We start from the raw sequence: 56,632 nt of genomic DNA on the forward strand, positions 1-56,632 counted from the left end.
AGCAGGTAAAGCAAAAAGCCGTTACACAAAAGCAGGTTTCGTATCTGGTAGAGCTCCTAAGTATAAAAAAGCTGTCATTACAATTAAAGATGGCGAAACTATTGACTTTTACAGTACTATATAATTAGAGATGGCAGTTAAAAGATTCAAACCGGTAACCCCTGGTACTCGTTTCAGAGTAGGCGCTGACTATTCTGACGTAACAACTAATGTTCCTGAAAAATCATTAGTAGTTGGAAGCAACAAAAGATCGGGCGGTCGTAATAAATCCGGTAAAATGACTATGCGTTACATCGGTGGGGGACACAAGAAAGTATACCGATTAATAGATTTCAAACGCGATAAAAAAGATATCCCTGCAACAGTAGCTACAATTGAGTACGATCCAAACCGTACAGCACGTATTGCATTATTGCATTATGCTGATGGTGAGAAACGTTACATCATCGCTCCAGCTGGTTTAAAAGTTGGAATGACTGTAGTCGCAGGTGAAAAAGTTGCCCCAGAAGTAGGTAATACTATTCCATTAGCAAATATTCCATTGGGTTCTATCATCCATAACATTGAGTTGAACCCTGGTCAAGGTGGTTCAATCGCTCGTTCGGCTGGTACTTATGCGCAATTGTCTGCTCGTGATGGTAAATACGCTATTATTAAATTACCTTCAAGTGAAACACGTATGATCTTATTGACTTGCGTGGCTACAATCGGTTCGGTATCTAATCACGATAGAAGAATTGAAGTGTTAGGTAAGGCTGGTCGTAACCGTTGGTTAGGACGTCGTCCAAGAGTTCGTGGTGTAGCTATGAACCCTGTCGATCACCCTATGGGTGGTGGTGAGGGTCGTACCTCAGGAGGTCAGCCTCGTTCACGCACAGGTGTTTTAGCTAAAGGCTTCAAAACACGCGACAAGAAGAAAACATCGAATCGTTACATCATTGAGAGAAGGAAAAAATAATGGCTCGTTCAATTAAAAAAGGTCCTTATATCGATCACAACTTAGAAGGAAAAGTTCTTTCTATGAATGAAACTAACAAAAAGTCAGTTATCAAAACATGGTCTCGCAGATCAATGATTTCTCCTGATTTTGTTGGTCATACCTTTGCAGTGCACAACGGGAATAAATTTATCCCTGTTTATGTAACGGAAAACATGGTAGGTCACAAATTAGGCGAATTCGCTCCTACGCGTACATTCAGAGGCCACGCAGAAAAGAAAAAATAATAGGTAATGGAAGCAACAAAAAAACTTAAAAAGTCTGTTTTAATAAAACAGCGCAAAGAGCAAGAGAAAGCTCAAATAGGAGGAGCTTCTACTGCCAAATTATTAAATTGCCCTACTTCACCTCGTAAGATGCGTTTAGTAGTGGACTTAATTCGTGGCGAGAAAGTAGAGAATGCTTTATATATTTTGAAGCATACAAGCAAGGAAGCAGCAATCCGTGTAGAGAAATTATTATTATCTGCAATTAAAAACTGGGAAGCTAAAAACGAAGGTAAATCAGTTGAAGATAGTCAATTATACGTTAAAGAAGTATCAGTAGCAGGTGGTCGTCAATTGAAAAGATTACGTCCAGCTCCTCAAGGTCGCGGTTACAGAATTCGTAAACGTTCGAACCATGTTACTTTGATCGTTGACAGTAAATCTAACGTTGAACAAAACTAATTTATTGAGAAATGGGACAAAAAGCAAATCCAATAGGTAGCAGATTAGGAATCATCAGAGGTTGGGATTCTAATTGGTTCGGAGGAAAAAACTATGCCGATAAATTAGTAGAAGACGAAAAGATTAGAAAATATCTTTCTGTTCGTATAGCAAAAGGTGGTGTAGCAAAAGTTGTTATTGAAAGAACTTTAAAACGTATCACAGTAACTATTCATACAGCAAGACCTGGTATCGTTATCGGTAAAGGTGGTCAGGAAGTTGATAAGATTAAAGAAGAGTTAAAGAAAATCACTAAGAAAGATGTTCAAATTAACATTTTCGAGATCAAACGTCCTGAGTTAGATGCAAAATTAGTAGCTGAAGGTATCGCTAAGCAATTAGAGGCTCGTATTTCATTCCGTCGTGCAATGAAAACTACAATTGCTTCGACAATGCGTATGGGTGCTGAAGGTATCAAAGTAATGTGTTCTGGTCGTTTAGGTGGTGCTGAAATGGCACGTTCTGAGCAATACAAAGAAGGAAGAACTCCTTTACATACATTACGTGCTGATATCGACTATGCATTAGCTGAAGCATTAACTACTTACGGTAAAATCGGTATCAAAGTTTGGATCTGTAAAGGTGAGGTTTACGGTAAACGTGACTTATCTCCAAACATTGGTCAAGCTTCTGGTGTGAAAACGCGTGGTGGAAACGAAGGTGGTGCTGATCGCCGTGACAACCGTAAAGGTGGTCGTGGTGGTGACCGTCGTGGTGGAAACAATAATCGTGGTGGAAACAACCGTGGTGCAAAAAGAGATTAATTAATAATAAGATTTTAATATATCCCGTCTCTGGCGGGATTAAAATAGATAACGAACATGTTACAGCCAAAAAGAACAAAGTTCAGAAAGATGCAGAAAGGACGTATGAAAGGTAACGCTTCTCGTGGAGCAGAGTTAGCTTTCGGTTCATTCGGTATCAAATCATTGGAGGAAGCATGGATCACAAGCCGTCAAATCGAGGCAGCTCGTATTGCAGTGACACGTTACATGAAACGTGAAGGTCAAGTTTGGATCCGTATCTTCCCTGATAAACCTGTTACTAAAAAACCTGCAGAGGTACGTATGGGTAAAGGTAAGGGAGCTCCAGAATACTGGGTTGCCGTAGTCCGCCCAGGCCGTATGTTATTTGAAGCAGAAGGAGTATCTTTAGAAATTGCTAAAGAAGCTTTACGCCTTGCTGCTCAGAAACTTCCGGTTCAAACTAAGTTTGTTATACGTAGAGATTACGTAGAAGCATAAATCGTTGGTAATATCATTTTTTTAGCCTTAGGACCGTTACTCCTAAGGCTATATATAAACTAATGATAACCCAATATAACAACTGAAATAAAATGAAAAATTCAGAAATTTTAGAATTATCAACAGAGGATCTAGCTGCTCGTTTAGTACAAGAGAAAGCTGCCCTTAGCAAATTGAAATTTGCACATGCTGTTTCTGCAATTGAGAACCCTAATGTAATCAAAACGGCTCGTAGAGAAATCGCTCGTCTTAGTACGGAGTTGACTGCTCGTAAAGCTGCAGCTAAAAACGAAACAGCCTCTGAGGCATAAATTAAAGTCGAAATGGAAAGACAATTAAGAAAAACAAGAATCGGCTTAGTAGTTAGCAATAAAATGGAGAAATCTATCGTAGTAAAGGTTGAGCGTAAAGTGAAACACCCTATCTATGGTAAATTCGTTAAAAAAACTACTAAATTTACTGCTCATGACGAAACTAATACCTGTGGTATCGGCGATACGGTATTAATTATGGAAACTCGTCCGCTGAGTAAGACTAAGAATTGGAGATTAGTAGAAATATTAGAAAGAGCTAAATAACATGGTACAACAGGAATCAAGACTAAATGTTGCTGATAACAGCGGAGCTAAAGAAGTTTTAGTAATCCGTGTGTTAGGTGGCACAGGTAAGCGTTATGCTTCGATAGGTGATAAAATTGTTGTTACCATCAAAAGCGCTTTACCTTCAGGAAACGTAAAAAAAGGTACTGTTTCTAAAGCTGTAGTTGTTAGAACTAAAAAAGAAATTCGTCGTAAAGATGGTTCTTATATTCGTTTTGATGACAATGCTGCAGTATTATTAAATAATAATGATGAACCACGTGGTACACGTATCTTTGGCCCAGTTGCTAGAGAATTACGTGAGAAACAGTTCATGAAAATTGTATCACTAGCACCGGAGGTTTTATAATTATGGCATACAAAAAAACAACAACAACTACACACAAAATCAAGATCAAAAAAGGTGATTTAGTGAAAGTTATCGCTGGTAACTCTAAAGGTGTTCAAGGAAAAGTATTGCAAGTTTTAGTGGATGCTAATAGAGCTGTTGTAGAAGGCGCTAATATCATCAAAAAACACACTAAACCAAGTGCGGCTAATCCTAATGGTGGTATTATTGAAAAAGAAGCAGCTATCCATATTTCTAACTTAGCTTTCATTGATCCTAAAACAGGAGCTCCTACACGTGTAGGTCGTAAAGTTAACGAAGATGGTAAAATTGTTCGTGTAGCAAAAAAATCAGGGGAGGAAATTAAATAATGACTTACGTACCAAGATTAAAAGTGAAATATGCGGAGGAAATCCGTACTGCACTTAAAGAAAAATTCCAGTATAAAAGTGTTATGCAGGTTCCTAAGCTTGAGAAAATCGTTGTTTCACAAGGTGTAGGTGCTGCTACTTCAGATAAGAAATTAATTGATAATGCTCTTTCAGAGTTAACATTAATTACTGGTCAACAAGCTGTTGCAACTAAATCGAAAAAAGATATCTCAAACTTTAAATTACGTAAAGGTATGCCTGTTGGTGCACGTGTTACTTTGCGTGATAACAACATGTATGAGTTCTTAGATCGTTTAATCGCTGTATCACTTCCACGTATTCGTGACTTCCGTGGTATCAATGATAAAGGTTTCGACGGTAGAGGTAACTACAACTTAGGTATTACTGAGCAAATCATTTTCCCTGAGATCAACATTGATAAAATCAACAAAATTCAAGGTATGGACATCACTTTCGTGACTAGCGCAGGAAACGATGTTGAGGCTTTAGAATTGTTGAAACAATTCGGTTTACCATTTAAAAATCAAAATACTAATAACAATGGCTAAGGAAGGATTAAAAGCTCGCGAAGTAAAACGCGCTAAATTAGTAGCTAAATTTGCTGACAAACGTGCTGCGTTAAAAGCTGCTGGTGATTATGCTGCATTAGATAAATTACCTAAGAATGCTTCTCCAGTTCGTTTACACAACCGTTGTAAATTAACAGGACGTCCTAAAGGATATATGCGTCAATTCGGTATCTCTCGTGTTACATTCCGTGAGATGGCGTTAGACGGTAAGATCCCGGGGGTTAAAAAAGCTTCTTGGTAATATCAAAAAAATAAGTAATTTTGCCCCAGCAAATCTTATATAAGATTTGCTAGGGTTTTTTACGTTAAAATTTATTAATCGATAAAAGGTCTGTTCCAAAGGTTGGGAAGGAAACCGTTGTCACAATTTTATATATAATGAATACAGATCCAATAGCGGATTACCTTACACGAGTAAGGAATGCCATTAAGGCCAACCACAGGGTTGTTGAAATTCCTGCATCGAACCTTAAAAAAGAAATTACTAAAGTTCTTTTTGATAAAGGTTACATTGCTAATTACAAATTTGAAGAGACTGGAGTTCAAGGCACAATTAAAATTGCTTTGAAATACAATCCTATTAGCAAGATCTCGGCTATTCGTACGTTGACACGTGTGAGTAAACCTGGTTTAAGAAAGTATGCAAGTGTTGAGACTATGCCTCGTGTTTTGAATGGTTTGGGTATCGCTGTTTTGTCAACTTCTAAAGGAGTTATGACAGACAAAGAAGCTCGCTTACAAAATGTTGGCGGTGAAGTTTTATGTTACGTTTATTAATCTAGGAAAATCACAAAGAAATGTCAAGAATTGGAAAAGCGCCTATCGCTATACCTGCTGGTGTAACGGTGACTGTATCTGACAAGAATTTAGTTACGGTAAAGGGCCCTAAAGGTGAATTAACACAACAAGTTGATCGTGACATTACAGTTGCTCAAGAAGATGGTAACATCGTTGTAACTCGTGCTACAGATCAAAAAAGACACAAAGCATTACACGGATTATACCGCTCTCTATTGAGCAACATGGTTGTCGGTGTAACTGAAGGATACAAAACTACTCAAGAATTAGTCGGTGTAGGTTACCGTGCAGCATGTACTGGTAATGTATTAGAGTTAACTTTAGGTTTCTCTCACCAGATTGTATTTATGTTGCCAAAGGAAATTACAGCAACAACTACTGCAGATAAAGGTAAAAATCCTACTATCACTTTAGAATCTATCGACAAACAATTAATCGGTCAAATTGCAGCGAAAATCCGCGGTTTCCGTAAACCAGAGCCATACAAAGGTAAAGGTATTAAGTTTGTAGGTGAAGTATTAAGAAGAAAAGCAGGTAAATCAGCTAAAAAATAATAACCATGGCAGGACATAAAGCATCTCGTAGAGAGAGAATCAAAAAAGGAATCAGAAAACACCTGGCTGGATCAACAGAGCGTCCACGCTTGTCAGTTTTTAGAAGTAATAAAGGTATCTACGCTCAGATTATTGATGATGTTGCAGGAAAGACATTAGTGTCAGCTTCTAGCACTTCAAAAGATTTTGCTGCTTCAGGCAACAAAGTTGAGCAGTCAAAAGCAGTAGGTAAATTGGTTGCAGAAAAAGCAGTTGCAGCTGGAATTAGTAAAGTAGTTTTTGACCGTAATGGGTACTTATACCATGGCCGTATCAAATCTTTGGCTGAAGGTGCTCGCGAAGGCGGTTTAGACTTTTAATCATAGAAGAAATGGCATTAAGCAATATAAAAAGAGTAAAATCAAGCGAGATTGAATTAAAAGATCGCTTAGTAAGTATCCAACGTGTAGCTAAAGTTACTAAAGGTGGTCGTACTTTCAGTTTCTCTGCAATCGTGGTTGTAGGTGATGAAAACGGCATCGTTGGTTTCGGTTTAGGTAAAGCGAAAGAGGTTACTGAAGCAATTACGAAAGGAATTGATGACGCTAAGAAAAACTTAGTTAAAGTTCCTATTATCAAAGGTACTGTTCCTCACGCTCAATATGGTAAATATTCAGGTGGTTCAGTTTTGATTAAACCAGCAATCGCAGGTACAGGAGTTTTAGCAGGTGGTGCAATGCGTGCCGTATTAGAATCTGCAGGTATTAAAGACGTATTAGCAAAATCATTAGGTTCATCTAACCCACACAACGTGGTAAAGGCAACTATTGACGCTTTAGCTAATATGCGTGATGCGTACACAGTAGCACAGCACCGCGGTGTCGATTTAAACAAAGTATTTAACGGTTAATTATCATGGCAAAAATTAAAATCACCCAGATAAAGAGCGTTATCGACAGAAGCGAGCGCCAAAAGAAAACTATTGAGGCATTAGGGTTGAAAAGAATCAATCACTCAGTAGAAGTTGAAGCTACACCTGCTATCATTGGTATGGTGAGAAAAGTGAATCACTTAGTAGCTATCAGCACTATTTAATATTAGCATATGGAAAGGGCTTTAGGGTCTTTTCCATTACTTGCTATCAATCAATTTTTTAATAGTTAGGACCTGTTTAGTGAAAGCGAAGGCCTAACACAATTTAGTTTTAAAATGAACTTAAGTAATTTAAGACCTGCAAAAGGTTCCGTAAAAAATCGTAAACGTATTGGTCGTGGTACAGGTTCTGGTCGCGGTGGTACTTCTACACGTGGTCACAAAGGAGCAGGTTCTCGTTCAGGTCATAGTACAAAGATCGGTTTTGAAGGTGGTCAAATGCCTTTGCAACGTCGTGTACCTAAATTTGGTTTCAAAAACTTAAACCGCGTAGAGTATAATGGTGTAAACTTAGATGCTTTGCAAGAATTAGTTGAGAAGCATAATTTGACTATTGTAACTTTGGAAGAATTAGTTGCTCATGGATTAGTAGCTAAGAAAGATAAAGTTAAGATCTTGGGTCGTGGTGAGTTGAAAGCAAAAGTTGAAGTTACAGCACATGCGTTCTCGGCTTCTGCTCAAGCAGCTATTGAAGCAGCAGGCGGTTCTATTGTTAAACTTTAATAAATGAAGAAACTAATCACAACCTTAACCAATATTTGGAAAATAGACGATTTACGTACACGTATTTTGAATACGTTGCTATTTCTTCTGATTTACCGTATTGGATGTCATATTGTATTACCTGGAGTTAATCCTCAAGCTTTGGCTTCCGGTCAAAAAGAAGGATTACTTGGGTTGCTAGATATGTTTGCAGGGGGGTCATTCTCTCGCTCAGCTATCTTTGCATTGGGTGTAATGCCTTATATCTCGGCATCCATTGTTGTTCAGTTACTGGGCATCGCGGTTCCTTATTTCCAAAAAATGCAGAAAGAGGGTGAAAGTGGTCGTACTAAAATGAATCAAATTACGCGCTATCTAACGTTAGCGATTACTTTGCTTCAAGCGTTTGCGTATGTTAGAACTCAAATTGAGCCTGCTGCGAAAACATTAGCAGATCCTATATTCACTATTCTTACTGCAATAGTTTTGACAGCGGGTACTTTGTTTGTAATGTGGCTAGGAGAAAAGATTACTGATAAAGGTATTGGTAATGGTATTTCCTTGATCATTATGACTGGTATTATCGCACAATTGCCAAGTGGTATTACTGCGGAGTGGGTATCACGTATGAGTAAAGGTGGTGGTGGACCAATTCCATTATTATTGGAGTTTTTAGCTTTGTTCTTTGTCGTTGTATTTACAATTTTAATTGTACAAGGAGTTCGTAAGATTCCTGTTCAATATGCAAAGAAGATTGTTGGAAACAAACAAGTGGGTGGAGTAAGACAGTATATACCATTAAAGGTTAATGCTGCTGGTGTAATGCCAATCATTTTCGCGCAAGCGATTATGTTTGTGCCAATGAGTTTGGGTCAATTTTTCCCTAATCTTCAGTCTGATTTCTTAACATCGTTGAGTAACTATACATCTGTTGCTTATAATGTAACTTTTGCTGTTTTGATTATAGCATTTACATTTTTCTATACAGCAATTATGGTTAATCCTCAGCAGATGTCTGATGATATGAAGAAAAATGGTGGATTTGTTCCAGGTATCAAACCAGGTCTAGAAACAAGTAACTTTATTGATCGTGTGATTTCAAATATCACATTCCCGGGAGCAATTTTCCTTGCGATTATTGCTATATTACCTGCTATTGCAAGTTTATTCGGTATTAATAATCAATTTGCGCATTTCTACGGAGGTACGTCCTTATTGATTTTGGTAGGTGTTGTGTTGGATACTTTGCAACAAATTGAAAGCCACTTATTGATGCGTCACTATGACGGATTAATGAAAACTGGACGTATAAAAGGAAGAACTCCTGCGTCAGTTGAGGGTGTAGATCAGTCGGCAATTTAAATTCTTTAGATGTCTAAAGTATATTATAAATCAGAGGAAGAAATAGAGCAAGTGCGTTTGTCTGCAAATGTACTTTCGCAATTGCTTGGTGAAGTTGCTAAGGTTATTAAACCTGGCATCACCACCTTATCTCTTGATAAGTTAGCTTACGAGTTTATCCATGATAATGGTGGTACGCCTGCGTTCCTTAATTATCATGGATTTCCATACTCACTTTGTATTTCTGTTAACGATCAGATCGTTCATGGATTTCCAAGTGATTATATAATCAAAGATGGAGATCTTGTTTCTGTTGACGGTGGCGTAAATCTAAACGGTTTTATTAGTGATTCAGCCTACACTTTTGGTGTGGGTAATGTTACTGAAGAAGCGCAGCTGTTACTTGATGTAACAAAAGAATCTATGTACAAAGGCATAGAGCAAGCTGTAGCTGGAAAACGTGTTGGAGATATCGGTGCAGCTATACAGGAACATGTTTCTAAATATGGTTTTGGTATTGTACGAGAATTAGTTGGACATGGTGTCGGTTTTCATTTACATGAAAAACCTGAGGTGCCAAACTACGGTAAACGTGGTGCTGGTGCTAAGCTAGAGTCTGGTTTAGTTATTTGTATTGAACCAATGATCAACGCAGGAAAGGCAGGCGTGAAGTTTTGGGATGACGGATGGACAGTAAGTACTGTTGATGGTAAACTGTCGGCGCACTTCGAGCAAATGGTCGCTATTCGAAAAGGTGAACCCGATGTGCTGTTGACATTTGAACATGTAGAGAAAGTTTTAGGTGAAAAATAGTTGATTTTCAATTATTTTATATATCTTTGCACTCCTGTTTGCAGGCTATTTAACAAAATAATAATCAAGAATATATGGCTAAACAAGCCTCAATTGAACAAGATGGAATAATTAGAGAGGCACTTTCTAATGCTATGTTTAGGGTGGAATTGGAAAATGGGCATGAAATCATTGCTCATATTTCTGGTAAAATGCGTATGCACTATATCAAAATTTTGCCTGGGGATAAAGTTAAATTAGAAATGTCTCCTTATGATTTGACTAAAGGACGTATCACATACCGTTATAAATAACGGATTGGTGGTCTGATAGTGCAAGCTTTTGAAAATATTAAAATCATGAAAGTAAGAGCATCAATAAAAAAACGTAGCGCTGATTGTAAGATCATTCGTCGCAAAGGAAAAGTTTTTGTAATCAACAAAAAGAACCCTAAGTACAAACAACGTCAGGGTTAATTATTTAAAAATAATCGCTAAACATATATGGCAAGGATAGCAGGTATTGACTTACCTAAAAACAAAAGGGGTGTTATCGGCCTTACCTACATTTTTGGTATCGGTCGTACAACAGCAGAGCTTATCTTAGATAAGGCGGAAATCAGTCATGACATTAAAGTTCAAGATTGGAATGATGATCAGTTAGCAGCAATTCGTACTTTGATTTCTGATGAGATTAAAGTGGAAGGTGCTTTACGTTCTGAAATTCAATTAAACATTAAACGTTTAATGGATATCGGTTGTTACCGTGGATTACGTCACCGTAAGCATTTACCAGTTCGTGGTCAACGCACTAAAAACAACTCTCGTACTCGTAAGGGTAAACGTAAGACAGTTGCAAACAAGAAAAAGGCTACTAAATAAAAATTAAGAAATGGCTAAAACTAAAAAAGCTGCAAAAAAACGTATTGTTGTTATTGAGCCTGTTGGTCAAGCACACATCAATGCTACGTTTAATAATATCATTGTAACTTTGACTAATAATCAAGGTCAAACTATTTCTTGGTCAAGTGCTGGGAAAATGGGTTTTAGAGGGTCTAAAAAGAATACACCGTACGCGGCAGGACAAGCAGCAAATGACTGTGGAAAAGTTGCATACGATTTAGGTCTACGCAAAGTAGAAGTATTCGTAAAAGGACCTGGTGCTGGACGTGAGTCGGCTATCAGAACATTACAAACTGTTGGAATCGATGTGACTACTATCAAAGATATCACACCACTTCCTCACAACGGTTGTCGTCCTCCAAAACGTAGAAGAGTTTAATTAGGTTAAAGATAAGATTCATTAGCTAAAGGCTAATAGATACTTTAAGAGAAAAAAAATGGCTAGATATACAGGACCTAAGTCCAAAATTGCCCGTAAATTTAGAGAGCCGATTTTCGGCCCAGATAAAGCGTTAGAAAAAAAGAATTATCCTCCTGGACAACATGGAGCATCTAAACGCAGAGGTAAACAATCTGAATACGCTATTCAGTTGTTAGAAAAGCAAAAAGCAAAATACACTTACGGGGTGTTAGAGCGTCAATTCGCTAATTTGTTTGTTAAAGCTGCCTCAAAACAAGGTATTACAGGGGAGATCTTCTTGAAATTATTAGAAGCTCGTTTAGATAACACGGTATACCGTTTAGGTATTGCCCCTACTCGTTCTGCTGCACGTCAGTTAGTATCGCACAAACACATTACTGTTAACGGAGAATTAGTTAACATTCCATCATATAGCTTACGTCCAGGTGATGTAATCGCTGTTCGTGAGCGTTCTCAAACTCTTGAAACAATCACTGATTCAGTTGCTGGTAGAATCATCAACAAATACTCATGGTTGGAGTGGAATGCAAAAGAACTTACAGGTACTTTTTTAAGTTTTCCTGAGAGATCTGACATTCCTGAGAATATCAAAGAGAACTTAATCGTAGAGTTATACTCTAAATAATAAATAAAGTAGCAATATGCATAGTCCATTATGGATTATGCATATTCTATTGTATTGCAAGTATTATTACAAAAACTTTAAAAAGAAATAAATGGCAATTTTAGCATTTCAAAGACCGGATAAAGTTATCATGCAAAAATCTACAGATTTTGATGGTACGTTCGAATTTCGTCCATTGGAGCCTGGTTTTGGTGTAACCATTGGTAATGCTTTGCGCCGTATTTTATTGTCCTCATTAGAAGGATATGCAATTACGTCGATAAGGTTTTCAGGCGTTTCGCACGAATTTTCAACTATCAAAGGTGTAGTTGAAGACGTTACGGAGATCATTTTGAATTTGAAACAAGTTCGTTTTCAAAAATCTGGTGATCAAGGTGATAGCGAAAAGATATTTGTAGTAATCAATGGTCAAGAGCAATTCTCAGCTGGTGATATCACAAAATTCTCAAACAACTTTACAGTATTAAATCCTGATTTGGTTATCTGTAACATGGATAGCTCGGTTACAATTGAAGTAGAATTGAGCGTAGCTAAAGGTCGTGGTTATGTAAATGCTGATGAGAATAAAGTCGTTGATGGTCCTGTAGGATTAATCGCGATTGATTCGATCTTTACTCCGATTAAGAATGTTAAATTTACCATTGAGAACTACCGTGTAGAACAAAAAACTGACTACGAGAAATTGTTGTTAGATATTTCTACAGATGGTTCGATTCATCCAGAAGAAGCCTTAAAAGAAGCTGCTAAAATCTTAATTCAACACTTTATCTTATTCTCTGATGAGAATATGCTTCTTGAGTCTCAGACTAAAGAGGAAACTAAAGTTGTTGATGAAGAAATTTTACATATGCGTAAAATTTTGAAAATGGAATTAGTTGACTTAGATCTATCAGTTCGCGCATTGAACTGTTTGAAAGCTGCTGATATTCGCTCACTATCTGAATTAGTTACTTATGACGTAGCAGATATGTTGAAATTCAGAAACTTCGGTAAAAAATCATTAAGCGAAATCCAAGAATTGGTTAAATCGAAAGGTTTATCATTTGGAATGAACTTGTCTAAATATAAGTTAGACGAAGATTAATATATTAATAAGCGGCTTGTATATAATTCCCTCTGTGAAGAGACGGTATATACATTAAAATTAAATTAAAAATGAGACACGGAAAAAAAGTAAATCACTTAGGTCGTACTGACAGCCATAGAAAGGCAATGTTAGCTAACATGGCAACGTCACTAGTAAAACATAAACGTATTACAACAACTTTAGCAAAAGCTAAAGCGTTACGTAAATATGTTGAGCCTTTGATTACTAAATCTAAAAACGATACGACTCACTCTCGTCGTACTGTTTTCGCTTACTTAAAAGATAAAGAGGCTGTTACTATCTTGTTCCGTGAAATTTCGGAAAAAGTAGCTAATCGTCCAGGTGGTTATACACGTATTATCAAAATGGAAAATCGTTTAGGTGATAATGCTGAAATGGCATTCATCGAATTGGTAGACTATAATGAAATTTACGGTGCTAAAGCTGCTACTGAGAAAAAAGCAACTCGTCGTCGTGGTACTTCTAAGAAGAAAGCTGATACTACTGAAGAAGCTCCAGCTGAAACGGATGTTACTGCGTCTACAGAAGAAGAAAACAAAGACTAGTTCTTTAACTTTTTTAGATATAAAGCCTATCATGAAAATGATAGGCTTTTTTATTTTTAACGGATTTTTAGGAAGACTTAGCTATATTTGCAATGCATATCGGACTTATGTTTCTCATTTAATTATTTATTCATTATCAATGGACTTATTTAACGTTTATCCCATTAATCCAATCAATATTGTAAGAGCACAGGGCTCAACGGTGTGGGATGCCGAAGAAAATCCTTACTTGGATTTATATGGTGGTCATGCTGTGATTTCAATTGGTCATACGCATCCACATTATGTTCAACGTATCACAGAACAATTAAATCAAATTGGATTTTATTCGAATTCTGTGGAGATTCCTATTCAGCGTGAATTAGCTCGATTATTAGGTAAAGTTTCTGGGAAAGAGGATTATCATTTGTTTTTATGTAATTCAGGCGCAGAGGCAAATGAAAATGCGTTAAAGTTGGCTTCTTTTTATAATTCAAGAAAAAAAGTGATTGCTTTTTCAAAGGCATTTCACGGTCGTACATCTTTGGCAGTAGCTTGTACTGATAATCCAAGTATTATTGCTCCTGTCAATGAGACTGATAATGTCATTTTCTTACCTTTTAATGATGAAGATGCTTTATCTAATGCTTTCAAAAATTATGGCGAGGAAATTTCATCGGTGATTATTGAGGGTATACAGGGTGTTGGTGGCATAAGGGAAGCGTCTGTTTCATTTCTTCGTCTGATACGCACACTCTGCGACCAGTATGCTTCTGTATTTATCGCTGATTCAGTACAGTGTGGTTATGGCCGTTCTGGTTTGTTTTATTCTCATGATTATGCTGGGATAGAAGCTGATATTTATACTATGGCAAAAGGTATGGGTAATGGTTTTCCTATCGGTGCAATTAGCATCGCTCCAAAATTTGTGGCAACATACGGTATGCTGGGAACTACTTTTGGCGGAAATCATTTGGCTTGTGCAGCCGCTGTTGCTGTCTTAGAAGTTATTCAACAGGATAGTTTAATTCAAAATGCAGCTACTGTTGGATCTTATTTAATTGAAGAATTACGCAAGTTTGATCAAATTTCTGAAGTAAGAGGAAGAGGATTGATGATAGGTATTGATTTACCTAGTGAATTAGCGCATGTAAGAAAAGATCTGTTGGAAAAGCACAGAATATTTACAGGTGAAGCAAAGCCTACTGTAATACGCTTATTGCCCGCATTAAATACAACAAAAGAAATGGCCGATCAATTTTTAACGGCTTTTACAGAAATTTTGGAAGGTTAGTTTTTTGAATAAGATAAATATATGAAAAAGTTTTTTTCAGTTAAAGATGTTGCTAGTGTTTCTGAAATAGTTAAAGAAGCAATGGAGTTGAAAGCTAATCCTAACACTTTGGAAAGTTTGGGCAAATACAAAACATTGGGTCTGGTATTTTTAAACCCAAGTTTGCGCACACGTTTAAGTACTCAAAAAGCAGCTATGAATTTAGGAATGAATGTCATGGTTATGAATATGGATAAAGATGGCTGGGCATTGGAGACTCAAGATGGTGTCGTAATGAACGGAACTACTGTTGAACATATCCGTGAGGCTGCAGCGGTAATGGGTGAGTATTGTGATATTTTGGGCTTACGTTCTTTTCCTAAATTGAAAAATAGGGATGAGGATTACTCTGAAGATTTATTTAATAAGTTTATCGAATATTGTGGTGTTCCAGTTGTGTCTTTGGAAAGTGCAACCCGCCATCCTTTACAGAGTTTAACTGATGTTATAACAATAAGTGAATATAAAGTCACAGAAAAACCAAAGGTTGTTTTAGCGTGGGCACCACATGTAAAAGCTTTGCCACAAGCGGTACCAAATTCTTTTTCAGAGTGGATGTGTCAAGCGCAGGTTGAAGGCCTGGTTGATTTCACTATAGCACATCCAGAGGGATATCAATTGTCTGAAGAGTTTACTGAGGGTGCGAAGATTTCAAATGATCTAGATCAGAGTCTCAAAAATGCTGATTTTGTTTATGTAAAGAATTGGTCTTCTTATGAGGAATATGGTGAAGTATATCCAGTTATTGAAAATTGGTTAATCGATAATGAGAAATTAGCGTTAACAAATGACGCAAAGGTTATGCATTGCTTACCAGTAAGACGTGATTTAGAATTATCCGCAGAGGTACTTGATGGGCCTAATTCTTTAGTCATTAAGGAAGCTGGTAATCGTGTATGGGCTGCACAGGTTGTTTTAAAACGTATGCTTGAAAGCTTAGAAAAAAATAAATAGGTCTGTAAATAAATTATTTTGGAAGATTTAGAGAGAAAGATGTCAAATAGTGGCCTTAATATTATAAAAATTGGTGGCAATATTATCGATGATGAAGTATTGTTAGACTCATTTTTGGAAAAATTTGCGGCTTTGCCTGGCAAAAAAATCTTAGTGCATGGAGGAGGAAAGATTGCGACACGTATTGCAACAGATTTGGGAATTGAAGCTAAGATGGTGGAAGGCAGAAGAATTACAGATGAAGCAATGTTGCGGATTGTTACAATGGTGTACGCGGGTTTAACTAATAAAAATATTGTTGCAAAGCTTCAAGTTTTACAATGTGATGCTATTGGTTTAAGTGGTGCAGATGGAGGTACAATTAAAGCAATAAAGCGACCTGTTAAAGATATTGATTACGGCTTTGTCGGGGATATTTTGCACGATTCTGTCAATACTGCTTCTATTAAGAAATTTTTGGAAGCGGGATTTGTTCCTGTATTTTCTGCAATAACTCATAATGGTTTAGGACAACTTTTAAATACCAATGCAGATACGATCGCATCAGCTTTAGCTGTTGGGCTGTCATCATTATATGATACATCTCTAGTATATTGTTTTGAAAAAAATGGTGTACTTAAAGATATCAATGATGAACAGTCTGTAATTAATTCAATCCGTGCCGACGAATTTTTACAGTTAAAGGAAGACGGTGTTATTCATGATGGAATGGTACCAAAATTGCAAAATGCATTCGATGCTATACAAAAAGGTGTTCGGAATGTGTATATTGGTCATGCCAATAATTTGCACTTATTCCAACAGGGCCAATTTGGCACTTGTTTGACCTTAAAATAGAACTTTAATCATGAAAAGAATTACCATTATCGGAACAGGGAATATTGGTTTGTCTCTTGCAAAAGGATTAGTAAAAAATCAGTTTTGTAATGCAGATCAAATCACTTTAACAAGACGTAATATTAAAGCCTTAAATCAAGAAAGGGAAGATGGTTTTGTTGTTACAGATAGTAATATCGAAGCAGTTAGAGATGCCGATATTATTGTCTTTGCAATTTTACCACAACAATTACGAAAAGTTTTGGAAGAAATAGCTCCGATAGTTCAAGGTTCTAATCAGGTTTTTGTATCTGTTGTATCTGGGGTAAGTTGCGTTGATATAAAAGAAGTGCTTGGTGTAAATGCATTGGTCGTAAGGGCAATGCCAAATACAGCAATTGCAATTGGTCAGTCGATGACATGTATTGCAACTGATAATGCACCTTCAGATATTGTGAAGGATGTAGAAGTTATGTTTGAAACGGTGGGCGCAGTTGTAGTTATTAACGAAGATTTAATGACTTCTGCTACTGCATTATGTGCTTGTGGTATTGCTTTTTTCTTGAGAGCTATACGAGCAGCTTCACAGGGTGGAGTAGAAATTGGTTTTCATGCGCATGATGCTCTTAAAATGGCTGTTCAGACAGCAAAAGGTGCCGCAGATTTATTATTGCAAACTCAATCACATCCTGAAAGTGAAATTGATAAGGTAACTTCGCCAAAGGGGTGTACTATTGCAGGGCTTAATGAAATGGAACACCATGGTTTCAGTTCCGCATTTATTAAAGGAATAAAATTGTCTGCACAAAAAGCTGGAGGCCTCTACAATGAATAATCGAGTTGAGTTATTTGAAGAAAGTTTAGCCTTATTAAAGTCTTTAATACGTACCCCTTCTTTTAGTAGAGAGGAAGAAGAAACTGCAACGATAATAGCACAATTCTTTACTGCGAAAGGAATTGTTCCCAACAGAAAAGCAAATAATATTTGGGTTTATAATAAATGGTATAGTACTGATAAACCTACTATACTGTTGAACTCACATCATGACACTGTAAAACCAAATACTGGTTATACAAGAGATCCATTTTCTCCAGATATAGTAGATGGAAAGCTTTATGGATTAGGAAGTAATGATGCAGGTGGATGCTTGGTTTCTTTGATTGCAACTTTTCTACATTTTTATGAAGACAAAGATTTAAAATATAATTTTTGTTTAGCAGCTACTGCTGAAGAGGAAATCTCCGGTAAATGTGGAATTGAATCAATTGTTTCAGATTTAGGAGCTTTAGATTTTGCTATAGTAGGAGAACCAACTTTAATGGATTTAGCGATCGCAGAAAAGGGCCTAATGGTATTAGATTGCACTGCTCATGGCATATCAGGCCATGCTGCACGAGATGAGGGAGAAAATGCTTTATATAAGGCATTAGCAGATATCGAATGGTTTAGATCCTACCAGTTTGAGCGTGAATCAAATAAATTAGGACCCATTAAAATGTCCGTGACGATGATTCAGTGTGGTGTTCAACATAATGTTGTTCCCGCAACTTGCGATTATGTTGTCGATGTTAGAACAACAGATGCATACAGTAATGAAGAAACATTAGAAATAATAAAACTACATGTACAATCTGATGTCCATGCTCGTTCAACACGTTTAAATTCATCTTCTATTCCAGAAGATCATCCTCTTGTTTTGTCAGGTGTTAGTCTTGGAAAAAAGACTTATGGCTCTCCTACAATGAGTGATCAAGCATTGTTGCGGATACCTTCTGTGAAGCTAGGACCGGGCTTCTCCGGACGATCGCATATGGCCGATGAGTTTATTTTCTTGGATGAAATTAGGAAAGGCATTGACGATTATATTAATATTTTAGAAAAAATCGTATAAACAAAAAAGCACAAAATTTATTTTGTGCTTTTTTGTTTATACGATTAATAATTTAGACTAAACTAATCTGTCTTTTTATACTCTCTTCAAGAGATATAATAGTCTCAGTACGCTGAATTCCTTGTACAGATTGTATATCTTCATTTAATACTTTACGCAGGTGTACTGTATCGCGACAGATTATTTTTGCAAAAATACTATATTGTCCCGTGCAGTAATGTAATTCAACGACTTCTTTAATTTCTTTTAATTGAGCAACAGCATCAGAGTATTGAGATCCTTTTTCAAGGTAAATCCCTAAGAAGGCAGTGATATCGAAACCAACTTTCTGAGGATTAATAATTAAGTTGGATCCTTTAATAATACCTAGTTCTTCCATTTTTTTCATGCGTACATGTATAGTGCCACCAGATACAATTAACTTTTTTGCTATTTCTGTATAAGGAATAGACGCATCATTCATCAAAATTGATAATATCTGAATATCAAGATTGTCTAAATCGTAATTAGAATAGTTGTTTTCCATTAAAAGTGCTGTTATTAATTAAGTTAACCCAAACCGATAATATATTACCAAATAGTCGTATCGGATTAAATTTTTAAATTTTTCAAAAATACTAAGATTTGTTGGTTTATGTATGTAAATTTAGTAAAAATTTTATATACATATTGTTAATGTGATATTTAAATAACAAATTTTGTATAGATTTTTATTGATATTGGCATTTGATTTTAAAAAGATATTTATGGAAATAGAAGATGTTAAAATTTCAAGGAAGAAACCCATTTTTGCTGTAGGAGAGGGATTACATAAATACTTGAGACTATATCAACGTGATGCAAAGCTTCCTATTACGTATAAGGATCTTTTATCTTTTACTGAAACTATACCTGTATTGGATAAATACGGTAACGACACTTTTTGGGAAACGCCATTATATCCACCATATCTTATTGATCATTTATATGAAGGTTTGAAAGTAATATATGCTAAATTAAAGGCATCGGGTAATACCCGTATTGTGCAACATAAGTATATTGATCGTGTTGAGTATTGTGCGTTTGGCAATACAAGACCTTTTCGAATTCGTATTGTAAACCGACTGAATGATGTATATGATTATTTTTATATTAAGCAAGCTGATGCATCTCGTATTTATGGCTTAGAATTGGAGGAAATCTTATCGCCAAATCAGGTAAATTATATGGTCGATAATGAAACTTTGGTTGAGGAACATATTGTTGGAATCCCTGGTGATACTTTTGCCAAGCAACGGATGTATACACCAGATTATAATCTAACACGTATTTCTAAGGAGTTTGTTAAATTTAATGAACGTTGCATAATTACTTTGTTAGGTGATATGCGCGCTTATAATTTTGTCGTACAAATAACTCCAGATTTTGACGATTTTCAATTCAGAATTCGAGCTATTGATTTTGACCAGCAATTTTATGAAGGCAATCCAAAAGTGTACATGCCACAATTTTTCAAAGAAAACTTTCCTTATGTGAAACTTTCAATGGAACATTTGACAGAAAAAACGGTTTCTCAATATCAACAAGAAGAACGATCATCTATTGTACATCGTGTACGTAGTGAAAGGCATCGGATCGCTGACCTTAGAGACGCATCAAAAACCCAACAGTTATCGACAGAGGAAAATATAAAACAATTGCGTGAAGCTTATTCAATTTCTCATTCAAGTGAACAGTATTTGAAGTGTAAATCGATGACTGATATTGTTGAATTAAATGTGAAAAATGTTATAAGGCAAGTACAGCTATAATTACTTGATTCTTTTTTCATTATCTTTTACAAATGCACTCCAACCACTGTAACTTTTGCCAGTTTCGGAGGTCGCATTTTTTTGAAAGGAATGACAAACAGCAACAGCTAATCCATCTGTTGCGTCTAAAAATTCAGGGCTTTCATTAAATTTTAATAATGACTTCAACATGCCTGCTACTTGCTCTTTGGTTGCATTTCCATTTCCAGTTACTGATTGCTTTATTTTTCGTGGAGCATATTCAAATATAGGAATATCAAAATTTAATGCGGCGGCCATAGCGACACCTTGTGCTCTTCCTAATTTCAACATTACTTGTATGTTTTTTCCATAAAATGGAGCTTCTAATGCAACACTGTCCGGTTTATATTCCTCTATTAAAGCAGTAGTTTTTTTAAATATACGTTGGAGTTTCAGAGCATGGTCATCAAGATGCCCCATTTTCACGACTCCCATAGTAATGAGACTGATATTGTTTCCTTGTTCACGTATGATTCCGTAACCTAGAACAGCTGTTCCGGGGTCAATACCTAAAATAATTCTCTCTTTTGCTTTCTCCTTCTGCATGTGCAATATTACATTTTTTATTTCGTAACGATTCAAAAATGAAGATGTAATGGATACTAATATTGCCATAAAATAACTTTAGCTTTGATTAATATTTAGTAACATTGTGTCCAAAATTGATAAATGCTAACAAAGGTTCAAAAAAAATATAGCGGGATATTGATAAAAATTGCGGTACTAGCTTTCGCTGGATGGTATATTTATCAACAATTATCCGATCCTAAAAATCTTCTGAAGTTTGAAACATTAATCGCAGGTATAGATCCTCATTATTTCTGGTTGACATTTAGCTTAATCGTGTTCTTGATGTTTGTTAATTGGATGCTTGAAGTTGTAAAATGGCAATATTTGGCTATTAGAATTGAAAGAATATCTTTTGGACGTGCATTTCAATCGGTATTTAGTGGATTAACATGGGCTATTTTTACTCCAAATAGGATTGGGGAATATGGAGGTCGTGTTTTGTTTTTGAAACCTGAAAATCGAGCAAAAGGTGCTATAGCAATGGGAGTTGGGCTATTTGCACAACTTGTATTAACCAGTATAGCTGGTGCTTTAAGTATTGCTTGGTTTGCATGTACTTATATGGATACTCCAGTTTCTATAGAGTTTGGAATTTGGTTATTAGCAATATTGTATGCGACAGGTTTTTTAGTACTTTATTTTAATGTGCATTGGATTGATTTATTGGTTGGTCGAATTAAATTTCTAGAACGTATCAAACCTTTCTTTTCTATTTTGGAAGAGTATACTTTTAAGGAATTGCTTGTTGTCATATTGATATCGTTGGCAAGATTTATCATTTTTACTTCTCAGTACATTATTTTAATGTTGGTCATTTTACCAGAATTACCATTCGTGGCAATGATTTTGATGATATTTATTCTTTTCTTTGTGCAGGCCGCATTACCGACATTGGATATTTTTGATTTTAGTGTAAGAAGTTTTGTTGCAGGTAATCTTTATAGTTATATCACAAATCAAGAACTAGCCGTGATGGCAATTGTTTCTTGTATTTGGTTCGTTAATTTGATACTTCCAGCTGTTTTAGGTTCTATTTTTGTTTTGAAAATAAATTTTTTTGGTGATTCTAAGTCTTAGTTTTATTACGATAATATTGGCGATTGTGTATATCGCTCTGGTTCTGTATATGCGGAAAGGTTGGTTAGAAATACCAACTGTAATATCGAACTGTTTACCGGTCAAACGTATTTCTATTATTATAGCTGCACGTAATGAAGAGAATGGTATAGCACGTACTATTGATGCTGTACTTAATCAAAAATTTCCACCTGAACAGTTTGAATTAATTGTAATCGATGACCATTCTACTGATCGGACAAGTGATGTTGTATTGTCTTACGCGCACAGAGGAGTACAATTAATTCAGTTGAATGAGAGCAATAAATTGAATTCATATAAAAAGCTTGCTATAGCGAAGGCTATTGATTTATGTACAGGAGAGATAATTGTTACAACTGACGCTGATTGTAGGATGGGTGAAAATTGGTTAATGACAATCATTAGCTATTTTGAAACTCAAGACTTATATCTTTTATCTTCTCCTGTAGTGTATTCAGAAGAGAAATCATTTTTTGAAAGACTTCAAACACTTGAGTTTTTATATTTAATAGGCTTAGGCGCAGCAGGTATTGGTAATAAAAATCCGACAACTTGCAACGGAGCAAATTTGGCATATCGCAAAGATATTTTTTATGAAATGGGTGGATTTGCCGGTATAGATGAATTAGCATCTGGTGATGATGAATTATTTTTGCATAAAGTTGCTGCCAAATATCCACATAAAATAGGATTCTGTAAATCTACAGATGCAGTGGTTTACACCGATGCTAAGCCTACAATTAGGTCATTTATAAGTCAGCGGAAGCGTTGGGCTTCTAAGAGTACAAAATATAAAAATAAAGCAATTGTGTTACTCGGAATCACAATTTGGTTATTCAACTTTTGTATGCTTACCTGTCTTATCGTAGGTTTATTTTATCATTATTCCTATCTTTTTACTTTTTTGGTAGTATTAATCGCTAAAATCATAGTTGAATATCTATTTATTCAACCCTTAACTCAGTTTTCTAAGAGAGAGGAGTTAATGCGGTATTTACCAATTCTTTCCTCGTTACATATAATATACCTCGTGTATATTGGTATACTTGGTAATATCGGTAAATATGATTGGAAAGGTCGGCAGGTTAAATAATCTAACCATTTTTGACTTTTAAACGGATCTTCTGTTCAGCTTCTAATACTATTTCTTCCAAAGTTTTATCAGTTTTATCAATAGGATCTAAAACTTCCCAGCTCATTTTGACAAAGGGTGTAAGAGGAAATAAGCCATTTTTAGTCATTTCATATGAACCATTTATTGCGATAGGAACAATTAGTGCATCGGGATTTTTCTTTAATAATGTAGCTATTCCGCCAACATGAAAAGGCTTCATTTTACCATCTCGAGTGCGAGTACCTTCCGGGAAAATAAAAGCTGACCAGTTTTTGGTCTTCATATTATTTGCAAGTTTTAATATTTCACCGATAGACTGTTTTGAGTCCTTACGGTCAATATTTGCTGCCCCACCATGTTTCAAATTGAAGGAAATACTTGGAATTCCCTTCGCTAGTTCTATTTTTGAAATGAATTTTCCATGAAATCTTCGCAGAAAATAGATCATAGCCGGTATATCAAATGTACTTTGATGATTTGCAACGAAAATAATGGGCTGTCCGGTTGGAATGTTTTTATTATCAGTAAAAGATATCGTATTAAACAGCAAAATATTGCAATAGGTGAGAAAGAAATTAAGAATATCGACACTCTTTTTATGTGCTGTATATCCGCCAAACTTTAGGCTCAACCATTGTATAGGGTGAAAAACTAAAAGGCACAAGGCAAAAAAGAAATAAAAAATGGGTGTCAGAATAAATCCAATAATCTTCTTCATGTTTAAATCTAATAATTATTTACAGCAAATATAATTATTAATATACTTTACGAATAATTATTGATCGCTCATATTTTAAATTATGTTTAATAATACTTTTATAAAATTTATATTATTATTAATAATATTTATATTTATAGAAGAGATGAAAAAATTTCCAAACGTATGCCCTAGCTGTGATACAAAATTAGAGGTCAGTAAATTAACTTGTTCTTCATGCAATACTGAGGTTAGCGGTAAATTTATGTTGCCAATTTGGACGCAATTAACTCTTGAGGAACAGGATTTTGTACTTGAGTTTTTATTAAAATCAGGAAGTCTGAAAGAGATGGCAAATCAATTAGGCAAGAGTTATCCTACCGTAAGAAATAAGTTAGATGATCTTATTGATAAGTTATTGGGTTTAAAAAATAATGATTAGTATGGTTTTTAAAGAGAAACAGTCTTTTTGGAGTTGGTGGATGGTGATTTTGATCGTCTTTTTATTATTATCGACTTTAAATTATGAATGGAATGATATAAAAGATGGTAATTTAAAAGAATTAAGTGTAAATCCTGGGTTTTGGATTATTGCTGTTATTATTATTATATTTTCGTTCATTAAATTAAAAACAACAATAAACTCTCAAGGAATTATGATTCACTTCTTTCCCTTTCTATTGAGAAGTAAATTTATTCCTTGGTCAGAAGTAGCACAGGTTTCTGTAAAGGATTATAATCCTATATACGACTATGGAGGTTGGGGGTATCGCATTGGAAGAAAAGGTAAAGCCTATAATACCAAAGGATCACATGGGTTGGAATTGATCTTTAAAAGCGGGTCTAGACTATTGATAGGTACCCAAAAGAAATGCGAACTCAATACGATCATTTCTAAGGTTAATCAAGAAATTTTAAATAAGGACTATGAATAAAATACTTTTAAATCCATTTGATAATCTTTCGGAGACAAAACTTTTATCTATTGGTCTTATTTGATTTATAATCGGCACTTTTGTAGCTTGTTTTTAGGAGATTCCTTTCCTGGGATGATGAGTTTTAAATCCAACGAGGCTAGCTTTTTATAATTATTATATCACAATATCTTAACAACATCTTTATTTTCAATCATTATATTTCTACTTGGAAAAATATTGCATTCGATTCTGAGATTTATAGATATGCTAATAACCGTATTGGTTGCAAGGTCTGTCATTTATGCTATGGCTTTATTAAATACAACTAAATGGCTAAACCCGATAGTAGATTTAATTTCAAGAATGTAGTAAATCCACTGGGTAACCAAAATGTTGATAAAGCAGATTGAATTATCCCTTTTTTGGTGTTATTCTCAGCCTTTGCTTGCTGATCTATTTCTTCTATTTACTTATTTAAAGGATTTCTTACTGTTATAAATAGAAAAAAATTATAATGGCTTGATTTTGGTACTTGTTGTAATGTTAATGGAAGCTTTATCTTCTTTATTCTCTTTTATTACATATAATGATTAAAAAAATAGTTGGTACATTTCTCCTGTTGTTTATAACAATAACTGCTTTTTCGCAAACTTTCGTAGGGGACTGGAAAGGTAATTTGCAAGTAGGACATTCCAGTTTGGTTTTTATAATTAATTTATCTCAGGAAAATGGTGTATGGAAGGCAACAGCGGATAGTCCAGATCAGGGAGCCTTTGGCATTCCCGCGAAGGCAAACGTTAATGGTAACGGAATCGAAGTACTGATTGAAGGAGGAATTAGTTATATCGGGAAAATGGAACGGGATGATTTAATAGGTGGGGAGTTTCAACAAGGGACATTTCGAGCCAAGTTAGATCTTATGAAAATAAAGGCAACCCCTAATAATATCAAGACAATAAGATCTCAACGTGTTTTTCCTCCTTATTCATACGATACAGTAGATGTCAATTTTAGAAATAAATATGATGATGTCCTATTAAGTGGCACCTTAACCACACCTAGACAAAAGGGTAAATTCCCTGCAGTAGTTTTAGTGACAGGAAGCGGTCCCCAGGATCGCAATGAAACATTAATGGGACATGAACCTTTTCGAATATTATCAGATTTTTTAACAAAAAATAATATTGTTGTTCTTCGCTACGACGATCGGGGGGTCGGACTTTCAAAAGGAAGTTTTATAAATGCCTCAATTGAGAATTTCAGTAAAGACGCAATGGCAGCAATAGATTTTCTAAAGGAAAGACCAAATGTAGATCCCGGCAAAATTGGTATTATCGGGCATAGTGAGGGTGGTTTAATCGCAGAATTGTTGGCTGGACAAAAATTTCCGGCGCTTTCTTTTATTGTTTCTTTAGCAGGTCCAGCCATTCCTATTGACTCTCTAATGGTATCACAGCTATATCGCATTGGTAAAGTAGCAGGCATGTCAGAACTAGCATTATCACATGCCAAAGAGATTAATAAAAGGAATTTTGAGGTTGTTAAAAGTAATAGGCCGCATATGGAGGCTATGGCAATGATTCTTGATAATATGAAAATAGATCCAGCACAATTGAATTCATCGAGTAAATTGGAATTAGAGACACTCTTGTTGCCATCTTATAGATATTTCATGCGGATTGATCCCATTCCTTTTATTAAAAAAATTACAGTGCCGGTTTATGCGGCATTTGGGAGTTTAGATGTTCAGGTTCCTGCTGACCAAAATCTAAAAAGTTTAAAGAATAATCTACCATATAATCCAAAAACAGTTCTAAAGAAATATGAAGGATTGAATCACTTATTTCAAAAATCGACAACTGGGGCTGTTTCAGAGTATGAGCATATTAGTGAAACCATGAATAGTGAAGTCTTGAATGATTTAGTTAAATGGATAAAAAGCTTATAATAGTAACCTGTAGTTAGTATTATTTAAGTGACATCATCTCTATTTTAGTAAAAGTACGATAACGTTGTAAATTGGTTTTCTGTGATGCTACAGCATTTTTTTGCTCAATATTAACTTCTATGTAGTTTTCTAGTAAAGTCAATTCTTCTTTGTAATACAATTAGGTTTATATCTTTGTTTTACACTCCATCATCGTGATTATGATGGATACTATTGAACAAAACCTTTATTTTATTATTATGAATTTCAAGGCAATCGTCACCTTATTTTTCTTAACAATTTTAACCTCACTTTCCTTTTCTAGAGAAGTTATTTCTTTCAATCAAGATTGGGCTTTCAAAAAGGGCCCCTTTACTACAGATCTCTTACAGTATGGGAATGTTTTTTCTGGAACATGGCAATCTATAGCTGTTCCCCATACATGGAACTCAAAAGATATGCAAGTACGTAATGATCGATTTACATCTAATGAAAAATTTTATGTGGGAGATGCCTATTATCGTAAAACTTTTATTCCCGAATCTTCTTGGAATGGTAAGCGCATTTTTGTAAAATTTGAAGGTGTAAATACAAACACAGAAGTTTACATTAATAATTCACCGTTGCCTGCGAAGAAGGAAAAGGGAAATGTAGTTTATGATGCGTCAGCTATAAATGGTAATTATCAGATTGTGGGAAGACATCAAGGTGGCTATTCAGCATTCGTGTTGGAATTGACTAATATGTTGAAATTTGGAGTTGAAAATGAGATTCTTGTAAAAGTTAACAATGAAGCAACTCCACAAGTAATTCCAGTCAATCATACGCTATTCCCTATGTATGGTGGTATTTATCGTCCGGTTGAACTTATTGTGACGGATAAGATTAATATTGCAGTATCCGATTATGCTTCTTCAGGAGTATATATAAGTCAAAAGGACGTTAATAAAAAAAGTGCATCAATAAATTTAAAAGTGAAACTTGAAAATAAAAATCATGACGCAAGAGATTTACAGGTGGTGTCAACGATTTTTGAACAAAACGGCGCTGTGAAAGCCAAGAATATAAAAAAATATCGTTTACTTCCGCAGGGTAGACAAGAAGTAATGCAAGACTTTAATTTAACAAATCCACATTTATGGCAAGGTCTGGAGGACCCATATCTTTATAAAGTAGTTACACAGCTTGTTGATGGAAATACTTTACTAGATGAAGTGATTCAGCCTCTAGGTTTACGAAAATTTGAATTAAGAACGGGAGAGGGATTCTTTTTGAATGATATTAAGTATCCAATGTATGGAGTAACAAGACATCAGGATCGATGGGGAAAGGGTTCCGCGTTATCAAATGCTGATCATGATGAAGATTTGGCTATCATCAAGGAAATTGGAGCAACTACTATTCGATTAGCTCACTATCAACAATCTGCATACTTCTATGAAAAATGCGATAGTATTGGATTTATTGTTTGGGCAGAAATCCCATTTGTTAATCGTGTAACGACGTTAGAGGAAGCAAATGCAAAACAGCAATTGACAGAACTTATAAGACAAAACTATAATCATCCTTCTATTTATACATGGGGTCTCCATAATGAGGTTTATACACCTAATGCGTACACAATCGAGTTAACAACAAAATTAAATGATTTAGCTAAGACCGAAGATCCATATCGCTATACGGTGCAAGTGAGCGGCTATAATGTCATTAACCATGCTGTAAATAATAATGCAGATATACAGGGGATCAATCATTATTTCGGATGGTATAATGGCGTTATTCGTGATGTTGATAAGTGGGCAGATCAAATCTCAAAAGATTTTAAAGATTATAAAATTATTTTTTCAGAGTATGGAGCCGAGGCTAATCCTAGTCATCAACAAGAGGTTGTTGGAGATGTAGGTAATCAATGGGCGAATCCAGCATTTTTTCCTGAAGAATTTTCAACAAAGTTCCATGAAATACATTGGGGAACGATAAAAAGACATCCGATCTTTTTAGCGTCTTATCTTTGGAACACATTTGACTTTGCGACTCCAATTACAGCACTCAATGTTGAGCCAAGGAATTATAAAGGATTGGTTACGTTTGATAGAAAACTCAAGAAAGATCCTTTTTATTGGTATAAAGCTAACTGGAGTAAAGAACCTGTATTATATCTGACACAAAGACGTGTTATTGAGAGAGTAAACGAGATTACTCCGGTGACAGTCTATTCTAATTTAGGTACACCTACTTTGTTGGTCAATGGTGTTGAAGAAAAGAACTTTGTTATCGGAGAAACTGATGTCCATTATATTTTTCAAAATGTTAAATTGAAAGAAGGGGATAATATTATCCAGGTAAAAGCATCAGGGAAAAGTCAACAATTTGAAGATAAGATTACTTGGCATTACTTGAAAGATAACCCAAAGGCAATCAGTAAAGATGGACCGAAATCCAATAAAAATGAACATATTGGTTTGTAAAAAAGCATCTTTTTGCAATGCCCCCGAAAAGTTAAACACTTTCTGGGGGCGCACTACTTTTGAGACTTTTTTATTAAGGAGTTGTTAATGCTACAGGTAGAATTTTACCATTATAATATTGATGTCCATTTTGGGCAAATTCCGCAATATATCTTCCCATCTCAAAAGCGAGTTTACCAGCTTCTATTCCCGGAAAAGCTGCTTCAAACATTTCAGTTTGTGCAGATCCAAGAGCAAGACAATTTACGCGGATACCTTTATCCTTAAATTCTTCAGCCAAGCACTCTGTTAATACTGCCAAAGCTGCTTTACTAGAAGAATAAGCCGCTAAGCCACTAAACTTGGAAGAGCCTTGAAAACCGCCCATACTTCCTATATTGAGAATATGAGATCCTTCGGGCATTAAAGGGACGATATGTTGAATCATATTAGCATGTGCCAATACATTGGTTTGAAACATCGATGCAAATTCTTCCAATGAACTATCCATAAAAGGTTTATTGATAAGCACTCCTGCATTATTGATCAGGATATCTACCTGTTCAAATTTTGATTTGATAAATGGTAATAAAGTTTGATAATCATCATAAACAATATCAAACTGAGCTGGATATAAATTACCCCCGTCGAAATTCAAATCCTTAGCAATTTCGTGAAGGCGCTTTAGTTTATCTGCAGATCGAGCAAGTGCGATAACATTATTTTCTTTTTTTGCCGTGAGATCCAATACAGCTTCAAACCCAATTCCACTGCTTGCTCCTGTTATTATAATATTTGCCATGTTTATTTATTTAATCTTCCGTCTGAGATTCTTCTATTTCTTTAACAGATGGTAATTTTTCGGTCCCTAATGCAGAGGGATGAAATATGTAGTACGAACCAGTAAAGGCCATGAATGCCGATATAATATAAAATAGTAGACTAATCAAGACAGCTAAATGTGAATCAAGGTGAAAAAAATTAGCTCCCCACATATAAACTAGCTCTCGCATACCCAATCCTCCAACGGAAAATGGAATTATTGCCACTAATGAAGAAGCGAGAAAGAGAAAGAGATAAGGAGAAAATTTTCCATCAAAGCCTAGGGCGTATAATATCATAATAGCAGCAATTACTTGCATTGACTGTACACCTATTGCTTTTAGATGTGTTTTGATGAAATTTGCCTTAAAATCATTGAAAAATTTGCCTACCAAAAAATAATAAAGCGTTGTACCCAAGATAAATCCTAAAATTGTTAAGTAATTAGGAATTCCAAGTTGAGGCATAAAAATGATTAATGCCGCAATTATTAAACATAGCGCCCACAGCCCACTTAATCGGTCAAAGAATAATGCTCCAAGTAACTTTCGACCTTTAATATTATACTTTTTTCGAAGAAAATATATTTTATATCCATCACCTCCAACACCTCCAGGTAAGAAAAGATTATAAAACAAGCCAAGCTGATAAAGTTTAAAATTATATCTCTCAGAAACATGAAGTCCGATTGCAGTTAAGAAGCTAAGTAAGCGAGAGGATGATATTAGAATTGAGATGGCATATGCTAAAAATGCGAATAAAAGGAACAGCGGATTTGATTTTAATAGAGCATCTTTTAGATCTTGGATAGAAACCTTACTAAATACCCAATAAAGAGCAGCAACAGTAACAACTAGTTTCAGTATATTCTTAACAATTTTCCAAATTAGTTTTTTATTCATTAGATATTTAAGTCTATGTTTTGACTTTATTCATTAATTCTCAAAGATATTAATTTGATTAATGATATTGTATTTATTTGGATTATGCTATTAGGGGATATATACGGGAGTATAATAGAATTAAGTAGATCAATAGGAAAATCGTGCATAATGAGAATTGCCAATTAATATCGACTCTTAAATATTTGTTTTTTAACATGACAATCAGTAAAACTACAAAAATGATAAAGAGCAATGCAGGAGCAACTACTGCCATTTCATTTGGAAATGCAACGTGTTTAGCATCTAAATTAGACTGGGTTCCCTTATTCGATAATATAGGAACAGAAGCTAGTGCTAAAAGTAAAACGAAAAGACGCAATAGTGATTTTGCTACAATCTTACTAATGGTATGATTTTTGGATGTCTCAATCATGATTTGTTGTTATATTTACAGCAAAAATACAATAAGTAACTATAAAATTAATGAATATGAATCGAGTTCTTTTATCTATCACAACTCTCATGTTGAGTTTGTTTCTTTTTTCGGCTTGTAGTATGCAACCAAAAGGAACAGCATCTAGTTCTTCATCTACTGCGATGTCTACAGGGCCTAGTGCCTCTGACTGGAAAGGAGCTGTAAAAGGAACTTGGTTTTTAAACACTATTGATCGCGAGAATTTACCCGCATCTTATACCATTAAAAGTGTATTTGAAGAAGCACCTGCTGAATGCTTTATAGGAAGTACTTGGACATTGCCAGGTAATGGTAAAGGAAACATCTCATTTTCAGCAGACGGTAAATTATGTGCCCCTGGTGCTTCCAGAGATATTATATGGTCTATATTCAATCCAGGAAAGAATAACGGACAACCACAGTTTCAGTTTAAAAAGATTTATGCTGGCGATAAAGCTAAAAATGTTATTACAGGCTACCGTTTAGATTTATCATACTCAGACGCTAGTAAATTAGTTATGCGTATGCCGGTAACCATTACAAATGGCGAAGCATATTTAGTGTTCACTTTTTCAAGAGTAAATTAAGATATTCTTTTTGAAGATAGATAAAGCTATAGGAAACTATAGCTTTACTTGTTTAAAATTTTTTATTTAACAAATTTTCTAATTTTAGAAACAGTACTTTGATCGAAAAAAATATTGTACAAAAAAGTATAAGGGAGGTGGTTCATATCGCTCTTGGTCTAGAAAATAGAATATATATCAAGGACTTATCTGCTCATTTATATTGGATGGAAAAATCTCAATTTAATTTTGGGGAGGAATATGTCGCCAAAGATATTACCATACGTGATTTAATAAGAATGAGCTTTGCCGAATTGGGGATAGAAATAGAATTCTGTGGAAGAGCAGAATTAGAGAAGGGTGTAATTATTGATATTGATGAGGAACGATTGGACCTGTTGAAGATAGACAAAGAATATATAAAATTTGGACAAACTGTCGTTAAAATTGAAGACCGATCCTCTGTTTCAATTGATGTGAATGGAACAATAGAAAAACATTTAGTACAGCAATATATTGGTCATTTCGAAACGGAGATTCATTTTGATAACTTTATTAAGGAATTGATTATGAGTAATTTAATGGTTGTGAAAAAACAGTCCTAATTAAGCTTTGAGACGCTTTGAGCTTGAAATGTTCAAAAGTTGTCCTTAAGACTTAAGATATTATTCTTTTAATATTGTTAAAATTTAAATTTGGAATAATATTTGTTGTAGACATGTATCTACTATGACTTAATAAGTCAAATATAAATGGAATTCAAGGGTAATGGAAACTGAATTAGTAAAAGGTAATAAGCAGGAAGAGATTAAGAAAAATACATCAAAAGTTTATTTTTTTATAATAGCAATCGCGGCGCTTATTGTCACAAATGTTTATTTTTATGTTAAATTTAAGTCTTCAGGAGAGAAGGTCTATGCACTAACGGTTGAAAAAGAGAACCTTGAAGTGGAGATCGATCGTATTGAAGCAGAGCTCGATAAAATGAAAATTGAAAATATTCAATTATCTCCTCCTTTAATCGAGAAAGAACAAAATGCAAGAAAAAAAATCATAGACTTACGAACTAAATTAGCGCAGAAACAATTGTCACAGAGTGATATTGATCATGCACAGTCGACAATTACTTCGTTGAAAAGTGAAGTTGCATATTTTAGTTTGGATGTTAATAGACTTATTCAGGAAAATAAAATTCTAGCGGAGAAGAATAGCTTATTACAAAAAGAAGTCTCAGCTTCCTCCACTAAGATTAGTAATTTGGAAAGCTCAAATACAAATTTAGCGTCAAAGGTAAATGTCGCCGCAGCTATCAAAGTTTCTAATATTGCGGTTTATGGACTACAGGAAAAAAGAAACGATAAAGTTGAAGTAGAGGAAAGGGCAAAGAGAGTTGATAAATTAAGTATAAATTTTAATATCGCAGATAATACCCTTGCAAAAGTGGGGAAAAAAGATATTTTTGTACGTATTATCGATCCTCAAGGTAATCTTATTATCAATCAGGATGACAATACTTTTTATGCACATAGTGAAAAACTCCAATATACTTTTAAAAGCACAATAGACTTTACCAATCATGGTGAAGAGTATTCATTATATTGGAAAGACGATAAAAAGTTCACTAAGGGAGCTTATACTGTTCTTTTGTATGCCGACAATGCTATCATGGGAAGATCAACAGTTGTATTAAAATAGTACTATATACGTTATTTATTACGAGTCATACGATAAAAAAATAAGGAGTTCAATTTGAACTCCTTATTTTTTTACCACGCATTTTGTATATTGGTAATCTAAATTCCGCCCAATCATGACGAATATTTTGTTATGAACCTTTGTATTTCGGTACAGTAATTTGAAATGTCGTTCCCTGATCCTCTATAGAATCGAATTTTACAGTTCCACCCATGGCTTCAATTGTTTTCTTAACAAAAACTAACCCAAGTCCCGTTCCGGAGCTTTTAGTCGTAAAGTTAATTTCAAAGATTTTTGCCCGCATTTCTTGTGGAATACCTAGACCGTTATCCTTTATTTTAATAATGTATGTATCATGTTCTCCATTTGAAATGCTGATATCGATTTTTATTTTCCTTTTTCCAAAACCTGCTTCAATAGCATTTTTCAGTAAGTTATTAAACGTTCTTAATAATTGATCCCGGTCAGCTTCCACAAATATAGAAGCCTGATTTGTTTGATTCATTAATTGAATCTGAGCATGCGGATTTTGACTATATACAGCAATTGATTTATTAATTTTTTCCACCAAATTGACCTTTTCATATTTAGTATCTGGCAATTTTGCAAAGGCTGAGAATTCTTTAGCTATATGGGTTAAACTATTGATTTGTTCAATAAAAGATGCGGTGATACGTTTAAAACGTTCCTCAAATTTTGCATCGTTATCATGATAAGATTTTGTCAATTGTTGGATCCCAAGTTTCATTGGTGTCAGTGGATTTTTGATCTCATGAGCAACTTGCTGTGCCATTTCTCGCCAAGTAGACTCCCTTTCATTATCCTTTATTTTATTTGCATAATCCTCAAGTTTTAATATCATTAAATTGTATTCTTTAATAAGCCCCCCAATCTCATCATTGCGTTGCCAAAATAAAGGTTCATTTTGTTGTCCAAGATTTGTTTGGGCTATTTTTTTACTGATCAAATTTAATGGTTCTGTGATTTTATTGGCAACAAAAGCCGCGTAAAAACCAAATCCAATGATTATTAGAGAATAGATATTAATTAATGTGTTTAAAAGTAGATTTTTATTTAAGTTATCATCTTTCTGTGCATTAAAATTCGGTATACCCAGATACGCTATAGTAGCATAGTTTTCATCTCTAATAGTTGCATAACTGGATTCGTACCTAAAATCACCAACAACCTCCTCTTCAATAGTCTCTGATTTTTTAAGAAGGGAGAGTTTTCTAAATGCACTCGGGTTAATAAACGTTGATAAAATATTTAAATCATAAATCTTGGGTTGTGAACTGAATAATAGACGACCCGATTTTGAATAGAGTGAAAAATCTTTTGAAAGCGATTCTGATAATAATTTCAGATAATAGATCAGTCTTTCTTCTTTTTCTTCAGCAGTAGACGCTGTACTGACTATACTTTCAAGTCTTTTACTAATATCTGTTACAGTCTTTTCTCTTTCCAAAGTATTATTATACGAAAGTTGCATACTTATACTTACGAAAGATATAATTCCAGAGATCAAAATTGCCAGCACGATGGAGGATATAAACAATGTTTGTATTCTGGAACTGTATTGTATACTATTTACTAAAAAAAGGAAATGGTACTTTATGCTTCTGATTTTGAATGATTTATTCTTTAAAATTTTAAAGCCATATCTAACACTGGAAGAGATAGAAAAAAAGATAAAAATAACCAGAAATAAAAATGATGCGGTAGCTAAATATTCCCATGGTGTCTCTTTTGGATAACTAACTAAAAAAGTAGTATAATTATTAGGCCTGTACATGATATGAAAATAATCATCCCTACTATCCAAATTAATATATTCTCCCAATTTCTTCGGATAAGCATTGTCATGACTTGGGTAGTTATATTTTCCATATTGGGTCACTAAATTCCCATCTTTAAACAATGCGATGGAACTATTATTAAATGACTGTGCCTCCATTTTGTTTAATCTGGAATCAACTAGTATGTCCGGATAAGGCAGGCTGTAATTAAATGATCTATTCTTTAGATTAAGGTATAGAGAGACAGTGTTTTGTTTATCAATTTGAATATTGATAATAGAAAAATACTCATGAGTTCCCAGTTCGCTGTTTAATCTGTAGAAATTATTACTAATCTTTAACGAGTTTTTAATAACTTTTTCTCTGTACTCATCTACTTTATTGTTTTTGTAAGGAGCAAGTTCCTTATTGTTATTGTAGTAAAATCCCAAAAATTCATATCTAGAAAGATACCCACTAAGATATTTTTTTTCAATGTATTCACTTATGGTTTGTGTACTGGTGTTTGGTAAACTTATTTTAAATAAATGTTTGAGTTGCTCGTCATTTAAAATATCTTTTTCAATTTCAGTATATAATGAAATAGCATTAATGTCATCTTCTGCTTCCAAATTGCTGATAAAAAGCTTCATGTTCTCCAGTTTTTTCATTTTGAAGAAATGTCCATGGTAAATGGAAAAGATTGTAGATAAAAGAATGATAACGATGATATGTGTAGCTAGTCTGAACTTCTTTTTTAGAAACGAATTGAATGATCTTATTAATATTATAAGTGCAAGTAGGATATTAACGAGCCCATTATTTTCACTTAATGAAGTCCCGATTAAAATAAATAAGATGAGACAACTCAAGTGTATATTAATTAATACCGTATCTGATATCTGTAATTTTTTTATATTAGAAATAACCAGATCGATATATAATATTAATGTGACGAGACTTACGCACATAATAAAAAGGTCGATCCATGTAAATATATTTAGCTCAACAAGTTTTGTGAAGTCTACCACAGTTGTAGTGGAGTGTGTAATGAGTGTGCCTAAAGTTCTGTAAAGAATAGTAAAGAAGAAATAGACACTTAGGATGGAAAGAACTGCAAAGATTATTTTCGAGCCTTTCTTTTTCAGATACTTCTCAATTGAAAATGAGTCTTTGATATTATATAGAAATAATATGAAAAGAAATATGAAAAAGACTGTAATAAGTAGTCCCCAGATATTTGGAAAAAGGTAGTTATAGGCATAATTTTTAGGATTGAATATGCCCAAATTAGCATGGATATTCAACCAATTAGAATTAAGGTCTAGATAACGTAAAACAATTAATGCTGTAAGATAGAGTAAAATTCCAGGTATTATTTTTTCCTTATTTACGAGTAGTTTCGCGAGATTATGTATTAAAGTGATAAAACATGTTGCAGCGAGTATCCAGCAGAGTGTTTGAAGGATACTAAAAATATTTTGTACCTGACCAGATTTTAGTTTAATAGAAAATAAGTAAGTTTTGTCTTTGCTGTAAATATTTTTGATGTTTATATTATCATCATAATCAGCAATTTCGATGTTTGTACTCTTTGTTATTAAAGGAGAAAATGCTTTAGTGAAATATTCGTTATTAATGTTGAAATACTTTTTAACCATAACATAGGCTAATACTGTCGTATTTCCGATCTCCTTCTTTTTAACAACAAATGAGCGATCATTAGTCGCGATATAGTTGACCGGATTTTTGAGTCCAGCATCAGTTAGGGGTACAAATAGGTTTGTACTCCAGAGTAGAAGTTCATGGTTTTTAAAAATAAAAAGTGCGATTCCCTCATCTTTATTATACTTTTCAAGTATATGATATGACTGCTCAGGATATTTTTCAGCATTTTTGAATGTTTTTAAAATAATTGGATCCGCAAATAATTCATCAATTACTTCTTCTTTTTCATGAATTTTAGATTCTAGATTGGCGGTTTCAAAATTTAAGATATCTTTACTAGTAATAGACTTTTGTAAAGTAATAGCAGTAACGATAAAGCTTAGCGTCAGCAGTATAAGTAAAATTCTTATTTTGGAGGATATCGGCACTTTATTATCTATTTATTGAGATTGAATATATAAATATATAAAAAAAGTCCTTACAAAAAGATTGTAAGGACTTATCTATAAAGTGATGTTCTTTTATCCGTGGATATCCTCTTCTCTGAAAAGCTTAGCACCTAGGTACTCGCGATTCATTCGAGCGATATTAGTCAATTTGATACCTTTAGGACACTCCGCTTCGCAAGCGCCAGTATTAGTACAGTTACCAAATCCTTCTGCATCCATTTGATCAACCATCGCCTGAGCACGCTCATAACGTTCTGTTTGACCTTGAGGTAATAACGCGAATTGAGATATTTTAGCAGAAACAAAAAGCATTGCTGAAGCATTTTTACAAGCTGCAACACAAGCCCCACAACCGATACATGTCGCAGACTCGAAAGCCTCATCCGCAATACGTTTTGGAATCAAAATGTTATTTGCATCTTGTGCGCCACCCGTATTTACGTTTGTATAACCACCCGCTTGTTGGATACGGTCAAATGATGTACGATCTACCGCTAAATCTTTTAAAACTGGAAAAGCAGCTGCTCTCCAAGGCTCAATAACAATTGTTTGTCCATCGTGGAATGAACGCATGTGTAATTGACAAGTAGTGATACCATATTTTGGTCCGTGTGGACGTCCGTTGATCACTAATGAACACATTCCGCAAATACCTTCGCGACAGTCATGATCAAAGTAAATAGGATCCTCTCCTTTGCGAGTCAATTCATCATTTACGATATCAAGCATTTCTAAGAATGACATATCATCGGCGATATCATTTGCTTGTACAGTTACGAATTGACCTTTAGATTTATCGTTTTTTTGACGCCAAACTTTTAGCGTTAAATTCATATGTGCACTCATAATAATAATATTGAGTCATCAATTGACTACTAATAAAGTAGTCAATTGATATTATTTATAACTTCTTTGTGTTAATTTAACGTTTTCGAAAACTAACTCTTCTTTATGAAGAACTTCTGGTTGATTTTCACCTTTGAATTCCCAAGCAGATACGTAAGTAAACTCTTCGTCAATACGTAAAGCTTCACCTTCTTCAGTTTGAGATTCTAAGCGGAAGTGACCACCACAAGATTCTCTGCGGTTCAATGCATCATCAATCATTAATTCGCCCAACTCGATGAAATCAGCAACACGGCCAGCTTTTTCAAGAGACATGTTTAACTCTTCATTTTCACCTAATACCTTGGCATTTGACCAGAATTCTTTTTTCAAGTTTTGGATCAATCCTTTAGCTTTAGTTAATCCTTCAGCTGTACGGGCCATACCACAGTATTCCCACATGATCAAACCTAATTCTTTATGAAGATCATCAACAGTTTTAGTACCATTCAAGGCTAATAGCGCATTGATTCTAGTTTCAACCTCTTTACGAGTTTCTTCGAAAGCAGGATGATTTTTATCAATAGGGGCAAAAGAACCTAAGTTTGCTAAGTAATCTCCAACAGTATAAGGAATAACAAAGTAACCATCCGATAATCCTTGCATTAAAGCAGAAGCTCCTAAACGGTTAGCTCCGTGATCAGAGAAATTACATTCTCCTAACGCATATAATCCAGGGACAGTTGTCATTAAGTTATAATCAACCCATACACCACCCATAGTGTAGTGAACAGCAGGGTAGATACGCATAGGTTGTTTGTACGGGTTTTCGTCTGTAATCTGGTAGTACATGTCGAATAAGTTACCATATTTTTCACGTACAGTATCTTCTCCCAAACGACCGATTGCTTCAGCAAAGTCTAAGAATACAGCAACACCTGTTTTACCAACACCACGTCCCTCATCCACTGCTTCTTTAGCATTACGAGAGGCCACATCACGAGGTACCAAGTTACCAAAAGATGGGTACTTACGCTCTAGGAAATAATCTCTATCTTCCTCTTTGATATCAACAGCTTTCAGTTCTCCTTTTTGAAGTTTTTGTGCCAATTCAACTGTTCTCGGAACCCATACACGACCATCATTACGCAATGATTCTGACATCAAAGTTAATTTTGATTGGTGATCACCGGTAACAGGAATACAAGTTGGGTGAATTTGAGTATAACAAGGATTTGCAAATAAAGCACCACGTTTGTGAGCTCTCCAAGCAGCAGTTACATTACATCCCATTGCATTAGTCGAAAGGAAGAAAACGTTACCGTATCCACCAGTACACAATAATACAGCATGACCTTCATGTGATTCGATTTTACCTGTAACTAGGTCACGAGTAATGATACCACGAGCTTGTCCATCAATTTTAACAAGGTCAAGCATTTCATGACGAGTGTATGATTTTACTTTACCTTTATGAATTTGACGGTTTAAAGCCGAATATGCGCCTAATAATAATTGTTGTCCTGTTTGACCACGCGCGTAGAATGTACGTGATACTTGAGCACCACCGAATGAGCGGTTATCTAATAAACCACCATATTCACGAGCAAAAGGAACACCTTGAGCCACACATTGATCGATGATGTTAGTCGATACTTCTGCTAAACGATAAACGTTTGCCTCACGAGCACGGTAATCACCACCTTTAATAGTATCATAAAATAAGCGGAAAACAGAGTCACCGTCATTTTGATAATCTTTTGCAGCATTAATACCACCTTGTGCCGCGATTGAGTGCGCACGACGAGGTGAATCTTGATAACAGAAAGTCTTTACATTGTAACCTAATTCTGCTAAAGAAGCAGCTGCAGAAGCTCCTGCCAATCCTGTCCCAACAACGATAATTGTAAATTTACGTTTGTTAGCAGGGTTAACCAGCTTCATTTCAAATTTATGTTTTGACCATTTTTGGGCCAATGGCCCCGCAGGTACTTTTGAATCTAACATATCTTATATTTTATTTATTAGATTGTGCCTTATAGCACCATCCTAAAATATTGTTAACGGAAATAGAAATATAATGGCATCGCTGCGAAAAGAATTGGAATAACTACTCCAAATACCCATACTCCAATAAATTGAACCAATCCAATGTATCTTTTGTGATTGAATCCAACTGTTTGGAAAGCAGATTGAAAACCGTGAATCAAGTGGAATGCTAAAGCAGCCATTGCAATTACGTATAATGCTACTAGAGCAACGTTTTTAAATGCAAAATCTACCTGCTTATACAAGTCACGTGCTTTTACGATTTCAATGCCATTTTCAACAACGACTGAGTAATCATGAAAATCTGACGCTTGGATCTCTTGATGAGTCGTTACACCATTCGACAGATCGGTACGATATTCGATATAAGGTGTTTGATCATTATGGTATTTCCACCAAAAATTTGACATGTGCGTCGCCAAGAATACTAAGATAACAGTACCTAAAATACCCATATTACGTGAGTTCCATTTGCTGTTTGCGCTTCCATCATAAGATGCATATCCAATAGGACGAGCAGCCTTATTTTTTAATGAAATCACGATTGCATAGATCACGTGAATAATCACCGAAGCATACAATAAATAAGACACAACCTTGATAGGTGTAAAATGCGTCATGAAATAGGCGTACTTGTTGAACGCTAAACCCGCGTCATCTTTAAATAACTGCAAGTTTCCAATCAAGTGAACAATTAGGAACGTACATAAGAAAAGTCCCGTTAAGCTCATGATTAGCTTCTTCCCGATTGAAGAACTTAAAACTGGCTTTGATTTACTCATTATTCTTTGTAATTTAATTTAATTAGGCAAATCTACTATTTGATATTAAATATGATACAATTTTGACAAGAAAAAGAAGTAATTTAGAACTATTCTAAACCGCTATTGAAAAAGGCTTGCTATTTTTGATAACGAGCCTTTTATGATTTGATTGAAAAGTACTATAAACTAAATAAACGATAGCCTAATCCTATACTCCACATATTAATTTTTGGATTTGCTTGACTGCTGTTGTTGATTTTGCTTAGTCCCATTTCATAACGTAGATCAACACGAAGACTTGAAACATCAGCACCCACACCAAATGCCCAAGATGTACCGTTCTTTTTGTAGCTATTTGGATCTAAACTAGGAATTATCTTATCTTGTTTATCATCTACTTTAAAAGAAAATATTGGTCCAGTTTGGATTCTTGCTCCAATTGGTCCTAAACCAAAACGTTTTCCTAATAATACCGGGATGTCGATTGTGGTTAATTTTACATCTGTTGTTTCTCCTCCTTCAGCCTTAATCGTAGTATTTTTGCCTGTAATGTAAATCTCCGGTTGCACATGGAAACCCAATACACCAACACGCCCATACAAACCTGCTTGATATCCTGCTTTGTTGTCTGAATTGAAATACTTACCATCACTTTTAAATTTAGAAAAGTTTAAGGCACCCTTTAAACCAATTTCTACTCCTGGTAACAATTGTGCATTTGCAGTAGCAACACTACCACAAATTAATAGTAATGCAGGTAAAATTTTCTTCATAACTTTTATTTTCTATATAAATTGTATCTTTAACTAAACTTTGAACAAGTTTCAAAAATAACAGCAAATTTTATACCTAAAAAATGATGGGACTTAAAATAACAACATTTGATTGGATTACAGCAAAAGAAAAAATAAAAAGAAAATATAATCATCTAAGTGATGAAGATTTAGTTTTCGAAGAAAATCAAGAAGAAAAATTGATTAACCATTTGATGGCAAAATTACACCGCGATCGAGAATATGTTTTATTTACACTGGCCAAGTCATTAAGCAGTATCGAAAGTAATCGTTTGTAATGGAAGAAATATCTTGGAATGATTTTGAAAAAGTTGATATGCGTGTGGGTAAAATACTAAATGTTGCCGATTTTCCAAAAGCAAGAAAACCAGCTTATCAGTTAACGATTGATTTTGGTGATGAATTGGGAATAAAACAAAGTAGTGCTCAGATCACGGTGCATTACAGTAAAGAAGAATTATTAGGTAAGCAAATTGTTGCTATTGTAAATTTTCCCAAGAAGCAGATCGCAAACTTTTTCTCGGAATGTTTAGTTACCGGTTTTGCTGATGACAACGGGGATGTCATTTTAACAACTGTAGAAAAAAAAGTACCTAATGGTGCAAAATTAATGTAAAATGCGGTATATCGATTTTGAAGGAACATCTGTAGACAATGCTGACGATTTTTTTATGCAGCAAGCATTGAAGGAAGCAAAATTAGCATTAGCCGCAGGGGAGGTCCCCATAGGGGCGGTAATTGTGCATAAAGGTAATATTATCGGTAGGGGGCATAATCTGACACAGCGTCTAAATGATGTAACAGCCCATGCCGAGATGCAAGCCTTTACGGCTGCTGCAAATCATTTGGGAGGTAAATATTTGGTCGACTGCACACTTTATGTGACTGTAGAACCATGCGTAATGTGTGCAGGTGCAGCTTATTGGACACATATCAGCCGAATTGTATATGGAGCTCAAGATGAAAAAAGAGGATATTCTCAATTTCATGATAAAATTTTACATCCCAAAACAATTGTAGAGCATGGTAAGTTGGGGGAAGAATGTGCTGAACTTGTTAAATCATTTTTTCGTCAAAAACGTTAAAAGCTTAGTGATTATTTAATCGCAAAACGAAACATAAAGGTATATTAAACGTTATATTTGCATAGAAACAATCTTTAAATAAACATAAAAAATAATAATTATGGCATTTGTATTAGAAGCGCTACCTTACGCGTCAGACGCATTAGAACCACATATTGATAAAGCTACTATGGAAATCCACCATGATAGACATCATCAAGCATATGTAGATAATTTAAATAAGGCAATTGCTGGAACAGAAGCTGAGAACTTATCTTTAGAAGATATCGTTAAAAATATCAGTAAATATCCTGCAGCAGTACGTAATAATGGTGGTGGTCACTATAACCACAAATTATTTTGGACAGTATTAGGTCCAAATGCTGGTGGTGAGCCAACTGGTGAATTGGCAACGGCAATCAATGAAACATTTGGTTCTTTTGCAGAATTGAAAACACAATTGCAAAATGCAGGAGCTACACGTTTTGGTTCTGGCTGGTCTTGGTTAATTGTAAATGCAGAAGGTAAATTACAAGTAACATCGACACCTAATCAAGATAATCCATTGATGGATGTGGCTGAAGTTAAAGGTACACCTATTTTAGGTATTGATGTTTGGGAACATGCATATTACTTAAAATTTCAAAATAAACGTCCTGCATATTTAGAAGAGATCTTCAATGTCATCAACTGGGATGCAGTAGCGAAAAATTATGCTGCCGCTAAATAGTTTTTAATTTTAGTAGCGAAATAAAAGCGGTAGAATGATAACATTTTACCGCTTTTTTAATTTAAGGGTTATTGAGATGGTACATAAATATATCGCTATGCTTGTACTTTTGGTAACAAGCAATGCATTGTTATCCTGTAAATCTAATATTGCTAAAAAAGAACCGCAATCATTTGAACAGTTGCCAGATCATCAGAATGGTCTTGTAGATACTGCAACATTTGCAGCAGGTTGTTTTTGGTGTGTTGAAGCTCAATTTAAGACACTTGATGGTATACAGCAAGTTATTTCAGGCTATGCCGGAGGAGAAACGAAGAATCCATCATATAGCCAAGTCAGTACAGGGAATACAGGACATGCTGAAGTGATCAATGTTTTGTATGACCCCAAGAAAATAACATTCGATACCTTGTTAGAAGCTTTTTTTATCGCACATGATCCTACACAATTGAATAGGCAAGGTAATGATATCGGTACGCAATACCGCTCTGCAATTTTTGTTCATGATCAAGAACAATTAGAAAAAGTTAATTTTTATCTAAAAAAAATGAAAGAAGAACAGTTGTATGACCGTCCTATCGTGACAGAAATTAATCCATTTACTACTTTCTATAAAGCTGAAGATTATCATCAAAATTACTATGCTAATAATAAGGAGGATCGATATTGTCAATACGTGATTAAACCAAAATTGGAAAAGTTTAAACATATTTTTACCAGTACTGTTAAAGACTAATCCAATAATTGGAACACGGATTAAAATCTTGTAAATTTAGGTTGAATTCTATGAATTCATTGAAATTCAGCTTTTTGAAAATATAAAATTATTACTATGATAAAAGGATTTTTTAATGTACCGACACCTACAAATGAGCCAGTGTACTCATATGCTGTTGGAACAAAAGAACGCAAATTATTAAAAGCGGCGATTGATGAAGCTCGTGCTAAGCAAGTTGACGTACCTATGTATATAGGCGGAAAGGAAGTCCGTACTGATAATAAAGTATCTATCAATCCTCCACACGATCACCAACATGTTTTGGGACAATATAGTCAAGGTGCTAAAAGTCATGTCACGGATGCCATTAATGCCGCCTTGGCTGCTAAAAGTGATTGGGAGAATTTGCCATGGGAAGACCGTGCAGCAATCTTCTTGAAAGCAGCAGAACTAGCATCGACCAAATATCGTTATAAGTTGAATGCTGCTACCATGTTAGCGCAGTCAAAAAACCCTTATCAGGCAGAAATTGATGCAGCTTGTGAGTTTACGGATTTCTTACGTTTCAACGTACAGTACATGACAGAAATCTATGCACAGCAACCACCAGTATCAGGAAAAGGTGTATGGAATCGCGTGGAGCAACGTCCTTTGGAAGGTTTTGTATTCGCTTTGACACCATTCAATTTTACAGCTATTGCTGGTAATTTACCATCATGTGTTGCTATGATGGGAAACGTTGTCGTATGGAAGCCATCTAATGCTCAGATATATTCTGCGCAAGTGTTAATGGAGATTTTTATTGAAGCAGGTTTGCCGGCAGGTGTTATTAACTTAGTATATGTATCTGGACCGGATGCAGGTGATGTAATTTTCAAACATCCTGATTTTGCTGGTATCCACTTCACAGGTTCTACAGGAGTTTTCCAAGATATTTGGAAAACAATCGGTGAGAATATCCATCTTTACAAGACATATCCAAGAATAGTTGGTGAAACTGGAGGTAAAGATTTTATTTTAGTTCATCCAACAGCAGATTTGCAAGTAACTAATACAGCATTAGTTCGCGGTGCATTTGAATATCAAGGACAAAAATGTTCAGCTGCTTCACGTGCTTATGTTCCAGCATCGATGTGGCCAGCATTGAAAGATGCAATGACTACAGATGTGAATTCATTCAAAATTGGTGGAACAGAAGATTTTACAAACTTCATCAATGCTGTTATTGATGAGAAATCATTTGATAAGATTTCAAAATATATTGATCGTGCAAAAGAATCTGCTGATGCTGAAGTTGTGATCGGTGGAACATATGATAAATCTAAAGGTTACTTCATTTCTCCAACCGTTATTGTGGCTAAAAAATCAGATTATGAAACAATGTCAGAAGAATTGTTCGGGCCAGTTTTGACAATTTTTGTTTATGAAGATGAGAAATGGGAAGAAACATTAGAAATCGTTGATAAAACCTCTATTTATGCTTTAACAGGTTCAGTTATCGCTAAAGATCGCTATGCAATCGCACAGGCAACACATGCATTGCGTAATGCAGCAGGTAATTTCTATGTTAATGATAAGTGTACAGGTGCCGTAGTAGGGCAACAGCCATTCGGTGGTGCACGTGGTTCTGGTACAAATGATAAAGCCGGATCAATGATCAACTTATTACGTTGGGTATCTCCACGTACGATTAAAGAAACCTTTAATCCAGATACAAACTATAAATATCCTTTCTTAGAAGAAGGTGAATAGTCAGATCGATTATTAATTTTATAAAAAAGGCGTTTACATAGTAAACGCCTTTTTTATGTGCAATAATTATGCCTTTTTAAGATGACCTAATACATCGCCATTATCTTTGATCATTTTTATATCTAACGATTTCTTATCACCGTTCACATCTATTATTGTACGTTCTCCAACCTTTGGACCGCCACCGATGAAGATCGTATAATTATGATCTTTGTCAGGCGGATAATACCCATATTTGTGTGTATGTCCTGTAATCATCGCATCAATTTTATACTTCTGAAATAATGGATGAAAGCTTGAGCGGTTATGTAATGTTCCGTGCCAGTCATCAGAGTGAAAAATAGGAATGTGGCTGACAACAACGGTATGCTGAGAGGCCTTTCTTTCCTTCGATTGCAAAACTTTCTCTAACCAAATAGCCTGTTCTTTACGGTAATTGTCATAATCTACAGTTCCTCCATACACCTCATGTGTATCTGGTTTATCCTCCCCACTGTCTAATAGAATCCAGTAAATAGGGCCCAATTTGAAGGATTGATAAAATTTATTTTCAGGATAGCCAAACAACTTTTTGAAAAGACGAGAAAATGAACCCCTTGTTTCGTGATTACCGCGATTCATGATAAAAGGCCTGCTGGTTTCAAAAAATGAAAAGGGTTGAAGCAGTTTTTCTGTTATATCTTTTTGGTTTGTAACATAATGAAAAGAATCGCCATTTAGAATAGAAAAATCATATGTTTCTATATTATGGCTTGGAACTAAATCCTTATATGTATCTTTCGCTTCGTGTACATCATTATATATCAAACATCTAATTTTATCCTGATCTTTTTCAGCTAATTTGGCCGAAAAAATGTTGGTTTTAATTTCCTGTCCGTAAACAATTTTATAAGCTTCAAATTTAAGAACTTCTTTAGCTACTATTCTATATTTAAAGACTCTAGGCGCTTCCTGTATAGTAAATTTAAATAAGTCAGTATTAGCCTCTAACATACCATCTTCGCTTTGATATATCTTGTCAATTACCTCGTTGTTGTCGTCCAAGATCTCCAACCATGCAAATGCAGGTTTGCTTAAAATGGAAAAGATACTTATACTCTTATTGATTTGATTTTGCAAATATGCTGGTACGATAAAATCAAATTTTTCGTTGTCGCTAAGTTCTTTTTTTTCCTCAGCCAAACCGATGCTTGGTAATGTTATGCCCGCTAAGGTTAAGGCCTCTATAAATTTTCTTCTATTGATACTCATGAGCTATTATTGGGCATTAATTTCAACATATACAGGTCTATGATCACTTGCATAAGTTTCAGATAAAACGCGATGATTTTTAAATTTAAACTGACTTCCTTTATTTATCATGATAAAATCAATTTCGCGATCAGGATTTACTTCAGGTATTGTAAATCCATTTTTGATTTGACTGCGTGTAAATATTTGCTCTAAATTACGGATTGGTTGTTCTGCAGGTGTTGCATTTAGATCACCGACTAGAATAACAAGGTTTTTATCATTCTTAAATTTGTCAATGATAAAAGCCGTTTGCGCAAGCCTATTTTTATTTTTCAAATCAAGGTGAGTATTAGCAAACTTGACTACTTTTCCTTTTATATTTATATGGATTATGCCTAAACTTCTCTTCTCACTTTCAATTGGTGATGGAAGTTCGAAACGTTCACTTTTAACAATAGGGTATTTCGAAAGGATCACAGTCCCATACTCACCCGCATCCAGATTAATTCCTTTAGAAAAGAAGTAGTGCAAACCTGTGAGTTGAGCTAATTTCTTTGCCTGATCAATATTTTGGGATCGATCTAAGTTAACATCAATTTCTTGTAGACCAACTAGATCTGCATTTGTTTTTTTGATAATGGATGCGATCGTATCTAGATTGATAACGTCGGCACTTTCACTAGGAGGGTTAGCATGATGGATATTGTATGTTAATATCTTTAATTGTTGTGCCGAAAGTAGAAGCGAGCTGCAACATAAAATTGAAAGAATAAAATAAGAAAGAATATACTTTTTCATTAGCATAGGTTTTAGTAAATAAATATAGCCATTCTTTTGGAATGGCTATATTAAAAATCTATATGTAACGAAAAAATTAACCTTCTTCTAAAACGAGATTTGGATCTACGCCAGCAACTTCAGCTCTGATTTTTGCTTCTAGTTCATCCGCCAAATCCGGGTTGTCAAGTAATAATGATTTTACAGCATCACGACCTTGTCCCAATTTTGTCTCTCCATAGCTAAACCATGAACCAGCTTTCTTAATGATATTGTATTCAACACCTAAGTCGATGATTTCACCAACTTTTGAAATACCCTCTCCGAACATGATATCAAATTCGGCGATTCGGAATGGAGGAGCTACTTTATTCTTAACAATTTTTACTTTTATGCGGTTACCAGATACTTCATCAGAATCTTTGATCTGAGAAGTACGACGGATATCAAGACGTACAGATGCATAGAATTTTAATGCATTACCACCTGTCGTTGTTTCAGGGTTACCAAACATAACACCGATTTTTTCACGGAGCTGGTTGATGAAAATACAACAGCAGTTTGTTTTGGAAATTGTACCTGTTAATTTACGTAAAGCTTGAGACATTAAACGTGCTTGAAGTCCCATTTTGGAATCCCCCATCTCACCTTCAATTTCTGCTTTAGGTACTAAAGCAGCGACGGAGTCAATGACAATAATATCAATAGCTCCAGAGCGGATTAGATTATCGGCAATTTCTAAAGCCTGTTCGCCATTATCGGGTTGTGCAATTAATAAGTTCTCAACATCAACACCTAATTTCTGCGCGTAGTATTTGTCAAAAGCATGTTCAGCATCAATAAAAGCAGCTATACCGCCTGATTTTTGAGCCTCAGCAATGATATGCGTTGCAAGGGTTGTTTTACCAGAAGACTCAGGACCGTAAATCTCAATGATACGACCTTTAGGAACGCCTCCGATACCTAATGCGATATCAAGACCTAAAGAACCTGTAGAGATTGATTCAATGGGATCAACAGTAGTATCTCCTAATTTCATAATGGCGCCTTTGCCATATGATTTCTCTAATTTATCTAATGTAAGCTGTAATGCTTTTAATTTATCTGGGTTGCTCATATTCTTAGTATTGTTAAGTCAAAAGTAAGGAATAGTTTTTAATTTGCAAAATATTTTTACTAAAAAAATTAGTCTACTGTTTTTAACTAACTTTTTCTTTGATTTCTTTCACTTGGTGCGTTTTTTCAAAATATTTACACATGTAAGTAATGGCACATTTGTCACATTGAGGTTTTCGGGCTAAGCAAATGTAGCGACCATGTAATATAAGCCAATGATGAGCAATAGCGATGGTTTCAACAGGTAGATATTTGACCAGTTGTTTTTCCACAGCAAGTGGAGTTGTAGCTTTACTCGTGAGACCAAGCCGGTTACTAACGCGAAATACATGTGTATCAACAGCCATTGCAGGTTGATTGTAAACCACTGAAGAGATGACGTTTGCCGTTTTCCTGCCGACACCGGGTAGTTTTATCAAATCTTCTATTTTTTCAGGAACTGTAGAATCAAATACATCAACCAGCATTTTGGCCATTCCAACCAAATGTTTCGCTTTATTATTCGGATAGCTCACTGAACGGATATACGTGAATATTTCCTCAGCACTACTATTCGCCAAAGTTTCGGCAGTTGGAAATTGTTGAAAAAGTTTAGGGGTCACCAGATTGATTCGTTTATCTGTGCATTGTGCAGACAATATTACAGCGACCAATAATTCATAAGGATTACTATAATTTAATTCTGTTTGTGCATCTGGGCTATTTTTAGAAAAATATTCTACAAAAGCTTTATATCTATCTTTTTTCAACATATCTATCAAAGATAGTTAAGTTTTTAAAATATAGAAAAGGCTTAATCTCCCGACTAAGCCTTTTTGTTGACTACAGATTTTGAGTAATTCAAAATTCTATCAATACAGGAATCACTTGGATTCATCATGATTTTTGGTAGCTGAAGTTTTAATTGTTGTTCCACATCCTCATCAGAGATTTTTACTTCTGTTTCGATGTTTTTAACTTCATTTTCTGTTGTAAAGTTTTCGACCATACGCAATCTTTGTTGTTACTGTTAAATTTATTAGTAAAACGTAAAACAAGATGCAAATATTATGTCAATATTTTATTTTTTCTTTTTAATGAGATATTCATTTGCTTTTTGCACAGCCATGTAAGCATTAACTATACCGCCTGAAATAGAAATATCAGCTAATTTGACTGTCTTATAAGAACCATCTTCCAGTTTAATTCGAACCGAATCATCTAACTTTGTAACAGAGTTCATGATAATCTCTTTTGTCTCAAGAGCTGATAACTGCGGGTAGTAAGAACGTAACATACCAGCAAGACCGGCAACTACAGGTGCAGCCATACTTGTACCCTGCTCTTCTTTGTATTCAGAGTGTGGAGCAGTTGAATTGATATATAATCCTGGAGCAAATACATCCACGGAAGCTTTACCATAGTTTGAAAAACTTGCCAGCAGCTCATCATCTTTCCGAGGCCCTGTCGCACCAACAGTAATCCATGCATCTGCAACGCCTGTTATAGCACCTAAGCTATCTGTATAAAATTTATTCGGATAATTAGGTGAAATATCATTATCCTCACTGTCGTTACCTGCAGCATGAACAAGTAAAACATCTTTTGACATAGCATATTTTACTGCCTCATCTACCGTATTTTTATTATAAGCGTATCCTTTTCCGAAACTCATATTAATAACCTTAGCGCCATTATCAACAGCATAGCGGATGCCATTTGCGACATCTTTGTCACGCTCATCTCCATCTGGCACTAGGCGAACTGAAAGTATTTTTACATCGTTAGCGACCCCTTTAATGCCAATATTATTTTTGCGATCAGCTGCAATGATACCGGCTACGTGTGTTCCGTGAAGTGCATCCGGACCTGTAACATCCGAGTTTCCATAATGATATTCACGTGCATCATCGTAGTTATCACCAACAATAGAACGTGAATCATATTCTTTATTAAGATGATAGGCGACTTGATTTCCGAAGTAATTTGCGCCTTCAGTTAAATCATTATAAAACTTTTCAAATCCGCCAGCTTTCTCAATTTCTTCTTTCGCAATTCTAATCGCAATCTTTTGACGGTTGCCCGGAGGATTGAGACTATCTAGATCAGCTGTTGTTATCGCAGACTTATCCTTATTGATACTTTTGATAAGATTATCTATGTTCTCTTTCAATGCAACATAATTTAGTGCACCATATTTTGCTTCATCCAATTTCTCATTATAGGCATCTACCATTTTTAAATAAGCATTGTAAGCACGTTTTTCTTGGTCGGTCATAACGGTCGAAGCCGTTACTCCATCATATTTTGGAGCATGTTTACGGATCAGTCTTGTTAATTCCAAATTATCAAAATGCACGTTTTCACCAGTTGCGTTACCAATGAAATTCCAGCCATATTTATCATTAATGAATCCATTTTTGTCGTTATCAACTCCATTCGAGATACTGTCTTTCAAATTAATCCAGACTATGTTTTTTAAATCCTCATGATTGACATCAACACCGCCATCCAGAACGGCTACAATAACGGGTGTAGATTTTTTACCTTTTAGTAAACTCTCGTAAGTTCTTTCTGTACTTATGCCCAGTACACCATCTTTTTCATAATCCAGATTAAACCAGTTTTCAGGTACACTTTTATTCTCCTGAGCGTAGCCCAAAATGGGGGTTAATCCAATAGCAAATACATACAGTAATCTTTTTAAATTCATCTTTTGATATTTTGATGTGGTTACGATCTGCAAATATAATGCTAGTATGATGCTTAAAATGTTAATTTTTACTAAATAATACTGATACATCCGTATTTTTACCTTTACATAATTCTGAATTCTTTGGTTAATTCAGTCTTTTGATCATTACGAAAATTAGAAATATGATTATTTTAAGCGCTATAATAGGAACAGCACGAGCAGAGCAATATACTTCAGAACAATTAAATACAAAAGTTATTCAAGCTCCCTTAGCAGTGATTAAACCACATAAGAGAGACATTCACAACGATCAAGTGGTCGATGATTATTATTGGATGAATGATTTCTTTAAGGAGGGGCCTGACGCTGAATTGGTAATTGATTATTTAAAAAAAGAAAATGATTATACGAACGCTGTGCTAAAGCCAACGGAAAAATTGCAGGAGCAATTGTTTCAGGAAATGAAAGCACGGATCAGAGAAAAAGATGAATCTGTTCCTTATCTTAAAAATGGATATTATTACTATACCCGTACAGAAGATGGGCAGCAGTATTTTAAGTTTTGTAGAAAAAAGGATGAGCTTAATGCGAGCGAAGAGATTCTGCTCGATATTGATGCCATGGCAGTAGGTTATGCGTATTACGCTGCTACAGGGTTTTCGGTAAGTCCCGATAACAACTTAATGTCTTTTGGCGTCGACACCGTATCACGAAGAGAATATACCATTTTCATTAAAAATCTACTGACGGGTGAAATCTATAAAGACGAAATACCAAAAACATCAGGAAACTCTACTTGGGCTAAGGATAATAAAACGCTTTACTATACGGCAAAAAATCCAGTTACATTATTAAGTGAAAAAATTAATAGACATACATTAGGAACCCTTGTAGATGATGATGTAACCGTTTATGAAGAAATTGATAATACCAATTACATAGGTGTCGGAAAATCAAAGAATGGTGAATACATATTTATTGAATCAGAAGGAACGCTTTCATCAGAAGTTTTTTATCTGAAATCTGATGACCCAGCTGGAAATTTTCAGGTGTTTCAACCAAGAATGAAAAATGTGCTGTACCATGTTACAGCTTTGGAAGATCGCTTTCTCATTGTAACAAATGACGAAGCAAAAAATTTCAAGGTTATGCAGTGTCAGCTTGGTATGACTAGTAGAGAACATTGGAGAGCATTTATTCCACATCGAGAAGATGTATTAGTAAGTGAGGTAGATGAATTCAAAGACTATTTGGTCGTTACCGAAAGGAAAAATGGATTGTCTCAAATAGCTATACACAACTTACAAAATGAAGAACAATATTATCTTGATTTTGGAGAAGTAGCTTATACAGTTTATCCCAGTACTAATGTTGAATACGGTACACAAAAATTACGTTTCGGCTATACCTCGCTTGTAACACCTTTATCGACTTATGAGTACGATATGGTGACTAGGGAGAAAATCTTATTGAAGCAACAAGAGGTTGTTGGGGGCTATGATACGCATGCATATAGTACGGAACGCATTTTTGCAAAAGCAAGTGATGGTACTGCTATTCCCATTTCTCTTGTCTATAAAAATGGTATTAAGAAAGATGGTTCGGCACCTTTGCTATTATATGCATATGGTTCGTATGGATACGCGATAGATCCTACATTTAATAGTGCTCGATTGAGTTTGTTAGATCGCGGTTTTGTATATGCAATAGCACATATCCGAGGAGGTGAGGAGATGGGGAGACAATGGTATGAAGAAGGTAAAATGATGAATAAGATCAATACATTTACAGATTTTATTTCTTGTGGTCATTATTTAATTGATCAGAAATTTACAAGCTTGGGACATCTTTATGCACAAGGAGGAAGTGCAGGTGGACTTTTAATGGGAGCGATAGCCAATATGGAACCAAATCTATGGAATGGTATTATTGCACAAGTTCCTTTTGTGGATGTCGTGAATACGATGTTGGACGAAGGCATTCCATTAACAACCAATGAATATGACGAATGGGGAAATCCTAATGAAAAGGAAGCTTACTATTATATGAAGAGCTATTCCCCATATGAAAATATAGAAGGAAAGGAATATCCAAATATATTAGTCACAACAGGATTGCACGATAGTCAGGTTCAATATTTTGAGCCGGCAAAGTGGGTCGCGAAATTAAGAAAGATGAAAACTGATAATCATGTGTTACTGCTTAAAACGGATATGGAGTACGGTCATGGTGGGGCATCCGGACGATTTGACTATCTCAAAGATATTGCTTTAAACTATGCATTTCTATTTGCTTTAGAGCATATAGAGAAGTAAATCATAAATAATAAAAGCGCCTTTCAGGCGCTTTTATTATTTATGATTTAAACTATCGACTTTTTCATCATGTTCGATTTGTCTAGAATCAATTTGATGTTGTTGATAATTATCCATCGCAACCTTGCTCGCCTTTTGCGAAACATATATTGCGAGAACAGCAATTACTGTGATAAGTGCAATTCCCCAAGCATATTTTTGTTTATCTTGTTTAACTAACCAATACATAAAAATAAAGTAAGGGATCCCGAAAATGCAATAAAAAATGATACTAGGAGTGTCCATATGCTGTTGTGTACTAATGGCGAACTTTATAAGATCACCGATGAAGCACAAAATTATCTAATTTTAATGAGAATACTAAAAGTTTCTATTTCTTTATTTTTTATAGTATTGATAGCAAGTTATTAATGATTCTAGACATTTGTTACCAGATTGGTTTTTTTATTCATCAGTTATTCATTATAATAAAATGATTTAAGTGATTGATTTATAAGTTGTAAGTTGAGTGGTTTTAAGTTTTTGTGGTTTTTTGTCATTTTATAAAAAATGCGTACTATTATTGCAGAAAAGAAAAAAATTATTTTATACATTTGCAACGTCCTTTAAGAAGACGATAACTAGAAATGAAGAATAACAATACATTAAAATTCTCTTTGCTACATGCTTTTAAAAAGTTTGTTGGTAAGAGGTATTGTTCTTTTATTTTTAGGCAGATTCCAGTTCTTCGCTTTCGACGACCCATACTACCTCGGGCTTGATATGAGGTAGTGATCTTTCTTTTCAGTAATATCATCAGGTCCGATGATGGCGCTCCACGATTTTATTAATTGTTTTTTCATAACAAAACGCAATTTCGGTTGTTAGTTTTATTATTTGGGTCGTAAGTCAATGACTATTTCAGAATTTTTAATTATTCCCGCAAAACCTGAGCATGTTGCATATGCTGAGCAGATTTGCAATGAAATGTTCGAGTCTGCAAAAGCTCGAGGTACTGGTATTGCACGTCGCAAGCCAGAATATGTTGCTAATAAAATGATTGAGGGTAAAGCCGTTATTGCTTTACACAAGGATGGAAGATGGGCTGGGTTTGTCTATATTGAAACCTGGGGACATGGTGATTATGTTGCCAATTCTGGTTTAATTGTCAATCCTGAATTTCGTAAAGTAGGTTTAGCCAAAGCAATTAAAAAAAGAGTCTTCGATTTATCTCGCGAAAAGTATCCACATGCAAAGATTTTTGGTTTAACGACAGGTTTGGCGGTTATGAAAATTAATTCAGAACTAGGTTATGAACCTGTGACCTATTCCGAGCTCACACAAGATGAAGAATTTTGGAAAGGATGCCAAAGTTGTGTGAATTACGATATCCTATTAAGTAAGGATCGTAAAAACTGTATGTGTACAGCTATGCTTTGGGACCCTGTTGATAAGGAACGCGAATTGAAAGAAAAAATTCAGCGAAAAGCAGAAGCAAAAGAAAGATTAGAGCGTATTACGCAGAAACAATCGTTGTTGAAACGTATAGAAGCAAAATTATGGAAATCAGCAAAGAAGTTTGTTGCAGCTAATTTCCATAAGAGTAAAAAAGTAGTTAAGGAGTTTTAAGTTTTTTATATTTTTGTTTAAGTCTCATTCCGAGGTTTATCAATGAATTAATCCAAAAAGATGAAAAAAGTAGTTTTAGCATTCAGTGGTGGGTTAGATACATCATTTTGTTGTATTTATCTAACACAAGATTTAGGTTTAGAAGTTCACTCAGTAGTAGTTAACACAGGAGGTTTTTCCGATGAGGAATTAAAACAGATTGAAGAGCGAGCTTATGCTTTAGGCGTAAAGTCGCATACAGCTATTGATGAAACAGAAGACTATTACCGCGAAACTATTAAATATTTGATTTTTGGTAATGTATTGAAAAATGCAACTTATCCATTATCAGTATCCGCTGAGCGAGTTTGTCAAGCGACCGCTATTGCCAATTATGCTAAGAAAATTGGAGCAGAATGTGTAGCGCATGGATCTACAGGTGCAGGCAATGATCAGGTACGTTTTGATATGATTTTTCATACCTTAATTCCAGGAGTGGAAATTATTACGCCAATCCGTGATTTGCAATTATCACGAGAGGATGAAATAGAATATTTAAATAAACATGGTGTTGAATATTCAGCTGAGAAAGCTAAATACTCGATTAATAAAGGTCTTTGGGGTACTTCAGTAGGAGGAGCAGAGACATTAACATCTAATCAGTATTTACCAGAATCCGCTTGGCCAACACCAGTAACTTCTACAGAACCTCAGCAGATTACGATTGATTTTGTAAAAGGTGAACCAACAGCATTGAATGGAAAAGCATTAGATGCGGTACGTGTAATTCAAGAATTACAAGCATTGGCACAACCTTATGGTATCGG

Annotated in this window: 69 protein-coding genes (2 of these 69 running past the window's edge); 51 read left to right on the plus strand and 18 right to left on the minus strand. The window is 34.9% G+C overall.

The features are described 5' to 3' along the window. The 32 genes from rplW to EDF66_RS15230 all read left to right on the plus strand — a co-directional run. Window positions 1-124, plus strand: the 3' end of a protein-coding gene (gene rplW, locus EDF66_RS15075; RefSeq protein ID WP_021189655.1) for a 50S ribosomal protein L23. 167 nt of this gene lie to the left of the window's left edge; the window shows 124 of its 291 coding nt (coding positions 168-291); its start codon lies off the left edge, out of view; it ends in the stop codon at window positions 122-124. Between the two features lie 6 nt (window positions 125-130). Next, window positions 131-958 carry a 50S ribosomal protein L2 gene (gene rplB, locus EDF66_RS15080; RefSeq protein ID WP_021189654.1) on the plus strand — a complete coding sequence of 276 codons (828 nt, stop codon included), beginning with the start codon at window positions 131-133 and terminating at the stop codon, window positions 956-958. After that, entirely contained in the window at window positions 958-1,224 is a 267-nt protein-coding gene (rpsS, locus tag EDF66_RS15085) for a 30S ribosomal protein S19 (protein WP_021189653.1), read from the plus strand. Before rplB ends, rpsS begins: the two co-directional genes overlap by 1 nt. A 6-nt stretch (window positions 1,225-1,230) precedes the next feature. Next, window positions 1,231-1,665: a 50S ribosomal protein L22 gene (rplV, locus tag EDF66_RS15090; RefSeq protein ID WP_021189652.1), complete on the plus strand. Its 435-nt coding sequence runs from the start codon at window positions 1,231-1,233 to the stop codon at window positions 1,663-1,665. An 11-nt stretch (window positions 1,666-1,676) separates the two neighbouring features. Beyond that, a complete protein-coding gene (gene rpsC / locus EDF66_RS15095) occupies window positions 1,677-2,468 on the plus strand; it encodes a 30S ribosomal protein S3 (RefSeq protein ID WP_021189651.1) in 792 nt (263 codons plus the stop codon). A 57-nt stretch (window positions 2,469-2,525) separates the two neighbouring features. Beyond that, window positions 2,526-2,948, plus strand: a complete 423-nt coding sequence (gene rplP / locus EDF66_RS15100; RefSeq protein WP_021189650.1) for a 50S ribosomal protein L16 — start codon at window positions 2,526-2,528, stop codon at window positions 2,946-2,948. A 92-nt stretch (window positions 2,949-3,040) separates the two neighbouring features. Continuing rightward, entirely contained in the window at window positions 3,041-3,259 is a 219-nt protein-coding gene (gene rpmC, locus EDF66_RS15105; protein WP_132843573.1) for a 50S ribosomal protein L29, read from the plus strand. Between the two features lie 12 nt (window positions 3,260-3,271). Further along, complete coding sequence (gene rpsQ / locus EDF66_RS15110; RefSeq protein WP_021189648.1) at window positions 3,272-3,526, plus strand: 30S ribosomal protein S17; 255 nt, start codon at window positions 3,272-3,274, stop codon at window positions 3,524-3,526. A 1-nt stretch (window position 3,527) separates the two neighbouring features. Next, window positions 3,528-3,896, plus strand: coding sequence for a 50S ribosomal protein L14 (rplN, locus tag EDF66_RS15115; protein ID WP_021189647.1), 369 nt, complete (start codon window positions 3,528-3,530; stop codon window positions 3,894-3,896). Between the two features lie 2 nt (window positions 3,897-3,898). Next, window positions 3,899-4,246 carry a 50S ribosomal protein L24 gene (gene rplX / locus EDF66_RS15120; protein WP_132771540.1) on the plus strand — a complete coding sequence of 116 codons (348 nt, stop codon included), beginning with the start codon at window positions 3,899-3,901 and terminating at the stop codon, window positions 4,244-4,246. Further along, window positions 4,246-4,815, plus strand: coding sequence for a 50S ribosomal protein L5 (rplE, locus tag EDF66_RS15125; RefSeq protein WP_132771539.1), 570 nt, complete (start codon window positions 4,246-4,248; stop codon window positions 4,813-4,815). Before rplX ends, rplE begins: the two co-directional genes overlap by 1 nt. Beyond that, window positions 4,808-5,077 carry a 30S ribosomal protein S14 gene (gene rpsN / locus EDF66_RS15130; protein WP_021190937.1) on the plus strand — a complete coding sequence of 90 codons (270 nt, stop codon included), beginning with the start codon at window positions 4,808-4,810 and terminating at the stop codon, window positions 5,075-5,077. The genes rplE and rpsN overlap by 8 nt, the downstream gene beginning before the upstream one ends. A 134-nt stretch (window positions 5,078-5,211) precedes the next feature. Beyond that, window positions 5,212-5,613 carry a 30S ribosomal protein S8 gene (gene rpsH / locus EDF66_RS15135; RefSeq protein WP_232789439.1) on the plus strand — a complete coding sequence of 134 codons (402 nt, stop codon included), beginning with the start codon at window positions 5,212-5,214 and terminating at the stop codon, window positions 5,611-5,613. A 20-nt stretch (window positions 5,614-5,633) separates the two neighbouring features. Then, window positions 5,634-6,188 (plus strand): 50S ribosomal protein L6, encoded by a 555-nt coding sequence (gene rplF / locus EDF66_RS15140; protein ID WP_021190939.1) that lies wholly within the window; start codon window positions 5,634-5,636, stop codon window positions 6,186-6,188. Beyond that, window positions 6,185-6,547: a 50S ribosomal protein L18 gene (gene rplR, locus EDF66_RS15145; RefSeq protein ID WP_183916730.1), complete on the plus strand. Its 363-nt coding sequence runs from the start codon at window positions 6,185-6,187 to the stop codon at window positions 6,545-6,547. The genes rplF and rplR overlap by 4 nt, the downstream gene beginning before the upstream one ends. 11 nt (window positions 6,548-6,558) lie before the next feature. Continuing rightward, window positions 6,559-7,077, plus strand: coding sequence for a 30S ribosomal protein S5 (gene rpsE / locus EDF66_RS15150; RefSeq protein WP_132771537.1), 519 nt, complete (start codon window positions 6,559-6,561; stop codon window positions 7,075-7,077). 5 nt (window positions 7,078-7,082) lie between these two features. Beyond that, the gene (gene rpmD / locus EDF66_RS15155; protein WP_021190941.1) at window positions 7,083-7,262 is read left to right on the plus strand and encodes a 50S ribosomal protein L30; all 180 of its coding nucleotides are present in this window, start codon (window positions 7,083-7,085) and stop codon (window positions 7,260-7,262) included. Window positions 7,263-7,376: 114 nt separating this feature from the next. Further along, complete coding sequence (rplO, locus tag EDF66_RS15160; RefSeq protein ID WP_132771536.1) at window positions 7,377-7,823, plus strand: 50S ribosomal protein L15; 447 nt, start codon at window positions 7,377-7,379, stop codon at window positions 7,821-7,823. A gap of 3 nt (window positions 7,824-7,826) precedes the next feature. After that, window positions 7,827-9,164: a preprotein translocase subunit SecY gene (gene secY, locus EDF66_RS15165; RefSeq protein ID WP_132843575.1), complete on the plus strand. Its 1,338-nt coding sequence runs from the start codon at window positions 7,827-7,829 to the stop codon at window positions 9,162-9,164. Window positions 9,165-9,173: 9 nt separating this feature from the next. After that, entirely contained in the window at window positions 9,174-9,956 is a 783-nt protein-coding gene (map, locus tag EDF66_RS15170) for a type I methionyl aminopeptidase (protein WP_132771535.1), read from the plus strand. A gap of 74 nt (window positions 9,957-10,030) precedes the next feature. Next, window positions 10,031-10,249 carry a translation initiation factor IF-1 gene (gene infA, locus EDF66_RS15175; protein WP_002997456.1) on the plus strand — a complete coding sequence of 73 codons (219 nt, stop codon included), beginning with the start codon at window positions 10,031-10,033 and terminating at the stop codon, window positions 10,247-10,249. Between the two features lie 45 nt (window positions 10,250-10,294). Then, a complete protein-coding gene (rpmJ, locus tag EDF66_RS15180) occupies window positions 10,295-10,411 on the plus strand; it encodes a 50S ribosomal protein L36 (RefSeq protein ID WP_038702005.1) in 117 nt (38 codons plus the stop codon). A gap of 27 nt (window positions 10,412-10,438) precedes the next feature. Then, complete coding sequence (gene rpsM / locus EDF66_RS15185) at window positions 10,439-10,816, plus strand: 30S ribosomal protein S13 (protein WP_132771534.1); 378 nt, start codon at window positions 10,439-10,441, stop codon at window positions 10,814-10,816. A 10-nt stretch (window positions 10,817-10,826) separates the two neighbouring features. Continuing rightward, window positions 10,827-11,216: a 30S ribosomal protein S11 gene (gene rpsK / locus EDF66_RS15190; RefSeq protein ID WP_021190946.1), complete on the plus strand. Its 390-nt coding sequence runs from the start codon at window positions 10,827-10,829 to the stop codon at window positions 11,214-11,216. Between the two features lie 58 nt (window positions 11,217-11,274). Continuing rightward, window positions 11,275-11,883 (plus strand): 30S ribosomal protein S4, encoded by a 609-nt coding sequence (rpsD, locus tag EDF66_RS15195; protein WP_021190947.1) that lies wholly within the window; start codon window positions 11,275-11,277, stop codon window positions 11,881-11,883. A gap of 91 nt (window positions 11,884-11,974) precedes the next feature. Continuing rightward, window positions 11,975-12,967, plus strand: coding sequence for a DNA-directed RNA polymerase subunit alpha (locus tag EDF66_RS15200; RefSeq protein ID WP_132843576.1), 993 nt, complete (start codon window positions 11,975-11,977; stop codon window positions 12,965-12,967). A 71-nt stretch (window positions 12,968-13,038) separates the two neighbouring features. Continuing rightward, a complete protein-coding gene (gene rplQ, locus EDF66_RS15205; RefSeq protein WP_132843578.1) occupies window positions 13,039-13,536 on the plus strand; it encodes a 50S ribosomal protein L17 in 498 nt (165 codons plus the stop codon). Window positions 13,537-13,675: 139 nt separating this feature from the next. Continuing rightward, a complete protein-coding gene (locus tag EDF66_RS15210) occupies window positions 13,676-14,809 on the plus strand; it encodes an aspartate aminotransferase family protein (RefSeq protein WP_132843579.1) in 1,134 nt (377 codons plus the stop codon). A 21-nt stretch (window positions 14,810-14,830) separates the two neighbouring features. Continuing rightward, on the plus strand, window positions 14,831-15,802 hold the full coding sequence (locus tag EDF66_RS15215; protein WP_132843581.1) for an acetylornithine carbamoyltransferase: 972 nt from the start codon (window positions 14,831-14,833) through the stop codon (window positions 15,800-15,802). Window positions 15,803-15,841: 39 nt separating this feature from the next. Beyond that, entirely contained in the window at window positions 15,842-16,639 is a 798-nt protein-coding gene (argB, locus tag EDF66_RS15220; protein ID WP_132843661.1) for an acetylglutamate kinase, read from the plus strand. A 10-nt stretch (window positions 16,640-16,649) separates the two neighbouring features. Continuing rightward, the gene (gene proC / locus EDF66_RS15225) at window positions 16,650-17,453 is read left to right on the plus strand and encodes a pyrroline-5-carboxylate reductase (protein WP_021190952.1); all 804 of its coding nucleotides are present in this window, start codon (window positions 16,650-16,652) and stop codon (window positions 17,451-17,453) included. After that, window positions 17,446-18,510: a M20 family metallo-hydrolase gene (locus EDF66_RS15230; RefSeq protein ID WP_132843582.1), complete on the plus strand. Its 1,065-nt coding sequence runs from the start codon at window positions 17,446-17,448 to the stop codon at window positions 18,508-18,510. The genes proC and EDF66_RS15230 overlap by 8 nt, the downstream gene beginning before the upstream one ends. 52 nt (window positions 18,511-18,562) lie before the next feature. Here the strand turns inward: EDF66_RS15230 and EDF66_RS15235 are convergent, their stop codons facing one another. Beyond that, the gene (locus EDF66_RS15235) at window positions 18,563-19,036 is read right to left on the minus strand and encodes an Lrp/AsnC ligand binding domain-containing protein (protein ID WP_021189698.1); all 474 of its coding nucleotides are present in this window, start codon (window positions 19,034-19,036) and stop codon (window positions 18,563-18,565) included. Between the two features lie 220 nt (window positions 19,037-19,256). Here EDF66_RS15235 and EDF66_RS15240 point away from each other — a divergent pair, with 220 nt between their 5' ends. After that, window positions 19,257-20,300: a hypothetical protein gene (locus EDF66_RS15240; protein ID WP_132843584.1), complete on the plus strand. Its 1,044-nt coding sequence runs from the start codon at window positions 19,257-19,259 to the stop codon at window positions 20,298-20,300. Here the strand turns inward: EDF66_RS15240 and ruvC are convergent, their stop codons facing one another. Continuing rightward, window positions 20,301-20,867 carry a crossover junction endodeoxyribonuclease RuvC gene (gene ruvC, locus EDF66_RS15245; protein ID WP_132771796.1) on the minus strand — a complete coding sequence of 189 codons (567 nt, stop codon included), beginning with the start codon at window positions 20,865-20,867 and terminating at the stop codon, window positions 20,301-20,303. A 123-nt stretch (window positions 20,868-20,990) separates the two neighbouring features. Between ruvC and EDF66_RS15250 the strand changes: the two genes are divergently transcribed. Both EDF66_RS15250 and EDF66_RS15255 read left to right on the plus strand, forming a co-directional pair. Next, window positions 20,991-21,968: a lysylphosphatidylglycerol synthase domain-containing protein gene (locus EDF66_RS15250; protein ID WP_132843585.1), complete on the plus strand. Its 978-nt coding sequence runs from the start codon at window positions 20,991-20,993 to the stop codon at window positions 21,966-21,968. After that, window positions 21,952-23,082 (plus strand): glycosyltransferase family 2 protein, encoded by a 1,131-nt coding sequence (locus tag EDF66_RS15255; RefSeq protein ID WP_310438368.1) that lies wholly within the window; start codon window positions 21,952-21,954, stop codon window positions 23,080-23,082. Before EDF66_RS15250 ends, EDF66_RS15255 begins: the two co-directional genes overlap by 17 nt. 1 nt (window position 23,083) lies before the next feature. On the opposite strand, the gene EDF66_RS15260 is transcribed toward EDF66_RS15255, so the two are convergent. Beyond that, window positions 23,084-23,821: a lysophospholipid acyltransferase family protein gene (locus EDF66_RS15260; protein WP_021189694.1), complete on the minus strand. Its 738-nt coding sequence runs from the start codon at window positions 23,819-23,821 to the stop codon at window positions 23,084-23,086. A gap of 82 nt (window positions 23,822-23,903) precedes the next feature. On the opposite strand from EDF66_RS15260, the gene EDF66_RS15265 reads away from it, so the two are divergent. The 4 genes from EDF66_RS15265 to EDF66_RS15280 all read left to right on the plus strand — a co-directional run bounded on the left by EDF66_RS15265 (window position 23,904) and on the right by EDF66_RS15280 (window position 29,112). Further along, window positions 23,904-24,242, plus strand: a complete 339-nt coding sequence (locus EDF66_RS15265) for a DUF2089 family protein (RefSeq protein ID WP_243656062.1) — start codon at window positions 23,904-23,906, stop codon at window positions 24,240-24,242. Between the two features lies 1 nt (window position 24,243). Continuing rightward, the gene (locus tag EDF66_RS15270) at window positions 24,244-24,735 is read left to right on the plus strand and encodes a hypothetical protein (protein ID WP_132843587.1); all 492 of its coding nucleotides are present in this window, start codon (window positions 24,244-24,246) and stop codon (window positions 24,733-24,735) included. A gap of 568 nt (window positions 24,736-25,303) precedes the next feature. Beyond that, complete coding sequence (locus EDF66_RS15275; protein WP_132843588.1) at window positions 25,304-26,665, plus strand: alpha/beta hydrolase family protein; 1,362 nt, start codon at window positions 25,304-25,306, stop codon at window positions 26,663-26,665. A gap of 239 nt (window positions 26,666-26,904) precedes the next feature. Then, window positions 26,905-29,112: a glycoside hydrolase family 2 protein gene (locus tag EDF66_RS15280; protein WP_132843590.1), complete on the plus strand. Its 2,208-nt coding sequence runs from the start codon at window positions 26,905-26,907 to the stop codon at window positions 29,110-29,112. Window positions 29,113-29,185: 73 nt separating this feature from the next. Here EDF66_RS15280 and EDF66_RS15285 read toward each other — a convergent pair whose 3' ends face one another. The 3 genes from EDF66_RS15285 to EDF66_RS15295 all read right to left on the minus strand — a co-directional run bounded on the left by EDF66_RS15285 (window position 29,186) and on the right by EDF66_RS15295 (window position 31,230). After that, entirely contained in the window at window positions 29,186-29,893 is a 708-nt protein-coding gene (locus tag EDF66_RS15285; RefSeq protein WP_132843591.1) for an SDR family NAD(P)-dependent oxidoreductase, read from the minus strand. Window positions 29,894-29,903: 10 nt separating this feature from the next. Beyond that, on the minus strand, window positions 29,904-30,815 hold the full coding sequence (locus tag EDF66_RS15290; protein WP_132843593.1) for a lysylphosphatidylglycerol synthase transmembrane domain-containing protein: 912 nt from the start codon (window positions 30,813-30,815) through the stop codon (window positions 29,904-29,906). 82 nt (window positions 30,816-30,897) lie between these two features. Beyond that, entirely contained in the window at window positions 30,898-31,230 is a 333-nt protein-coding gene (locus tag EDF66_RS15295) for a hypothetical protein (RefSeq protein WP_084825409.1), read from the minus strand. Window positions 31,231-31,286: 56 nt separating this feature from the next. Between EDF66_RS15295 and EDF66_RS15300 the strand changes: the two genes are divergently transcribed. The 3 genes from EDF66_RS15300 (at window position 31,287) to EDF66_RS15310 (ending at window position 33,512) form a co-directional block, all read left to right on the plus strand. Continuing rightward, entirely contained in the window at window positions 31,287-31,838 is a 552-nt protein-coding gene (locus tag EDF66_RS15300) for a lipocalin family protein (protein ID WP_132843594.1), read from the plus strand. A 98-nt stretch (window positions 31,839-31,936) separates the two neighbouring features. Continuing rightward, a complete protein-coding gene (locus tag EDF66_RS15305; protein WP_207898644.1) occupies window positions 31,937-32,422 on the plus strand; it encodes a hypothetical protein in 486 nt (161 codons plus the stop codon). Window positions 32,423-32,585: 163 nt separating this feature from the next. Next, window positions 32,586-33,512 carry a hypothetical protein gene (locus EDF66_RS15310; protein WP_132771522.1) on the plus strand — a complete coding sequence of 309 codons (927 nt, stop codon included), beginning with the start codon at window positions 32,586-32,588 and terminating at the stop codon, window positions 33,510-33,512. A 130-nt stretch (window positions 33,513-33,642) separates the two neighbouring features. Here EDF66_RS15310 and EDF66_RS15315 read toward each other — a convergent pair whose 3' ends face one another. From EDF66_RS15315 to EDF66_RS15335, 5 genes are all read right to left on the minus strand, one after another. Next, the gene (locus EDF66_RS15315) at window positions 33,643-37,386 is read right to left on the minus strand and encodes a sensor histidine kinase (RefSeq protein WP_243656063.1); all 3,744 of its coding nucleotides are present in this window, start codon (window positions 37,384-37,386) and stop codon (window positions 33,643-33,645) included. A gap of 93 nt (window positions 37,387-37,479) precedes the next feature. Beyond that, window positions 37,480-38,253 (minus strand): succinate dehydrogenase/fumarate reductase iron-sulfur subunit, encoded by a 774-nt coding sequence (locus EDF66_RS15320; protein ID WP_021191913.1) that lies wholly within the window; start codon window positions 38,251-38,253, stop codon window positions 37,480-37,482. A gap of 51 nt (window positions 38,254-38,304) precedes the next feature. Then, window positions 38,305-40,239 carry a fumarate reductase/succinate dehydrogenase flavoprotein subunit gene (locus EDF66_RS15325; RefSeq protein ID WP_132843597.1) on the minus strand — a complete coding sequence of 645 codons (1,935 nt, stop codon included), beginning with the start codon at window positions 40,237-40,239 and terminating at the stop codon, window positions 38,305-38,307. A 53-nt stretch (window positions 40,240-40,292) separates the two neighbouring features. Continuing rightward, window positions 40,293-41,063 (minus strand): succinate dehydrogenase cytochrome b subunit, encoded by a 771-nt coding sequence (locus tag EDF66_RS15330; RefSeq protein ID WP_132843599.1) that lies wholly within the window; start codon window positions 41,061-41,063, stop codon window positions 40,293-40,295. A gap of 161 nt (window positions 41,064-41,224) precedes the next feature. Next, complete coding sequence (locus tag EDF66_RS15335) at window positions 41,225-41,818, minus strand: porin family protein (protein WP_132843600.1); 594 nt, start codon at window positions 41,816-41,818, stop codon at window positions 41,225-41,227. Window positions 41,819-41,901: 83 nt separating this feature from the next. Here EDF66_RS15335 and EDF66_RS15340 point away from each other — a divergent pair, with 83 nt between their 5' ends. From EDF66_RS15340 to pruA, 6 genes are all read left to right on the plus strand, one after another. After that, on the plus strand, window positions 41,902-42,117 hold the full coding sequence (locus EDF66_RS15340; protein ID WP_132771519.1) for a hypothetical protein: 216 nt from the start codon (window positions 41,902-41,904) through the stop codon (window positions 42,115-42,117). Beyond that, on the plus strand, window positions 42,117-42,455 hold the full coding sequence (locus EDF66_RS15345; RefSeq protein ID WP_132843602.1) for a tRNA-binding protein: 339 nt from the start codon (window positions 42,117-42,119) through the stop codon (window positions 42,453-42,455). Before EDF66_RS15340 ends, EDF66_RS15345 begins: the two co-directional genes overlap by 1 nt. A 1-nt stretch (window position 42,456) precedes the next feature. Beyond that, window positions 42,457-42,924, plus strand: coding sequence for a nucleoside deaminase (locus tag EDF66_RS15350; protein ID WP_132771517.1), 468 nt, complete (start codon window positions 42,457-42,459; stop codon window positions 42,922-42,924). A gap of 100 nt (window positions 42,925-43,024) precedes the next feature. Continuing rightward, the gene (locus EDF66_RS15355; RefSeq protein ID WP_021191919.1) at window positions 43,025-43,633 is read left to right on the plus strand and encodes a superoxide dismutase; all 609 of its coding nucleotides are present in this window, start codon (window positions 43,025-43,027) and stop codon (window positions 43,631-43,633) included. A gap of 34 nt (window positions 43,634-43,667) precedes the next feature. Next, on the plus strand, window positions 43,668-44,369 hold the full coding sequence (msrA, locus tag EDF66_RS15360; RefSeq protein WP_243656064.1) for a peptide-methionine (S)-S-oxide reductase MsrA: 702 nt from the start codon (window positions 43,668-43,670) through the stop codon (window positions 44,367-44,369). Window positions 44,370-44,465: 96 nt separating this feature from the next. Next, complete coding sequence (gene pruA / locus EDF66_RS15365; protein WP_132843603.1) at window positions 44,466-46,103, plus strand: L-glutamate gamma-semialdehyde dehydrogenase; 1,638 nt, start codon at window positions 44,466-44,468, stop codon at window positions 46,101-46,103. A gap of 66 nt (window positions 46,104-46,169) precedes the next feature. Here pruA and EDF66_RS15370 read toward each other — a convergent pair whose 3' ends face one another. The 6 genes from EDF66_RS15370 to EDF66_RS15395 form a co-directional block, all read right to left on the minus strand. Continuing rightward, on the minus strand, window positions 46,170-47,354 hold the full coding sequence (locus tag EDF66_RS15370) for a metallophosphoesterase family protein (RefSeq protein WP_132843605.1): 1,185 nt from the start codon (window positions 47,352-47,354) through the stop codon (window positions 46,170-46,172). A 6-nt stretch (window positions 47,355-47,360) separates the two neighbouring features. Next, window positions 47,361-48,134 carry an endonuclease/exonuclease/phosphatase family protein gene (locus tag EDF66_RS15375; protein ID WP_132843607.1) on the minus strand — a complete coding sequence of 258 codons (774 nt, stop codon included), beginning with the start codon at window positions 48,132-48,134 and terminating at the stop codon, window positions 47,361-47,363. A gap of 76 nt (window positions 48,135-48,210) precedes the next feature. Then, a complete protein-coding gene (recA, locus tag EDF66_RS15380) occupies window positions 48,211-49,230 on the minus strand; it encodes a recombinase RecA (RefSeq protein WP_021191922.1) in 1,020 nt (339 codons plus the stop codon). An 82-nt stretch (window positions 49,231-49,312) separates the two neighbouring features. Continuing rightward, window positions 49,313-49,981, minus strand: coding sequence for an endonuclease III (nth, locus tag EDF66_RS15385; RefSeq protein ID WP_132843608.1), 669 nt, complete (start codon window positions 49,979-49,981; stop codon window positions 49,313-49,315). Window positions 49,982-50,034: 53 nt separating this feature from the next. Beyond that, on the minus strand, window positions 50,035-50,217 hold the full coding sequence (locus tag EDF66_RS15390) for a hypothetical protein (RefSeq protein WP_132771512.1): 183 nt from the start codon (window positions 50,215-50,217) through the stop codon (window positions 50,035-50,037). A gap of 72 nt (window positions 50,218-50,289) precedes the next feature. Next, window positions 50,290-51,921 carry a S8 family serine peptidase gene (locus tag EDF66_RS15395; RefSeq protein WP_132843610.1) on the minus strand — a complete coding sequence of 544 codons (1,632 nt, stop codon included), beginning with the start codon at window positions 51,919-51,921 and terminating at the stop codon, window positions 50,290-50,292. A gap of 164 nt (window positions 51,922-52,085) precedes the next feature. On the opposite strand from EDF66_RS15395, the gene EDF66_RS15400 reads away from it, so the two are divergent. Beyond that, window positions 52,086-54,218 carry a S9 family peptidase gene (locus EDF66_RS15400; RefSeq protein WP_132843611.1) on the plus strand — a complete coding sequence of 711 codons (2,133 nt, stop codon included), beginning with the start codon at window positions 52,086-52,088 and terminating at the stop codon, window positions 54,216-54,218. A gap of 36 nt (window positions 54,219-54,254) precedes the next feature. Here EDF66_RS15400 and EDF66_RS15405 read toward each other — a convergent pair whose 3' ends face one another. Then, entirely contained in the window at window positions 54,255-54,446 is a 192-nt protein-coding gene (locus tag EDF66_RS15405) for a hypothetical protein (RefSeq protein WP_021191926.1), read from the minus strand. A 663-nt stretch (window positions 54,447-55,109) separates the two neighbouring features. On the opposite strand from EDF66_RS15405, the gene EDF66_RS15410 reads away from it, so the two are divergent. After that, window positions 55,110-55,826 carry an N-acetyltransferase gene (locus EDF66_RS15410; protein ID WP_021191927.1) on the plus strand — a complete coding sequence of 239 codons (717 nt, stop codon included), beginning with the start codon at window positions 55,110-55,112 and terminating at the stop codon, window positions 55,824-55,826. Between the two features lie 60 nt (window positions 55,827-55,886). Further along, window positions 55,887-56,632, plus strand: partial view of an argininosuccinate synthase gene (argG, locus tag EDF66_RS15415; protein WP_132771508.1) — the 5' portion only. Its footprint extends 439 nt past the window's final position; the window shows 746 of its 1,185 coding nt (coding positions 1-746); the start codon lies at window positions 55,887-55,889; the stop codon falls past the right edge of the window.

This window comes from Sphingobacterium sp. JUb20, assembly GCF_004342035.1.
Lineage (GTDB): Bacteria > Bacteroidota > Bacteroidia > Sphingobacteriales > Sphingobacteriaceae > Sphingobacterium > Sphingobacterium anhuiense.

Coding starts and splice junctions, on each gene's coding strand:
- EDF66_RS15355 (WP_021191919.1), top strand. CDS start 43,025: ATGGCATTTGTATTAGAAGCGCTACCTTACGCGTCAGACGCATTAGAA.
- secY (WP_132843575.1), top strand. CDS start 7,827: ATGAAGAAACTAATCACAACCTTAACCAATATTTGGAAAATAGACGAT.
- EDF66_RS15340 (WP_132771519.1), top strand. CDS start 41,902: ATGATGGGACTTAAAATAACAACATTTGATTGGATTACAGCAAAAGAA.
- rplQ (WP_132843578.1), top strand. CDS start 13,039: ATGAGACACGGAAAAAAAGTAAATCACTTAGGTCGTACTGACAGCCAT.
- rplV (WP_021189652.1), top strand. CDS start 1,231: ATGGAAGCAACAAAAAAACTTAAAAAGTCTGTTTTAATAAAACAGCGC.
- EDF66_RS15230 (WP_132843582.1), top strand. CDS start 17,446: ATGAATAATCGAGTTGAGTTATTTGAAGAAAGTTTAGCCTTATTAAAG.
- rplE (WP_132771539.1), top strand. CDS start 4,246: ATGACTTACGTACCAAGATTAAAAGTGAAATATGCGGAGGAAATCCGT.
- EDF66_RS15370 (WP_132843605.1), bottom strand. CDS start 47,354: ATGAGTATCAATAGAAGAAAATTTATAGAGGCCTTAACCTTAGCGGGC.
- EDF66_RS15375 (WP_132843607.1), bottom strand. CDS start 48,134: ATGAAAAAGTATATTCTTTCTTATTTTATTCTTTCAATTTTATGTTGC.
- EDF66_RS15325 (WP_132843597.1), bottom strand. CDS start 40,239: ATGTTAGATTCAAAAGTACCTGCGGGGCCATTGGCCCAAAAATGGTCA.
- EDF66_RS15275 (WP_132843588.1), top strand. CDS start 25,304: ATGATTAAAAAAATAGTTGGTACATTTCTCCTGTTGTTTATAACAATA.
- rpsS (WP_021189653.1), top strand. CDS start 958: ATGGCTCGTTCAATTAAAAAAGGTCCTTATATCGATCACAACTTAGAA.
- EDF66_RS15270 (WP_132843587.1), top strand. CDS start 24,244: ATGGTTTTTAAAGAGAAACAGTCTTTTTGGAGTTGGTGGATGGTGATT.
- rpmJ (WP_038702005.1), top strand. CDS start 10,295: ATGAAAGTAAGAGCATCAATAAAAAAACGTAGCGCTGATTGTAAGATC.
- EDF66_RS15395 (WP_132843610.1), bottom strand. CDS start 51,921: ATGAATTTAAAAAGATTACTGTATGTATTTGCTATTGGATTAACCCCC.
- EDF66_RS15250 (WP_132843585.1), top strand. CDS start 20,991: ATGCTAACAAAGGTTCAAAAAAAATATAGCGGGATATTGATAAAAATT.
- rpsQ (WP_021189648.1), top strand. CDS start 3,272: ATGGAAAGACAATTAAGAAAAACAAGAATCGGCTTAGTAGTTAGCAAT.
- pruA (WP_132843603.1), top strand. CDS start 44,466: ATGATAAAAGGATTTTTTAATGTACCGACACCTACAAATGAGCCAGTG.
- EDF66_RS15350 (WP_132771517.1), top strand. CDS start 42,457: ATGCGGTATATCGATTTTGAAGGAACATCTGTAGACAATGCTGACGAT.
- EDF66_RS15240 (WP_132843584.1), top strand. CDS start 19,257: ATGGAAATAGAAGATGTTAAAATTTCAAGGAAGAAACCCATTTTTGCT.
- EDF66_RS15400 (WP_132843611.1), top strand. CDS start 52,086: ATGATTATTTTAAGCGCTATAATAGGAACAGCACGAGCAGAGCAATAT.
- rpmD (WP_021190941.1), top strand. CDS start 7,083: ATGGCAAAAATTAAAATCACCCAGATAAAGAGCGTTATCGACAGAAGC.
- EDF66_RS15290 (WP_132843593.1), bottom strand. CDS start 30,815: ATGAATAAAAAACTAATTTGGAAAATTGTTAAGAATATACTGAAACTA.
- rpsM (WP_132771534.1), top strand. CDS start 10,439: ATGGCAAGGATAGCAGGTATTGACTTACCTAAAAACAAAAGGGGTGTT.
- EDF66_RS15300 (WP_132843594.1), top strand. CDS start 31,287: ATGAATCGAGTTCTTTTATCTATCACAACTCTCATGTTGAGTTTGTTT.
- rplO (WP_132771536.1), top strand. CDS start 7,377: ATGAACTTAAGTAATTTAAGACCTGCAAAAGGTTCCGTAAAAAATCGT.
- rpsK (WP_021190946.1), top strand. CDS start 10,827: ATGGCTAAAACTAAAAAAGCTGCAAAAAAACGTATTGTTGTTATTGAG.
- EDF66_RS15295 (WP_084825409.1), bottom strand. CDS start 31,230: ATGATTGAGACATCCAAAAATCATACCATTAGTAAGATTGTAGCAAAA.
- infA (WP_002997456.1), top strand. CDS start 10,031: ATGGCTAAACAAGCCTCAATTGAACAAGATGGAATAATTAGAGAGGCA.
- EDF66_RS15345 (WP_132843602.1), top strand. CDS start 42,117: ATGGAAGAAATATCTTGGAATGATTTTGAAAAAGTTGATATGCGTGTG.
- EDF66_RS15285 (WP_132843591.1), bottom strand. CDS start 29,893: ATGGCAAATATTATAATAACAGGAGCAAGCAGTGGAATTGGGTTTGAA.
- EDF66_RS15335 (WP_132843600.1), bottom strand. CDS start 41,818: ATGAAGAAAATTTTACCTGCATTACTATTAATTTGTGGTAGTGTTGCT.
- EDF66_RS15280 (WP_132843590.1), top strand. CDS start 26,905: ATGAATTTCAAGGCAATCGTCACCTTATTTTTCTTAACAATTTTAACC.
- EDF66_RS15210 (WP_132843579.1), top strand. CDS start 13,676: ATGGACTTATTTAACGTTTATCCCATTAATCCAATCAATATTGTAAGA.
- EDF66_RS15265 (WP_243656062.1), top strand. CDS start 23,904: ATGTTTAATAATACTTTTATAAAATTTATATTATTATTAATAATATTT.
- EDF66_RS15310 (WP_132771522.1), top strand. CDS start 32,586: ATGGAAACTGAATTAGTAAAAGGTAATAAGCAGGAAGAGATTAAGAAA.
- rplX (WP_132771540.1), top strand. CDS start 3,899: ATGGCATACAAAAAAACAACAACAACTACACACAAAATCAAGATCAAA.
- rpsE (WP_132771537.1), top strand. CDS start 6,559: ATGGCATTAAGCAATATAAAAAGAGTAAAATCAAGCGAGATTGAATTA.
- rplP (WP_021189650.1), top strand. CDS start 2,526: ATGTTACAGCCAAAAAGAACAAAGTTCAGAAAGATGCAGAAAGGACGT.
- map (WP_132771535.1), top strand. CDS start 9,174: ATGTCTAAAGTATATTATAAATCAGAGGAAGAAATAGAGCAAGTGCGT.
- rpsC (WP_021189651.1), top strand. CDS start 1,677: ATGGGACAAAAAGCAAATCCAATAGGTAGCAGATTAGGAATCATCAGA.
- rpmC (WP_132843573.1), top strand. CDS start 3,041: ATGAAAAATTCAGAAATTTTAGAATTATCAACAGAGGATCTAGCTGCT.
- rplN (WP_021189647.1), top strand. CDS start 3,528: ATGGTACAACAGGAATCAAGACTAAATGTTGCTGATAACAGCGGAGCT.
- EDF66_RS15235 (WP_021189698.1), bottom strand. CDS start 19,036: ATGGAAAACAACTATTCTAATTACGATTTAGACAATCTTGATATTCAG.
- rplB (WP_021189654.1), top strand. CDS start 131: ATGGCAGTTAAAAGATTCAAACCGGTAACCCCTGGTACTCGTTTCAGA.
- EDF66_RS15330 (WP_132843599.1), bottom strand. CDS start 41,063: ATGAGTAAATCAAAGCCAGTTTTAAGTTCTTCAATCGGGAAGAAGCTA.
- EDF66_RS15215 (WP_132843581.1), top strand. CDS start 14,831: ATGAAAAAGTTTTTTTCAGTTAAAGATGTTGCTAGTGTTTCTGAAATA.
- msrA (WP_243656064.1), top strand. CDS start 43,668: ATGATAACATTTTACCGCTTTTTTAATTTAAGGGTTATTGAGATGGTA.
- rpsD (WP_021190947.1), top strand. CDS start 11,275: ATGGCTAGATATACAGGACCTAAGTCCAAAATTGCCCGTAAATTTAGA.
- EDF66_RS15410 (WP_021191927.1), top strand. CDS start 55,110: ATGACTATTTCAGAATTTTTAATTATTCCCGCAAAACCTGAGCATGTT.
- EDF66_RS15320 (WP_021191913.1), bottom strand. CDS start 38,253: ATGAGTGCACATATGAATTTAACGCTAAAAGTTTGGCGTCAAAAAAAC.
- proC (WP_021190952.1), top strand. CDS start 16,650: ATGAAAAGAATTACCATTATCGGAACAGGGAATATTGGTTTGTCTCTT.
- rpsN (WP_021190937.1), top strand. CDS start 4,808: ATGGCTAAGGAAGGATTAAAAGCTCGCGAAGTAAAACGCGCTAAATTA.
- nth (WP_132843608.1), bottom strand. CDS start 49,981: ATGTTGAAAAAAGATAGATATAAAGCTTTTGTAGAATATTTTTCTAAA.
- EDF66_RS15200 (WP_132843576.1), top strand. CDS start 11,975: ATGGCAATTTTAGCATTTCAAAGACCGGATAAAGTTATCATGCAAAAA.
- EDF66_RS15390 (WP_132771512.1), bottom strand. CDS start 50,217: ATGGTCGAAAACTTTACAACAGAAAATGAAGTTAAAAACATCGAAACA.
- rplF (WP_021190939.1), top strand. CDS start 5,634: ATGTCAAGAATTGGAAAAGCGCCTATCGCTATACCTGCTGGTGTAACG.
- recA (WP_021191922.1), bottom strand. CDS start 49,230: ATGAGCAACCCAGATAAATTAAAAGCATTACAGCTTACATTAGATAAA.
- EDF66_RS15260 (WP_021189694.1), bottom strand. CDS start 23,821: ATGAAGAAGATTATTGGATTTATTCTGACACCCATTTTTTATTTCTTT.
- ruvC (WP_132771796.1), bottom strand. CDS start 20,867: ATGCAGAAGGAGAAAGCAAAAGAGAGAATTATTTTAGGTATTGACCCC.
- EDF66_RS15405 (WP_021191926.1), bottom strand. CDS start 54,446: ATGTATTGGTTAGTTAAACAAGATAAACAAAAATATGCTTGGGGAATT.
- argB (WP_132843661.1), top strand. CDS start 15,842: ATGTCAAATAGTGGCCTTAATATTATAAAAATTGGTGGCAATATTATC.